Raw genomic sequence first — 43,661 nt, 5'->3', positions numbered from 1 at the left:
TGCTCGGCAAGGGGCTTTACCGGTAAGGCCTCTGCCGAGCATGGCTCGGCACTACAGGACGAAAAAAACAGGCGCCTTTCGGCGCCTGCTTTGTTTTCAAGCCAAGGGTCGCAACACTCAGCCCTTGATCACGCCCAGCTCCAGACCAATCCGGGTGAAGGCATCGATCGCGCGGTCCAGATGCGCGCGGCTATGTGCGGCGCTGATCTGGGTGCGGATGCGGGCCTGGCCCTTGGGCACTACCGGGAAGAAGAAGCCGATCGCATAGATGCCTTCTTCCAGCAGACGCTGGGCGAACTTCTGCGCCAGCGGTGCGTCGTACAGCATCACCGGGCTGATCGGATGCACGCCCGGCTTCACGTCGAAACCGGCGGCGGTCATCTTTTCGCGGAAGTAAACGGTGTTCTCGCGCAGCGTTTCACGCAGGTCATCGGCGGCAGCCAACATCTCGAACGCCTTGATGCCGGCAGCAACCACATGCGGCGGCAGCGAGTTGGAGAACAGGTAGGGACGCGAGCGCTGACGCAGCAGTTCGATGACCTCGGCGCTGGCGCAGGTGAAGCCGCCCAACGCGCCGCCCATGGCCTTGCCCAGGGTGCCGGTGATGATGTCGATCTTGTCGAGCGCGCCCTTCACTTCGGCCGAACCGCGGCCAGTGGCACCGAGGAAGCCGGTGGCATGGCATTCGTCGATATGCACCAGTGCGCCGTACTTCTTGGCCAGCGCGGTGATCTCATCGAGCGGAGCGATGAAGCCGTCCATCGAGAACACGCCGTCAGTGGTGATCAGCTTGGTCTTGCAGCCAGCGGCATCAGCGGCCTGCAGCTGCGCTTCCAGATCGGCCATGTCGCAGTTGGCGTAGCGGAAACGCTTGGCCTTGCACAGGCGCACGCCATCGATGATGGAGGCGTGGTTCAGCGCGTCGGAAATGATCGCGTCGTTCTCGCCCAGCAGTGGCTCGAACAGGCCGCCGTTGGCGTCGAAGCAAGCGGCGTAGAGGATGGTGTCGTCCTTGCCGAAGAACTCGGCAATCTGCTTTTCCAGCTGCTTGTGCAGGTCCTGGGTGCCGCAGATGAAGCGCACCGAGGCCATGCCGAAGCCGTGGCTGTCCAGCGCGTCCTTGGCCGCCTGGATCAGGTCCGGGTGGTCGGCCAGGCCCAGGTAGTTGTTGGCACAGAAGTTCAGCACCGTGCGGCCGTCGTCGAGGGTGATCTCGGCCGACTGCGGGCTGGTGATGATGCGTTCGGACTTGAACAGCCCCTGCGCGCGGATGGCGTCCAGTTCCTCGGCGTAGTGCCGGGTCAGCGGGGAGATGTTCGCGGTTTCGGTCATGGCAGGGTCTTGCGGTCAAGTGGAACGCCAATTTTAGCCTTCCCCGTGTCCCGGCGTTGTCGTCATGCACAAAGGATATAAGCGCGGCGGCCTAAGTCATTTCTCGGTAACGGGTGTGCACCCGCAGCATCGACTGCACACCCACCCACCAGGAGACGCCGATGACCTTCACACGCCCCCCATTCACCCTGCCATCCAGGAAGCTGTTGTCCCTCAGCCTGGCCCTGGCGGCGTGTGGGGCGGGGTCATCGGCGCAGGCGCAGCAACTCACCGTGGAGCAGTTGCAGGACCGCCTGCAGCGACTGGAGCGGCTGGCCGGCGTCAGTGATGGCGCAAGCGAAGGCGTAGGCCTGGCCGATCTGGACCAGCGCCTGCGCATCCTCGAGCGTCGTCTTGAGCTGGCGGAAGAAGAACGGGTTGCCGCCGCCAAGAGCGCACCGAAGATCGCCATCGACCAGAAGGGTGCTTCGTTCAAATCCGGCGACGGCAACTATGAGCTGAAGCTGCGCGGTCTGCTGCAGGGCGATGCACGCGTGTTCCTCGGCGGCGATGCCAACCAGAACGACACCTTCCTGCTGCGCACCGCCCGACCCACCCTGGAAGGCTCGCTGGGCAAGCTGGTCGCCTATCGCTTCACCCCGGAGTTTGCAGGTGACAGCGCGAGCATCGTCGATGCCTACGCCGATCTGCGTTTCGATCCTGCCTACACGGTACGCGTCGGCAAGTTCACCTCGCCGGTCGGTCTGGAACGGCTGCAGTCATCCTCGGCACTGGTCGATGTGGAGCGCGCGCTGGCCAGCGAATTGGCGCCGAACCGCGACCTCGGCGTGCAGCTGCAGGGCGAAGTGGCCAAGGGCAAGTTCAGCTATGCGCTGGGCGTGTTCAACGGCACCGTTGATGGCCGTGATGCGGTTACCAGCAATCCGGATGACGACTTCGAATATGCAGGGCGTGTGTTCTTCGAGCCGCTCAAGGGCAGTGACAGCGCATGGGCAGGTCTGGGCTTCGGCCTCGGCGCAAGCACTGGCGAAAAGCATGGTAGCGGCAACAATTATCTGCCGCGCTATCGCACGCCCGGCCAGGCCCCGTTCTTTGCTTACCGCAGCGCAGTGGTAGCCGATGGCGAACATCGCCGCTGGTCGCCGCAGGGCTGGTTCTACCGCAATGGATTGGGCCTGCAGGCTGAGTACATCGCTTCGGAACAGGAGGTTGCACGCAACGGGATCCGCAAGCGCTTGGACAACCGCGCCTGGCAGGCCACCGCCAGCTATGTGCTGACCGGTGAGGATGCGAGCTATCGCGGTGTCACGCCTTCGCGCCCGTTTGGCGCAAACGGTGGGCACGGCGCGGTGGAGCTGACCGCGCGTTACGGCGAACTGCAGATCGATGATGCGGCATTCCCGTTCTATGCCGATCCGGCCGTGTCGGCTTCACAGGTTCGCTCGTGGACGGTGGGTGCCAACTGGTACCTGACCGCCAACCTCAAGCTGGCGACCAATTATCTGCATAGCAGTTTTGATGCGGCTTCCGCTGGCGCGAAGTTGCCTGATGAAAAAGCTGTTTTCTCGCGCCTGCAAGTTTCCTTCTGACGGAGAGCCCTGATGACCCATTCCTATGTATCTCGCCTTGCCACAGCAGCACTGGCGTTCGCCCTGACCTTGAGTGCCGGCGCCGCGTTTGCGCGTGATGTGCAACTGCTCAATGTTTCCTATGACCCGACCCGCGAGCTGTACCGCGATTTCAACGCTGCGTTCGCCAAGCATTGGAAGGAAACCAAGGGCGACAACGTCACCATCGAAACCTCGCACGGAGGCTCCGGTAAGCAGGCGCGCACGGTGATCGATGGTATTGAAGCCGACGTGGTCACGTTGGCCCTTGCCTATGACGTGGATGCGATCGCCGACAAGGCCAAGCTGCTGCCGGCCAACTGGGAAAGCCGCCTGCCGGAAAACAGCGCGCCCTACACTTCGACGATTGTGTTCCTGGTGCGCAAGGGCAATCCCAAGGGCATCCGCGATTGGCCGGACCTGCTGCGCAGCGGCGTATCGGTGGTGACGCCGAACCCGAAGACCTCCGGCGGTGCACGCTGGAACTATCTCGCAGCCTGGGCGTACGCCGATCACATCTTCAAAGGTGACCGCGACAAGATCCTGAACTACATGCGCGCGTTGTTCCGCAATGTGCCGGTGCTTGATACCGGTGCGCGTGGTGCCACGACTACCTTTGTCCAGCGCGGTATTGGTGATGTCCTGCTGGCCTGGGAAAACGAAGCCTTCCTCGCCCAGGAAGAACTGGGTCCGGACAAGTTCGAGATCGTGGTGCCCAAGCTGTCGATCCTGGCCGAGCCATCGGTAGCGTTGCTGGATCGCAACGTCGACCGTCATGGCACCCGCGATGTAGCCCAGGCCTATCTGCAATACCTGTACTCGCCGGAAGGCCAGCGCATCGCCGCGCGTCATTACTACCGCCCGCGTTCGCCGCAATACGCGGCACCGGCCGATGTGGCGCGCTTCCCGCAGGTGCAGTTGGTGACCATCCGCAGCGCCTTCGGTTCGTGGGGCAGGGCGCAGGCCGAGCACTTCGCCGATGGCGGCGTCTTCGATCAGATCCAAGCGAGCAAGTAGACCGTGTCAGCAACAGCACAAACACTGCAAACACGTGTGCGAAGCCAACGCCGGGTACTCCCCGGCTTTGGTCTTGGTATGGGCATCACCTTGTTCTGGCTGGGGCTGATCGTCCTGATCCCGCTGCTGGGCGTGTTCCTGAAAGCGGCAGGGTTGGGACTGGGCGGCATCTGGCAGATATGGACCGAGCCGCGGGTGCTCGCCGCGCTGCGGCTGAGCTTCGGTACCGCCTTCGCGGCGGCCGCGTTCAATACGGTGATGGGTACGTGGGTAGCGTGGGTGTTCGTGCGCTACAACTTCCCCGGCCGGCGCCTGTTCGACGCGATGATCGATCTGCCGTTCGCCTTGCCCACCGCCGTGGCCGGCATTGCCTTGACTGCGTTGTATGGCGGCCAGGGTTGGATAGGGCAATGGCTGGAGCCGTTGGGTATCAAAGTGGCGTACACGCCGCTGGGCATCGTGGTGGCGCTGGTGTTTGTCGGCCTGCCATTCGTGGTGCGCATCGTGCAGCCGGTATTGGCCGAAGCCGAGCGCGAGTACGAGGAGGCCTCGGCCACACTCGGTGCAACGCGCTTCCAGACCATCGTGCGGGTAGTGCTGCCGAGCCTGTGGCCGGCGATGTTGACCGGCTTTGCGCTGGCCTTCGCGCGTGGCGTAGGTGAGTACGGCTCAGTGATCTTCATCGCCGGCAACATGCCCAGCGTCACCGAGATCGCGCCGCTGCTGATCACCATTCGACTGGAGGAGTTCGACTACGCCGGCGCCACCGCGATTGCGGGGGCGATGTTGCTGCTGTCGTTCGTGCTGCTACTTCTGGTCAATACCTTGCAGGCGCGCCTGCAACGCAGGGGCGCGCGATGAACGAGTTGTTGTCGGAGTTGTCGGTGAGCATGGACCGTAGTGAGCGTGTGGCCAAGCCGCAGCAGGTGACCAGCGAACCGCGCTGGGTACAGGTGCTGCTGATTCTTGGTGCGTTGGGTTTTCTGCTGTCGTTCCTGTTGCTGCCGCTGGTGCTGGTATTTGTCGAGGCGTTGCGTGGTGGTGTGCTGGCGTTCTGGAATGCGATCAGTGATCCGGATGCCTTGTCGGCGATTCGCCTGACCTTGTTGGTAACGGCAATAGTCGTGCCGCTGAATCTTGTCTTCGGCGTCGCTGCGGCCTGGGTGGTGAGCAAGCACAGCTTCCCGGGCAAACGCTGGCTGGTGACCCTGATCGACCTGCCGTTCTCGGTATCGCCGGTGGTAGCAGGTCTGGTCTTCATCCTGTTGTTCGGCCGCGATGGTTGGTTCTGGCCGATGATCGAAGACGGGGTGCGCCTGCACCTGCCGGTGCTGGGCGAGACCCTGCTGCAGCTGCCACGCATCGTGTTTGCGATACCCGGCATCGTGCTGGCCACGGTGTTCGTCACCTTCCCCTTCATTGCCCGCGAACTGATGCCCTTGATGGAGCAGCAGGGCAGTGATGAAGAACTGGCAGCGCTGACCCTGGGTGCCAATGCCTGGCAGATGTTCTGGAAGGTGACCTTGCCGAACATCCGCTGGGGCCTGCTGTACGGCGTGCTGTTGTGCAGCGCGCGGGCGATGGGTGAGTTCGGTGCGGTGTCGGTGGTATCCGGGCATATCCGCGGGCGCACCAATACGCTGCCGCTGCACGTTGAAATTCTCTACAACGAATACGCCTACAGCGCTGCGTTTGCCTGCGCCTCGCTGCTGGCCGCCACCGCCTTGCTGACGCTGGTGGTGAAATCATTCCTGGAGTGGCGCCACGGTCAATCGCTGGCCGCCGCCCATCGTCATTGAGGTCGCAATGAACATCCGCATACACAACCTGGGCAAGCAGTACGGCACGTTCCCGGCGCTGGACGGCGTCAGTCTGGATATCCGCAGTGGTGAGCTGCTGGCGCTGCTGGGGCCATCGGGCTCGGGCAAGACCACCTTGCTGCGCGCACTGGCCGGCTTGGAACATCCCGAGCGTGGCGAAATCCTGTTCGATGGCGAGGATGCCACCGGCTTGAGCGTGCAGGCGCGCCGCGCTGGCTTCGTGTTCCAGCACTACGCCTTGTTCAAGCATCTGGACGTGCGCCGCAATATCGCCTTCGGGCTGGAAGTACGACGCGGTGCCGAGCGTTGGCCGAAGGCACGCATCGACGCCAAGGTTGATGAGTTGCTGGCGCTGGTACAGCTTGATGGGCTGGGCGGGCGCTACCCGGCGCAGCTGTCCGGTGGTCAACGGCAGCGGGTGGCACTGGCCCGCGCGCTGGCCATCGAGCCGCGTGTACTGCTGCTGGACGAACCGTTTGGTGCGCTGGATGCACAGGTGCGGCGTGACCTGCGGCGTTGGCTGCGCGAACTGCACGACCGCACCGGGCTGACCACGGTATTCGTCACCCACGATCAGGAAGAGGCGCTGGAGCTGGCCGACCGTGTCGCCATCCTCAACCGTGGCCGCATCGAGCAGGTGGGTACACCTGGCGAGGTTTATGACCAGCCGGCTTCGCCGTTCGTCTATGGCTTCGTCGGTGAGGCCAACCGGCTGCCGGCGCGCGCGCAGGGCCAGACGCTGGAAGTGGCCGGGGCACAGTGGCCGCGCACCAGCTCAGTGCCGGAGGGCGAGGCGCTGGAGGTATTCGTGCGGCCGGAGGATCTGCTGGTCGAGGCCGATGGCCATTGGCAGGCGACGGTCGGGCTGGTGCAGCGCAGTGGCCCGCGCCAGCGTCTGCGCGCGCGCCTGGCTGGCGCAACTACCGAGCTGGAAGTGGAGTTACCAGCCGATGCGCCGGCTTATTCGGCGGGTCAGTCAATCCGGCTGGGAGCCCGTCGTTACGGGGTATTTCCTTTGGCTGAACGTTGATTTGAGACGAATCCGGGGCACGTGGATGTTGCATCGCAATATCATTGCGGTTAAAAATTTGTGAACCGCTGCCGCTCGGGCATCGGCTCCCCCACACCCTGGAGATTCGCATGATGCACAGCAAGCGTCTTGTCGCCGTGGCCTGCGCCGCCCTGTTGTCCGTTCCGTTTGCCGTCAGTGCCCAGGAGAGTGAGGAGTCCACCTCTCCGTTCAGCGCCAGCTTCGGCGTGACCACCGATTACGTGTTCCGTGGTGTGTCGCAGACCGACAATGAGCCGGCTTTCCAGGCGGGCGCCACTTACACCGCACCGTTCGGCCTGTATGCCACCGTGTGGGGCTCGAATGTTGATTTCGGCGAAGGCGGCCCGAACTTCGAGGTCGATTACAACATCGGCTGGAGCAAGGACCTGTCCGACAGCTGGAACCTGGATCTGGGCGTGAACCGCTACACCTACACCAGCGCCTCCAGCGACTACGGTGACATCGATTACAACGAATACCTGGCCAAGGTGACCTGGACCGGCCCGGTGGTCGTCAGCGGCCTGCTGGGTTATGCCGACGATTACAGCAACAGCGGCGCCGAGCAGATCTACGCCGGCCTGGATGCCAGCTACGAGATCGGCCACGGTTTCTCGGTCGGCGCATCGGCCGGTTACACCACGATCAAGGCTGACGCAAACGAATGGCCGCGCCGTTCGGATTACTTCGATGGTTCGGTGTCGGTGTCCAAGGGTTTCGGCCCGGCGACCGCAACCCTGGGTTACTACGACACCTTCGGTTCGGATGCTGCCGACCTGCGTCGCGGCTCGGACACCTACAAGCCGGGCGTGGTGTTCAGCGTCTCGGTCGACGTGCCCTGATCCAGATGTGATCGATGCAACGGAAAAGGCGCCGAAAGGCGCCTTTTTTTTGCCCGGGGTGTTTTTGTGGGAGCGGCGTAAGCCGCGAAGCTGATGGTCTATCAGGTCGCCAGCACGCCCGGTACTCTATTGCGCCCAGCTTCGCGGCTTACGCCGCTCCCACAAACCCCACTGTCCCGCATATAGGCAAAAGGCGCCTTGCGGCGCCTTTCGTTTGTCACCCGACGGTGATCAGTTCCAGCTCAGCACGACCTTGCCTGCCTTGCCCTGTTCCATCAGGTCGAAACCTTCCTGGAAGCGGTCAACCGGCAACTGGTGGGTCATCACCTTGCCCAGCGGGAAACCGCCCAGCACCAGCTGGGTCATCTTGTACCAGGTCTCGTACATCTTGCGGCCGTAAATGCCCTGCACGGTCAAGCCCTTGAAGATGATCTTGTCCCAGTCGCAACCGGCGCCGCGCGGCATGATTCCGAGCATGGCGATCTTGCCGCCGTGGTACATGCAATCGAGCATGTCGTTGAACGCGCGCGGGTTGCCGCTCATTTCCAGGCCCACGTCGAAGCCTTCCATGTGCAGCTCGGCCATCACGTCCTTCAGCGACTGGTTGGCGACGTTGACCACGCGCGTGGCGCCCATGTCGGCAGCCAGCTTCAGGCGGAAATCATTGACGTCGGTGACCACCACATTGCGCGCACCGATGTGCTTGCAGATGCCGGCAGCAATGATGCCGATCGGACCGGCGCCGGTGATCAGCACGTCTTCGCCGATCACGTCGAACTCCAGCGCGCAATGCGCGGCGTTGCCGTAAGGGTCGAAGAACGCAGCCAGCTCGGACGGGATCTGGTCCGGGATCGGCCACAGGTTGGTGGCCGGCATCACCATGTATTCGGCGAAGGCGCCGTTGACGTTGACGCCGATGCCGACGGTGTTCGGGCACAGGTGCTGGCGGCCGCCGCGGCAGTTGCGGCAATGACCGCAGACGATGTGGCCTTCGGCCGAGACGCGCTGGCCGATTTCATAGCCGGTCACGCCCGGGCCGATCTCGGCGATGCGGCCGACAAACTCGTGGCCGATGGTCAGACCCGGCTTGATGGTGCGCTGGCTCCACTCGTCCCACAGGTAGATGTGCAGGTCGGTGCCGCAGATGGCGGTCTTTTCCAGCTTGATCAGCACCTGGTTCGGGCCCGGCGTAGGCACCGGCACCTCTTCCATCCAGATGCCCTTGGTCGCTTCGCGCTTCACCAGCGCCTTCATCGTCTGTGCCATTGCAGGAGACCGCAGTGTGAGGAAAGAGGGCGATTATAAGCTTTCAGCCGTAACCGCCCGGTACTGACCGATGACAGGGGCGGTGGACAGTTGCAGCCGCTACAATCGGCCGTTCCAAACTTTCGGTATTGCCATATGCGCCTGAATTTTCTTGCGTTTTCCATCATTGCGGGCCTGGGCCTGGCCCAAACCGCGCAGGCTGCCGAAGGCATGTGGGTGCCGCAGCAGCTGCCAGAAATTGCCGGCCCGCTGAAGCAGGCGGGTCTGAAGCTGGACCCGCAGCAGCTGGCCAACCTGACCGGCGACCCGATGGGCGCGGTGGTTGCGCTGGGCGGCTGCACCGCCAGCTTCGTGTCGCCGCAGGGCCTGGTGGTGACCAACCACCATTGCGCCTACGGCTCGATCCAGCTGAACTCCACCGCCGAGAAGAATCTGATCAAGGACGGCTTCAACGCGCCGACCCTGAAGGACGAACTGAGCGCTGGCCCGAACGCCCGCATCTACGTGTTGGACGACATCACCGACGTCACCGCACAGGCCAAGGCCGCCATCGCTGGCGCCGGCAACGACCCGCTCAAGCGCACCCAGGCGCTGGAGGCCTTCGAGAAGCAGGCCATCGCCGCCTGCGAAACCGATGACGCCTACAGCTGCACCCTGTACAGCTTCTCTGGCGGCAACACCTACCGCCTGTTCAAGAACATGGAAATCAAGGACGTGCGCCTGGCCTATGCGCCCCCGGGCAGCGTCGGCAAGTTCGGCGGTGACGTCGACAACTGGATGTGGCCGCGCCACACCGGCGATTTCTCGTTCTACCGCGCCTACGTCGGCAAGGACGGCAAGCCGGCCGCATTCGCCGCCGACAACGTGCCGTACCAGCCCAAGCATTGGCTGAAGCTGGCCAACCAGCCGCTGGGCGAGGGTGATTTCGTGATGGTGGCCGGTTACCCGGGCCGCACCGACCGCTATGCGCTGGTCAGCGAGTTCGAGAACACCGCCACCTGGACCTACCCGTCGATCGCCAAGGCCTACAAGGACCAGATCGCGATGGTCGAAGCGGCCAGCAAGGACAACCAGGACATCGCGGTCAAGTACGCGTCCAACATGGCCAGCTGGAACAACACCAGCAAGAACTACGACGGCCAGCTGGACGGCTTCAAGCGCAACAACGTGCTCGGCCAGAAGCAGGCTGCAGAAACCGCGGTGCTGGAATGGCTGCGTGGGCAGGGCGCTGCCGGCAAGCCGGCGCTGGATGCCTTCGCACAGCTGCAGACGCTGGGCCAGCAGTCACGCATGAACCAGGCGCGCGACCTGAACCTGGCCATGCTCAACCGCACCGGCACCCTCGGCACTGCCGTGCGCCTGTACCGCCTGGCCATTGAAAAGGCCAAGCCGGACGCACAGCGCGAAGAGGGTTACCAGGAACGCGACCTGCCGACCATCGAAGGCGGGCTGAAGCAGATGGACCGTCGCTACGTGCCAGCCATGGACCGTCAGTTCCAGCAGTACTGGCTGCAGCAGTACGTACAGCTGCCGGCCGGCCAGCACCTGTCGGCGTTCGACAAGTGGATCGGCGGCGTTGATGCCAAGGCGGTTGATGCAACGGTTGCGCGTCTGGATGGCTCCAAGCTGGGCAGCCTGGATGAGCGCCTGAAGTGGTTCGGTGCCGACAAGGCTGCATTCGAAGCCAGCAATGATCCGGCCATCCAGTACGCGGTGGCAGTGATGCCGGCACTGCTGGAACTTGAGCACCAGCGCAAGTTGCGCATGGGCGAGGAACTGGTGGCACGTCCGCTGTTCCTGCAGGCCATTGCCGACTACAAGAAGACCAAGGGTGAGTTCGTTTATCCGGACGCCAACCTGTCGTTGCGCATCACCTTCGGCAACGTGAAGGGTTACACCGGCCTGGACGGCAAGGTGCAGCCGGCCTTCACCGACCTGGAAGGCATCGTCGCCAAGGAAACCGGCAAGGACCCGTTCGATTCGCCGCAGGCGCTGATCGATGCGGTCAAGGCCAAGCGTTACGGCGGTTTCGAGGACAAGCGTATCGGCAGCGTGCCGGTGAACTTCCTGTCCGACCTGGACATCACCGGCGGCAACTCCGGCTCGCCGGTGCTTGACGCACACGGTCGCCTCGTTGGCCTGGCGTTTGACGGCATCTGGGAATCGGTCGCCAGCAACTGGGTGTTCGACCCGGTGATGACTCGCATGATCTCGGTGGACGAGCGTTACATGCGCTGGATCATGCAGGAAGTGGCGCCGGCGCCGCAGCTGCTGAAGGAAATGGACGCCGCCTCGAAGTAAGTTCGAGTTGCGTGGTTCAAGTAAAAGCCCGGACGGGAAACCGTCCGGGCTTTTGTTTTGCGCGCAGCGCGAAGCTTTGTAGGAGCGGCGTAAGCCGCGAAGCCGATAGCATTGAAATCGCCCGTATGCGCGTTAGCTGTTGCAGCAGTGGCTTCGCGGATGACGCCGCTCCTACGTGGGATACCGGGAAAGCCCCTGCCGAGCATGGCTCGGCACTACGCTCAGCGGTACGGGCCGGGCCCGCGCCACAGCAGTTCGCCATAGCGGTAGACATACATCACGATGACAAACTGGCGGGCATCGCCGATGTCCTGCAGCTCGGGTGAGCCGGCCTGCAGCATGCGGCACTTGCTGGAGCCACGACGCAGCGCAACCTCGGCCGGGCAGACCATCAGGTAGGTGGTGCCGGGCAGCGGGATCGACAGTTCCTTCTTGCCATCCACTTCCTTGGCACCGTCCATCCAGGCGCGCAGCTTTTCCTCGCTGAGCAGGTCATAGACGATCTGGTAGCCGCCGACTTCCATGGCCGGTGCTCCGGCGCTGCGGTCAACGCGCTTGCCGCTGTCATTGCCCTGACCGGCGGAGCGACCGTAATCGTCCTGCGCGGTGGTCCTGTCCAGCGAACCGGGCGGGCGCCCGGTCCAGGTCTGCGGACGCCGCGGCACGGTTTCCGACGGGCTGGCAGCAGCTGCCGGTGCGGCCGGGGTCTGGGCCTGGTCCTGGGTCTTGGTTTCTTCCTGCTCCGGCTCGCTCGGTGGCTCGATGTAGCGGGCCTCCGGCACCGGCTTGCGGTCTTCGCTGCGCCTATGCGTGGTTGGCTTGGGCTTGGAGCGCGTGGTCTTGTCGGGCTTGTCCTGCGGCGGCACCTTGCTTGGCTGCGTGGACGGCGGTGCCTCGCCGACGAAATCGACCTTGGTCCGGCCGCCGCCCGATGAGCCCTGCGGCGAGGAAACCACCGGTGGATTGGAGTACATCAGGAGCAACAGCATCAGCACATGCAGCACGACCGTTATCAGCACCGCGACCCAGCGGTCGCGGCGTTCATGCCAGAGCTTGAATTTGAACTGCTTGGGTGAACTGGGGGTGCTGGTCATGCCGCGATCTGGGGCCTTGAAGGTGCTGCCCTCGTGCGGAAGTCACGCCGTGCCACCGATAGGGAACCGGCATGGTAACGCCTGTGCCCGGCACGCAACCGTGCCGTCAGTGCTGTTGCCCTTTACTGTTGCGGTTAGGTCAGGCAGCTGCGGCAAATCGCGGGCACAGTTGGTTCAGTTGCCGGCGCTGGATCCGTATCGAAGGTAACCGTGGGCGGTATCGGCGCACGGCCGGGCTATGATGCCCCTCCCGCCGCGGACAGCTGGCGGGGACTCCCACCACAATGGAAACAGCTGCATGCGCATCCTGCTTGCCCGTCACGGCGAAACGCCGTGGAACGCCGAAGGCCGCTACCAGGGCCAGATCGACATTCCTCTCTCACCGGTGGGTGAGGCCCAGGCAAAAGCCTTGGGTGAGCGGTTGGCCGATGTGCAGATCACCCGCGCTGTGGCCTCGCCGCTGAGCCGTGCGCAGGCCACCGCCAAGGCTGCATTGGGCGGCGCGCGCGAAGCCATGTTGCTGACCGAGCCGGACCTGCAGGAGATCGCCCACGGTGAGTGGGAAGGCCTGCTCGCCAGCGAGATCGACGAGAAAGACCCGGCACGCCTGCGCGCCTGGCGCGAAGAGCCCGACACCGTGTTGATGCCCGGCGGCGAATCGCTGCGCCAGGTGCTGGACCGCAGCTGGCGCGGCCTGACCGCCGCCGCCGAAGGCCTGGGCGAAGACGACACCTTGCTGGTGGTCGCGCATGACGCGGTCAACCGCGTCATTCTGTGCAAGATCCTCGGCCTGCCGATTTCCAAGCTGTGGAGCTTCCGCCAGGCCCCGACCACGCTGAACCTGCTGGAAGGCCCGGACGTTGAGCACCTGGAAGTGGTGCGGCTGAACGACTGCGCCCACCACACCCCGTTCTTTGGCGAAGCCAAGCATCGCGCGCTGTAATCGGACCACGTAATCCGCGTTCGGTAGGGCCCAGCCATGCTCGGCTGAGGCTCTACCGGTAGATCAGCAGGCCCCGGAGGGGCTCGATTGTGGGAGCGGCGTCAGCCGCGAAGCCCATCGTCTTTGAGGTTGCAGGTTTGCTGGAGATTCCAGCAAATCCTGCTTCGCGGCTGACGCCGCTCCCACAAATTGGCTGGGGCCGATGGCTTATTGGTGAAGCCCCTGCCGAGCATGGCTCGGCACTACGGATTGCCTGGCGGGTGCATCCCAGCCTGACATGCCGGCAAGCTTGGCGGCCGAGGGCAGCTGCCGCTGTATCATGAGCACCATTCCCGCGCGCAACGCGCAGCCGGATTTCTGTGCCGGCCCATGATCCAGAGAGTCCTTCGCATGTCTTCCGCCCGTCCCGCCACGCTAGAACAGTGGCTCGCCCATATCGAACAGCAGCACCCACAAGCCATCGCCATGGGCTTGGAGCGCGTGCGCGAAGTCGCCCAGCGCATGCAGCTGGGGCGGCCGGCCGAGCACTGCATCGTGGTTGGTGGCACGAATGGCAAGGGTTCGACCGTGGCCTTCATCGAGTCCATCGCCCGTGCCGCTGAGTGGAAGGTGGGTGCCTATACCTCGCCGCACCTGCTGCGCTACAACGAGCGCGTGCGCATCGACGGCAAGGACGTGGATGACGCCAGTCTGGTGGCCGGCTTCAACGCGGTCGAAGACGCCCGTGGCGACACCGCGCTGACCTATTTCGAATACGGCACGCTGTGCGCGCTGTGGCTGTTCCAGCAGGCCGGATTGGATCTGGCGGTGCTGGAAGTCGGCCTCGGCGGACGTCTGGATGCGGTCAACATCATCGACGCCGATGTGGCGGTGATTACTACTGTCGACATCGACCACGCCGACTGGCTGGGCAACGACCGCGAAGTCATCGGCGAAGAGAAGGCCGGCATCATCCGTGGCTGGAAGCCGCTGATTCTTGGCGAGATCGATCCGCCGTCCAGCGTGTTGCGCCGCGCCTACGTACTGGGTGCCAACGCGATCCGCTTCGGCAGCGATTTCTTTGCCGAGGATATCGATGCCGAACTGTGGCGTTGGCGTGATGTCTCGTTCCGTCTGGAACTGCCGCAGCCCGCATTGTGGGCGCCGATCCAGCGCAACAACGCCGCTACCGCGGTGGCTGCGTTGCGCGCCTTGGACAAGCCGGTGCCGCGCGATGCATGGGCACAAGGTGTTGCCGATGCGCAGGTGGTTGGGCGTCTGCAGCGTTTCGAGCGCGGCGGCATTGAAGTGTTGCTGGATGTGGGGCACAACCCGCAGGCCGCTGGCGCTTTGGCTGCAGCATTGAAGGCCGAGCCAGTGCAGGGCCGCACGTTCGCGGTCTATGCCGCGCTGGCCGACAAGGACGCTGCCGGTGTGGTCGATGCCCTGCAGGCACAGGTCGATGGCTGGTTCCTGGCCGGGCTGAAAGGTACGCGTGGGCAAACCTCCGCGCAGCTGCGCGAGCGCCTGATGCAGACCGCTGCTGCCGAGGCCAGCTTGTCCGACAACGTTGCCAAGGCGCTGGGCGCCGCATTGGCTCAGGCCCAGCAAGGCGACCGGGTGCTGGTGTTCGGCTCCTTCCATACGGTGGCCGAAGCACTGCCACTACTCCGTTCAGCTGACTAAGACGCTGCTGCGCGTGCCCCGCATATAATCACCGGGGCACTCCGCCGCGCCGCGCATACGCCAATTGTGGAAACTCCTCTGAAACAGCGACTGATTGGTGCCATCGTTCTGGTGGCGCTTGCCGTGATCTTCCTGCCGATGCTGGTCAAAGGGCCTGCGCCGGACAGTGGCGTACAGGACGTGCCGTTGAGCGCGCCCGTGGCACCGGCCGAAGGCCAGTTTGAAACCCGCGAGCTGCCGCTGGTTGCGCCTGGCGCACCCGCAGGTGGCGCCTTGGGCATGCCCGCCGCACAGCCGGAAACCGGTGTGGCTGCCGCTGTCGAGCAGCCGGCCAATGGCTTGCCGCCGTCGGCTGCTGCCGGCAACTACGCGGTCAATTTTGGTGCCTATGGCAGCGAGGTCGATGCCGACGCTGTGATCGCGCACCTGAAGAAAGCCAATCTGCCGGGCTTCCGCCAGGCCGATACCATCAATGGCCGCCCGGCCTGGCGCGTGCGCATCGGTCCGTATGCCGATCGCGCCCAGGCTGAACTGGTGCGGCTGGAAGCGGGCAAGGTCCGTAACGACGTGAATGCGCAGGTGGTGGTGCTCAACGCCACTGCCGAAAACGCCGTGCCGGCACCGACCGCTACTGCCACGCCGGCTGCCAGCAGCACCGCTACCGCTGCAGCAAACACTGCGCCGGTCCGCACCGAGGCCTTGCCGCCGGAGCCGGCCAAGCCGGTCGCCGTTGCACCCAAGCCCGAGCCCAAGCCCGCTGCCAAGCCGGAGGCGCCGAAGCCTGAGCCGGCCAAGCCGGTAGCGGCAACCCCGGCCAAGCCGGCAGTCACCACCCCGGCCGCGCCAGCTGCCAGCGGTGTAGGTTTCGCCGTGCAGCTTGGTGCCTTTGGCCAGGCCGCCGATGCCAATGCATTGCGTGACCGCGCGCGTGCCGCCGGCTTCAGTGCTTTTGTCGAGCAGGTGCGTACCGATAACGGCGTGCTCAACCGCGTCCGCATCGGACCGGTGGCCAGCCGCGAGCAGGCTGAACAGCTCAAGGCGCAGGTCGCGGCCAAGGTCGGCATCGCCGGCATGGTCCGCCCGCATCCTTGATGCCGCACTGCGTCCCTTTGATCAGTCGCGCAATCCTGTGCTGCACCTGCGGGGCGCGCGGTGATTGATCTGGTGTTGTTGGCGCTGATCGGCGTGTCGGCCCTGTTCGGGCTGATGCGCGGGCTGCTGGCGACCGTGCTGGGCGTGGTGAACTGGTTGTTGGCAGGCGCGGCCGCCTTTTACTACGGCGCGCGCGCTGCCTTGCTGCTGGCCGATCAAGGCCAGCCCAGCGCTGGCGACTACGTCGGCGGCTATCTGCTGGTATTCATCGGTGTGCTGCTGGCGGCCACCCTGGTCGGGCGCCTGCTGCGCGGCGTGGTCGATGCCACGGTACTACTGAAATGGCCGGATCGGCTGCTCGGTCTGGCCTTGGGTGCGGTGCGCGGGGTGCTGTTGGCGGTGCTGGCGGTACTGCTGCTGGGCTTCACCTCGATGGATGAAGAACCGGGCTGGCGCCAGTCCAGCGTGGTGCCTTGGCTGCAACCGATGGCTGACTGGGCACGCGAAAAGCTGCCGCAGCCACCTGAATCGCCGGCAATGGCACTGATGGACTTGGGTAAGTCGGTGCTGGCAGGCGATAATGGCGGACCGAACGAAGCAGATGCGGGCAGTGGCTTGCTACCGGCGCCGTTGGAAGGGACGCGTTTTGATCCCCGCCAGCGCAGCGCAGAGCAAAGCCGAGCTGACCCGGCGGGGGCGTTGCCCTCCAACATCGATCCGGCGCAGGTGCGCCCGGGTCAACTCAAGCCGATACGGGTTGAGCCTCAGGGCCAGGCACGGCCACCTTCACGTTAACGGGCATCGCCCAGCGGAGATCGCGCAACATGTGTGGCATCGTCGGAATCGTCGGCAACCAAAACGTCGCCGGGCAGCTTTATGACGGCCTGACCGTCCTCCAACACCGTGGCCAGGATGCGGCCGGTATCGCTACCGCTGACGGCACTCGCCTACGCGTGGAAAAGGCCAACGGCCTGGTCCGTGATGTATTCGACGAGCGCCGCATGGAGCTGCTGCAGGGTCGCATCGGCATTGCCCATGTGCGCTACCCGACCGCAGGCTCGGAAGGCACCGACGAGGCGCAGCCGTTCTACGTCAACTCGCCGTACGGCATCGCGCTGGCGCACAACGGCAACCTGATCAATACCGAGGCGCTGCGTCGCCAGGTATTCGAGGCCGACCGCCGCAACATCAATACCGATTCGGACAGCGAAGTGCTGTTGAACGTGTTCGCCTACGAACTGGACGCGCAGCGCATGCTGACTCCGGAAGCGGCGATCCGCGCCGTGGCCGGTGTGCACCGTCGCTGCAAGGGCGGCTATGCGGTGGTCAGCGTGGTGCTGGGCCTGGGCCTGGTTGCCTTCCGCGACCCGCACGGCATCCGCCCGCTGGTGCTGGGCAAGCGCATGCATGCCGAAGGTATCGAGTATGCGGTGGCTTCCGAATCAGTGGCGCTGGACGTGCTTGGCTTCGAGCGCATGCGCGATGTCGCACCGGGCGAAGCGGTGGTTATCACCGAGCGCGGTGAGCTGTTCACCGAAGTCTGCGCCACCAGCACCCAGCAGACCCCGTGCATCTTCGAGTACGTGTATTTCGCACGTCCCGACTCGATGATGGACAACGTGTCGGTGCACAAGGCGCGCATGCGCATGGGCCAGAAGCTGGGCGAGAAGATCCTGCGCCTGCGTCCGGACCATGACATCGACACCATCATCCCGATCCCGGACACCTCGCGCGATGCCGCGCTGGAAATGTCCAACGTGCTCGGCGTGAAGTACCGCGAAGGCTTCGTCAAAAACCGCTACGTCGGCCGCACCTTCATCATGCCGGGCCAGGGTGAGCGGGTGAAGTCCGTGCGTCGCAAGCTCAATCCGATCCATCTGGAATTCCGCAACCGCGTGGTGCTGCTGGTCGATGACTCCATCGTGCGCGGCACCACCAGCCAGCAGATCGTGCAGATGGCGCGCGATGCCGGTGCGCGCAAGGTCTATCTGGCCAGCGCAGCGCCACCGGTGCGTTACCCGAACATCTACGGTATCGATATGCCGGCGGCCGAAGAACTGGTCGCGCACAACCGCAGCGTCGAGGAAATCGAGAAGCACCTTGGCTGTGATTGGCTGGTGTACCAGGACCTGGAAGATCTGGAAGTTGCAGTGCGCGAAGGCAACCCGGAGTTGAAGGAATTCGATTCGTCCTGCTTCAACGGCGAATACGTCACCGGCATCGAGCCGGGTTACTTCGAGCGCATCCAACAGCTGCGTTCGGACGAAGCCAAGACCCAGCGCCGCGCATAAGAATTGGGAGGGCTCATAACCCTTCTCCCGCACGCAGCGCTCAAAGCCCCTCTCCCGCACGCGGGAGAGGGGTTGGGGTGAGGGCAGAACGAAGCGGCACTCTGTGAGCACCCATGAACCCGCAACAACTACAGCCCGCTACCCCTGCATTTGCTCCGCCCGCCGAAGCAGCAGACTTCTCTCTGCTCGACGCCGCCTGCATCTGCATGGCCGCCGCCGATCCGCTTGAAAAAGTCGCACTCACCCAGCACTACGCCGCGCGCTACCGCGCTGGCACATTGAAGCTGCCGGCAGCAGCGCCAGACCCTGACCCGATCCGCTCGCCCGGCCGCCCGCCACAACTGGTGCTGGTGCACCCGCGCGACCTGCCGCGCCGTGGCCTGGGATCAGTGGATGGACGTGCCGCCTTCATCCACGCCATCGCCCATATCGAACTCAATGCCATCGACCTGGCCTGGGACGCGGTCTATCGCTTCCGTGGCCTGCCGGGCAGCTTCTACGCCGATTGGGTGAGCTGCGCCGACGATGAGTCGCGCCACTTCGTACTGCTGCGTGATCGTCTACTGGCACACGGCCACGACTATGCCGATTTTCCCGCCCACAACGGCCTGTGGGAAATGTGCGAGAAAACCGCGCACGATGGTCTGGCACGCATGGCCTTGGTGCCGCGCGTGCTGGAAGCGCGCGGGCTGGATGTGACGCCTGCGATGATCAGCAAGCTGCGCTCGCTGGGTGATGCAACCACCGCCGACGTGCTGGAGGTGATCCTGCGTGAAGAGGTGGCCCACGTAGCTGCTGGCACGCGCTGGTACCACTGGTATTGCGCGCGGGTGGGTGTCGAGCCGCGCAAACGTTTCAAAGAGCTGCTGGGCGAATACGCTGGCGGTTACCTGCGCGGGCCGTTCAATCTGGAAGCGCGGTTGTTGGCAGGTTTCGATGAAGAAGAACTGGTCTATCTGGTAGAGCAGGCCGGTTGACGCCTGCATGCGGCAACGTGCCTTCAATCATGCTGATGGCCAGCGTTTCCGCCGATCTTGAGCGCCGCAAGGGATGAACGCTGGCCGCAACCCGGGCCGTGTCTGATTGACTGCCGGCTTGCCTGCGTTCCACCATCAGGTTCGGCACGTGGCGCACTATCTTGTTCTGCGCCCGCCATGCGGTGACCGATGGCAGGGCCATCATCCGGTTGAGGCGAACGTCAACGTGTTTTCGATCGGCAACGACGTAATCAAGGAGAGAACGATGAAGCAGATTTTTACCGTGGCCGCGATGGTGCTGGCGCTATCGGCATGCAACGGGCCCAAGCCTGCTACTGATGCCGATGCCGCCGCGCCGACACCGGTGGCGCCCGTCGCAGCGGCTGAAGCTGACGCCAGGGATGATTTCCCGGTCATCGTGCAGGCCTCGGGCACCGAGCCGTTCTGGGGTGTGCGCGTGGACGGTGCCAAGCTCGACTACAGCACCCCGGAAACCCAAGCCAGCCCGCAGCATTTCGAAGGCAGCCGCGCGCTGCAGGATGGCTTGCTGGTAGTGCAGGGCGGCGAGGGCAAGGATGCATTTCGGCTGACCTTGCAGCGCGCCGAGTGCTCGGACGGCATGTCCGACCTGAAACACCCGTTCACCGCCGAATTCGTGCTGGGCAAGGACACCTTCAAGGGCTGCGCCCGCGACCCGTCGGTACCGGTGGAAGCTCCCTGATCCAGGCTGCTGCTCCAACCTTGTGGGAGCGGCGTAAGCCGCGAAGCCACAAATGCAAAAACCGCCAGACAGGGTTGCGATTGCAGCCACATCTGGCGGTTTTTTTTATGTCAGCTTCGCAGCTCACACCGCTCCCACAAAACATATGGTCGAGCCTTGTAGGAGCGGCGTAAGCCGCGAAGCCACAAATGCAAAAACCGCCCGACGGGTCTGCGATTGCAGCCATATCAGGCGGTTCTCTTTGCTCCGGCTTCGCGGCTGACGCCGCTCCTACAACTGTGGTCAGCCCAATGCTTCCAGCCGATAGCCATCCGCATCCACACGCAGCACCGAACCCTGCTCGTACCAGTCGCCCAGCACGATGCGGGTGAAGCTGTGCTCCCCTGCATTCACGGTATGGATCGCCGGGCGATGGGTGTGGCCATGGATCATTGTGTCCACGCCGTAACGCTGGAAGGTGGCAAGCACCTCGGCGGGTGCCACATCGGTGACGGTTTCAAACGTCGCCTTGTCGTCCTGCTTCATTTCCGATTGATGCGCCTGGCTGGCGGCACGGGCCTTCTGCGCGAAGGCGACGCGGGCTTCCAGCGACTGCGACAGGAACTGGGCGATGAAGGCCGGGTTGCGGGTCTGTGCGCGGAAGGCCTGATAGGCGACATCGTCGGTGCACAGAAGATCGCCGTGCTGCAGCAGTACCGGCTTTCCGTAGAGCTGGATCACTGACGGATCCGGCAGGATGCGCATGCCGGCGCGGGCGGCATAGTCGTTGCCGAGCAGGAAATCGCGATTGCCACGGATGAAGTACACCGGCACGCCGGCATCGCTGACTTCGCGCAGCGCCAGTGCGACCGCATCGGCGGCGCTGGAGGGCGTGTCATCCCCAATCCAGGCTTCGAACAGATCGCCCAGGATGTACAGCGCCTCGGCCTGCCGCGCTTCGCCGCGCAGGAAGTCGAGGAACAGGTCAGTGATGGCTGGACGGCTGGGGTCCAGATGCAGGTCGGAGATGAACAGCGTTGTCATGCCCGCATTGTAGAGCCTGATCAGCCAGCGAGCAGCGGCAGCAGTTGCAGCGAGCCGGTGCCGAGGAGCACCCCGATGGCGGTGGCGGCCAGTACATCGCTGGGGTAATGCAGGCCCAGTACCACCCGCGACAATGCTACGCCGACGGTGAAGGGCAGCAACAGCGGGGCCAACCAAGGGTAATAGGCCAGCGCCACCACGGTGAAGGACACCGCGTGCAGGGTGTGGCCGGAGGGAAAGCTGTATTCATCCAGCGGCGCCACCCAGGCGCGGATGCGCAGGTCGGCGGCGAATGGGCGCGGACGCCGGGTCCAGCGTTTGAGAAGTTTGTACAGGGTCAGCGCCAACACGCCGGTGGCGGCCATATGCGCGGAAGCCTGCAGGCCATCCAGGCCATCGGCCAGCACCAGCGCGCCCATCAGCATGTACCAGAACACGCCATCGCCGAGCCGGCTCAGTGCCGAGAACAGCCGGCGGATGCCACGACGGCGGCCGTAACGGTTTGCGCGCCGGCACCAGCGGGCCTCACGCGCGGCGATTCCTTCAGGCGGCAGCAATGGCATGGCAGCGTCTCCGGGAGGCCAGTTCGCTGAGCAGTGCTTCAAATTCGGCGACCACGTGTTCCGGGTGCAGGCGCTGCATCGCGCGGCTGGCGTTTGCACCGAGGGTGCTGCGCATCTCGTCATCGTTGGCTAGCTGCACGGCGGCGGCGATGAAGTTCTCATCGTTGTCCACGGCAACCCCACTGTGCCCACTGCGCAGGTGTTCGCGGGCAGCGCCATAGTTGAAGGCCACCGTCGCTACGCCGCTGGCCATGGCTTCCAGGGTGACGTTGCCAAAGGTTTCGCTGCGGCTGGCGAACAGGAACAGATCGCCACTGGCGAAGTGTCTGGCCAGTGCTTCGCCGCGCTGTACACCACAGAAGATGAAGTCCGGGTTCTGCTCGGCCAGCTTCTCGCGCATCGGCCCATCACCAACCCAGACAAAGCGCGCCTTCGGCCGCTGTTGCTGGATGCGACGGAATGCCTTGATTGCCAGACCCAGGTTTTTTTCTGCAGCGATGCGACCTACATAGATCACTGCGAAGCCTTCGCCTTCGATGCCCCAGTCAGCACGCAAAGCGGCATCGCGTTTATTGGGGTCGAATTGGCTGCCATCTACTGCGCGCGCCAGTAGCCGCGCACGTGAAAAACCATTGTCCAGAAGAAACTGTTGCAGCTCGCGGGTGGGGACCAAGGTGGCTTCTGCCTGATTGTGGAAACGGCGCATCCAGCGCAGTGCGGTGCCTTGCAACCAGGCAGCGCCATAGTCGGGCAGATACTCATCAAAACGCGTGTGCAGACCCGAGGCGACCGGGATGCCCAGCCGCCGCGCGGTGCGCATTGCCGACCAGCCCAGCGGGCCTTCCGTGGCCACGTAGACTGCATCCGGGCGTTGTTGCTGCCATTGCCGGGCCAGCCGCAAAGGTGCCGGCAGGCCGAAGCGCAGGCCGGGGTAGCGTGGCAGGCCAGCACCGCGGACCAGTACTTCGTGGGTGGCGCCGGTGCCATCCTGTTGTTGACGCGGGCGGACCACATCGACGTCATGGCCGCGGTTGCGCAGGCCGTGTTCCAGCCCCTGCACGGTCAAGGCAACGCCATTGACCTCCGGCGGATAGGTCTCGGTGACGATCGCAAAGCGCATGGCTGGCTCCCGGTTTTTGGCGAGGATGCGCTGAGCCGATGAAGCACCTGTTACTGTGATTTGACTGCTTTGTGACGGCCCAGAATGACGAAAACCACGGCCTCCAAAGGGCCGTGGTTCTGTCTGTCCAGCGTGGGTGCGAGGACCTGAGTTCGTGTTGCGTACTGGTGCCGCTCAGGCCACGAATGGCCGGAAGCTGAAACCCAGCCCGGTCATGCCTTCAGCCTCGCCAACCAGATCGGCACGTAGCAGCGGACGGGCGTCGATGTAGTCTTTGGCCAGGATCAGCGACAAAGTGTTGCCGTCAACCGACAGCTCCAGGGTCGGGATCGGGTCGGACTCGTGTGCGCGGTGTAGCAGTACCGCCAGTCGCAGTATTGCCGCCGTGCGTTTGGCCGGCAGCAACAGGCGCTCCGGCAAGGCCTCGAACGCGCTCTTGGGAATGCCGCGGCGATGGGTGCGGATCAATGCGGCCAGCATCTGCTGTTCCTGACGCGAGAAACCGGCGATGTCCGAATGCTCGATCACGTAGCTGCCGTGGGTGTGATAACCGCTGTGCGCGATCATCAGGCCCAGCTCATGCAGGCGCGCGGCCCAACCGAGCATCCGCGCATCGTCGACATCCAGCTTCCACGCGTCCGACACTTGTTCGAACAGCCGTTGTGCAGTGGCTTCCACGCGCTGTGCCTGGGCTTCGTCGATGGCGTAACGCAGGGTAAGTGCGGCCACCGATTCGTCGCGCGGATCGTTGTCGTTGGCGCGGCCCATGATGTCGTAGAGGATGCCTTCGCGCATCGCCGCCTTGCTGACCAGCAGCTTCTGCAGGCCCAAGGCCTGGAACGCGGCTTCCAGTACCAGTACGCCACCGGCGATGATCGGGCGGCGCTCGGCGGACAGCGTCGGCAGCTCGATCTCGTTGATGTTCTTGGCGCGCAGCAGTTCTTCGCGCAGCTGCGGCAGCGCTTCGGCGGTGATCGCGCCCTTGCTCAGCTTCATTGCCGCGCAGATCTCGCTGATCGCCTTGTGGGTGCCGGACGAGCCCAGTGCTTCCTGCCAGCCCAGTGCCTTGTACTTGTTGGCGAAGGGCTGGAACTCGGCGCCGATCTCGGTGAGTGCGTCTTTCCAGCGTTTCTTGCTCAACTTGCCGCCGGGGAAGAAACGCCGGGTACTGGCGATACAGCCGGCCTGCAGACTTTCGCGTTCCAGCGTCTGCATGCCCTGGCCGATGATGAACTCGGTGGAGCCGCCGCCGATGTCGATCACCAACCGGTGCTGGTCGGGCTTGGGCGGTTGCGCATGGGCGACGCCGAGGTAGATCAGGCGCGCTTCTTCGCGGCCGCTGACCACTTCGATGGCGTGGCCGAGCGCGGTTTCCGCCGGCATCAGGAACGACAGCGGCGAGCGCAGCTGGCGCACGGTATTGGTGGCCAATGCACGTACGCGGTAGGGCGGGATGTTGCGGATGCGCTGACCGAAACGGGCCAGGCACTCCAGCGCGCGCTGGCGGGCTTCGGGCGACAGGCCGCCCTTGCCATCCAGGCCGTCGGCCATGCGCACGGTTTCGCGCAGGCGGTCCACCACCCGCAGCTGCCCGAGCAGGTAGCGCGCGATGACCATATGGAAACTGTTGGAGCCCAGGTCGATGGCGGCCAGCAGGTCGCCGTCCTGCAGGGGCGGTGGGGTCAAGGAAGACTGGGGCATGGCGGAATGGTAGCGGATGAAGTAACCAGGGACATAGATGCGGGATCCGGGAACCAGTGGCGGCGCGGTCTGCGACGGGTACGCCAGACGCTAACGGCCGCCCACGTAGGAACCAGTGAAAGCGGGCGGATGCCCGCTGTTGCACTGGTTCCTTCCACTTGCTCTCGATGGCTGCTGCTTACAGCCCTTCCATCAATGCCTGTTGCGCCGAATGCGGAGGCTGGCCGGGTGCTGGCTCGCACTTGATGTAGCGGCCGTCTTCCTGCAGATCCCAGGCATTGAGGTTGTCGTCCAGGTAGTTCTGCAGTACTTCGCGGTAGATGCGCCGGGCCAGGTCGGTGTCCAGGATCGGGAAGCAGGTTTCCACGCGACGCAGCAGGTTGCGTTCCAGCCAGTCGGCACTGGCGCAGTACAGCTCGGGGGCACCGTTGTTGCCGAACCAGTAGACGCGGCTGTGCTCGAGGAAGCGGCCGACGATCGAGCGCACGCGGATGTTGTCCGATACGCCTTCCACGCCCGGTCGCAGGGTGCAGGCGCCGCGCACGATCAGGTCGATCTGCACGCCGGCCTGCGAGGCCGCGTACAGGGCGCGGATCACCTGCGCCTCGTTGAGGGCGTTCATCTTGGCGATGATGCGCGCCGGCTTGCCGTCCAGGGCAAGCTTGGTCTCGCGCTCGATGCGCTTGATCAGCCCGGCATGCAGGGTGAATGGCGATTGCAGCAGGCACTTGAGCTTCATCTTCGGGGCCAGCCCGGACAGCTGCTGGAACAGCAGGTGCACATCGTTGCCGATGTCGGCATCGGCGGTGATCAGGCTCAGGTCGGTATACGCGCGGGCAGTGCCGCTGTGGTAGTTGCCGGTGCCCAGATGTACGTAGCGGCGCAGCTTGCGGCCTTCGCGGCGCACGATCAGCAGCATCTTGGCGTGGGTCTTGTAGCCGACCACACCGTAGACGACCTGCACGCCGGCATCCTGCAGGCGATCGGCCAGGCCGAGGTTGGCTTCTTCGTCGAAGCGCGCGCGCAGCTCGACCACGACGGTAACGTCCTTGCCGTTGCGCGCGGCCAGGATCAGCGCCTCGACAATTCCCGAGTCCTTGCCGGTGCGGTACAGGGTCTGCTTGATCGCCAGCACGTTGGGATCGACCGCGGCTTCGCGGATCAGCTCCAGCACAGTGCTGAAGGAATCAAACGGGTGGTGCAGCAGCACGTCGCCCTGCGCGGCGGTCTCGAAGATGCCCTCGGGCGACTTGAACACGCGCGGGGTCATCGGCGGGTACTTCAGGTCCGCGCGCTGCAGCAGGTCATACACCTGGATGACGCGGTTGAGGTTGACCGGGCCATCGATGCGATACGCCGCGTTCTCGGACAGACCGAAATTCTGCAGCAGGGTCTGCATGATGGGTTTCGGGCAGTCGTGGGCGATCTCCAGCCGCACCGCCGGGCGATAGCCGCGGTCGACCAGCTCATCGCGCAGCGCCAGCGCCAGGTTCTCCACTTCTTCCTCGTCCACCACCAGCTCGGAGTTGCGGGTGACGCGGAACTGGTAGGCGCCCTGTACATCCATGCCCGGGAACAACTCATCGACGAAGGCCGACAACACTGCAGACAACAGCACGAAGTTCTGCGGGCCGCCGAGTGACTCCGGCAGCTGGATGATGCGTGGCAGCGAGCGCGGCGCACGCACCAGCGCCAGATGACCGGCGCGGCCGAAGGCGTCGGTGCCCTTCAACACGACGACGATGTTCAGCGACTTGTTGAGGATCTTCGGGAACGGATGCGACGGGTCCAGGCCGAGCGGCGACAGCACCGGCATGATCTCGTTGCGGAAATAGGCGCGCAGCCAACGGCGCTGGCGCGGCGTCCATGTCTTGTTGGCGAGGATGCCGACGCCGGCCTCGCCCAGGGCCGGACGCAGTACCTGGTTCCAGCAGCGGTACTGCTGGTCCACCAGTTCGGCGGCGCGATCGTGGATGGCGTTGAGGATGGCCTGCGGGCTCATCCCGTCCGGCGCCGGCGGCAGGCCGAATTCCTGTGCGTGGCGTACCGCCGCGGCGCGGATCTCGAAGAACTCGTCCAGGTTGGTGCAGGAGATGCACAGGAAGCGCAGCCGCTCCAGCAAAGGCACCTGCTCGTCCATCGCCTGGGCCAGCACGCGGAAATTGAAATCCAGCTGTGACAGTTCCCGGTTGATGTACAGCGACGGATCACGCAGGGGATCGGTGCCGACAGCGGGCGTGGCGGGGGGCGGAGGAGGAGTCATGCCGGGAAGTCTTCCATGGACAAAGGCGAGGGGGATGCATTGCGCGGGCGTACATGCTCGGCGTCGAAGTGGCAGGCAAAGGTGCTGCCCTGGCCGACTTCGCTGCGGATTTCCAGGCGTGCCTGATGCAGGCCAAGAATGTGTTTGACGATGGACAGGCCCAGCCCGGTGCCGCCGCTTTCGCGCGAACGGCTGCTGGAGACGCGATAGAAGCGCTCGGTCAATCGCGGCAGGTGATTGGCCGGAATGCCGTAGCCGGTGTCGGTGACGGCCAGTACTGCGCCGTTGCCTTCGCGGCTGAAGGTCAGGGTGATGCGGCCGCCGGCCGGGGTGTAGCGCACGGCATTGGTCAGCAGGTTGGAGAAGGCGCTGTGCAGCTCCTTGTTGGAACCCGCCAAGTCCACCCCGGCCTGGTCTTCCACGATGATGGTGTGGCGGCCTTGGCTGTGCGCTTCGGCTTCGCGGCGAAGCGAGGCCAGCATCGAGGTCATGCCCACCGTTTCCAGCTCGGTGTGTTGCTGCGATTCCAGGCGCGACAGGGTCAGCAGGTCTTCGACCAGCTGCGCCATGCGCTGCGATTGCTTGCGCATCTCCGACAGCATCGGCCCGGTATCGGGGAAGTCTTCCGGGTCCATCATGTCCAGATAACCGTGCACCACGGTCAGCGGTGTGCGCAGCTCATGCGAGACATTGGCGACGAAGTCGCGGCGTACCTGTTCCAGATGCAGCAGCTTGGTTACATCACGCGCTACGAGCAGCCAATGGTGATCCGAGTAGGGGATCAAACGCATATGCAGGCGGATGGCCGGATCGACCGGCGAGTTGGCATCCAGGATCGGTTCGGCGTTGCGGCCACCGGCCAGCCAATGGGCAAGCGGCAGCGGCTGCAGGCGCGGCACCAAGGCAGCTTCCATGTCGGCCGGGTGCTGCAAGCCGAGCAGGGCGGTGGCGGCTTCGTTGAACCACTGCACGCGCTGGGTGTTGCGGTCGACCACCACCACCGCATCGGGCAGCGCGGCGGCGGCAGCACGGTAGCTGCGCAGCATTTCGACCAGGCGACGCTTGCGCGCGCGCATTTCCTGCTGGTTGCGTGACAGCAGCCGGTCCAGTTCATTCCAGACGCCCACGCCTTTGGGCGTGTCCCAGCGTTGCCGTGCAGTCAATCGCAACAGCAATTGGCGCAGACGCCAGTAGTGCCAGGTCAGCATCGCCAAAGCAGTGATCGCCACGATCAAAGCGGGATGACCCAACAACGCACCCAGTCCCCAGGCCAACAACAGCAACGCGGCCACGGTGGCCAGCGTCTTCAACCAGGCAGATCGGAATTGGCGGGGCATTGCGCTCTCGGTAGTGCTGGGTGGATCCGGCGGGGTTACGGCGGGTTATGGCATCCGTTGCGGCCCAGTGGCCGCAGCGGTTCAGGTGGCTGCGGAGAAGCGGTAACCGGCACCGCGCACGGTCTGCACCATGTTCTCGGCAGCGAACGGTTCAAGCGTCTTGCGCAGGCGGCGGATATGCACGTCGATGGTGCGCTCCTCCACATACACGCTGCCGCCCCAGACATGGTCCAACAACTGCGAGCGTGTGTAGACGCGCTCCGGATGGGTCATGAAGAAGTGCAGCAGACGGTATTCGGTGGGCCCGATCGGCACCGGGACATCGCCAGCAAAGACGCGGTGGGCGGCACCATCGATGCGGATGTTGCCAACGCCGACGCTACCGTCTTCATCATCATCGCGGGTGCGGCGCATCACTGCACGGATACGTGCCAGCAATTCGCGCGCCGAGAACGGCTTGACCACATAGTCGTCGACACCGGCTTCCAGGCCACCGACGCGGTCGTTCTCTTCGCCGCGTGCGGTGAGCATGATGATCGGTACGTCGCGGGTGAGGACTTCCTTGCGCCAGCGGCGGGCAAGTTCCAGGCCGCTGGTGCCCGGCAGCATCCAATCCAGCAGGATCATGTCCGGCACCCGGTCGGCAATGGCAGTCTGCGCTTCGAGTGCATCGCCGGCATGGACCGGGTCGTACTCACCCTTGCGCAGGGCGAAGGCGACCATGTCACGGATCGCGGGTTCGTCATCGACAATCAGGATACGTTTCTGCACGTGGCGCCTACCGGAATGCCCATCAATAAGGGATGTGCTCAGTAGACTACGGTTTGATGACGGGTTTGTGACACGGATGGAGGGTAAACCCGGCAATTTGTCGCAGGCAGGTTCAGTTCCGTGACATTTCCGGGTCGTGGACGCCGAGCCGGCGCATCTCCAGCACGGTCGGCATGATGGATTCGATACGGGCATCCACTCGTGCCCGGCTCACGTAATCCAGTCCGGGCTGCTTGAGCAGGGCCTGGAACTGGATCAGCGCCTGTTCTGGTCGCCCATTCAAGTACGCCGCTTCGGCATAGGCCTCGCTGGCGCGGGTACTGTCGCCTGCCAGTTCGCTGGCGCGGGCAAAGGTGGCCTGGAACACCGGGTCATCGCTGGAACGGGCCAGCAGTGGTCGTAGCATGGCCTGCGCGCGCTGGCCGGAAGCTACACCGCCTTGCTCATTCAGAATCTGGGCATAGGTCAGGGCCACTGGGCGGCTCTGCGGCAGTCGTTTGAGCAGGGCGTCGAAGCGCTTGTTGGCATCTTCGTGGCGACCGCTGCGCGATTCGGCTTCGCCCAGGGCCAGGTTCACCCACAGGTTGTCCGGGTATTCCTGCAGCAGCTGCTGCAGCTCGGGCAGGGCCTGGCCAACGCCGCCGGCGCCGCCGTCACGCAGGCGGGCGATGGCTACGCCATAGCGTTGCGCATCGGTGAGGCCATTCTTCTGGCTGCGCTTGAGGCCTTCGTATTCGCGTACCAGTTCCGACGGGGTAGGCGCGCTGAGCACGCGCAGGCGCTCTCGGGCCCAATCGAACAGGCCGGTGGCGCCGTGCGGCAAGCTGCTGCCGGGCAGCGACAGCTGTAAGCCGGCTGGCAGCAGCGGGTTGCCGCCGCTCAGTGGGCTGCTGCTGGTATCGGGGGCGGATGGGTTGACCCGCTCCTGCAGAACGCCAGTCGGGGTCTGGGTGGTCAACAGGACGGTGTCCTTCTTCATCTGCTCGGCGCGGGCCTTTGCCTCGCTGATGCGGGTGATGTTGACCGGGTGGGTACGCAGGAAATCCGGTGTGGAATAGCCGCCCTCGTTGCCGCGCATCGCTGCCGACATGCGTTCGAAGAAGCCGGCCATCGCGTCCACGTCATAGCCGCTGCGGGCCAGGGTACGGATGCCGAGACGGTCAGCCTCCGACTCGTTGGAGCGGGTGAAATTGATCTGGCGCTGCTGCATCAGCCCCATGCCGGAGGTGATGGCGGCCATGGTCGCATCCCCCGAGGAGTTGCCACCGGCCTGCTGCGCGGCGATCACCGCCGCCAGCATGCCGAGCAGGATGGGAATCTGGTCGCGCTGGGCACGTTCCACCCCGCGCAGCACATGCTGCTGGGTGACGTGGGCGATTTCATGCGACAGCACTGCGGCGACCTCGTCCTCGCGCTCGGCGGTGAGCACCAGGCCGGCGTTCATGCCGATGTAGCCGCCCAATGTGGCAAACGCATTGATCTGCCGGTCCCTCATCATGAAGAACGTGTACTTCTGCTGTGGCTGGGCGCTGTTGGAGCCCAGTCGTGTACCCATGGTACTGAGCCAGTCGTTCACCAGCGGGTCGTCCAGCAGGTAACCATAGTTGCGCAGTTCACGCAGCATCATGCCGCCGTACTCCGCCTGCCGCGCCGGGGTCAGCAGCTCGCCGGCCGACGAACCGATGTCGGGCAGTTTGCTTTCATCGGCGTGGGACAGCGGGGTGGCCAGGGCCAGGGCCAAACTAGTGGCGATAGCGGTGGCAAGCAGCAGGTTGCGCAAGCGGTGACTCCGGGTAGTGGCAGGGCGGAGGATGACGGGGAAGCGGGGCGCGGGTGTGAAGCACAGGTTAACCCGCTGTGTTCTGCCGGTGGCATCGAGAATCAGCGCGACCGGTACCATATATAGACAATGTTTCCACTCAGGAGTTTCGTTGTGACAACTTCAACCAGCGCCGGTGCACCGGAAATCACCATTTACTCCACCGCCGTCTGCCCGTATTGCGTAGCGGCCAAGAACTTCCTGAAGAGCAAGAACCAGTCGTGGACCGAGGTCCGGATCGACCTGGACCCGACCGCGCGCGAGAAGATGATGTCGCTGACCAAGCGCACCAGCGTGCCGCAGATTTTCGTCGGCGACGTCCATGTGGGCGGCTACGACGACATGATCGCGCTGCACCGCGCAGGCAAGCTGGAGCCGCTGCTGGCCGGGCAGGGCGCATGAGCGCCGACAACGAAAAGGACCGCCTGGCTGAATTCACCGAGTTCCGCCAGCGCATGAACCAGCGCATCCTGGCCGAGCCGAACCAAGTGGTGCGGCGCTTCTTCGCGCTCGACACCCAGACCTACCAGGCCGGCGCGCTGGATGTGAAGACCAAGGAGTTGCTGGGCCTGGTGGCTTCGATGGTGCTGCGCTGTGATGACTGCATCAGCTACCACGTGGCCCAGTGCAAAGAGGCCGGAGTCAGCCGTGAAGAGTTCTTCGAGACCTTCTCGGTGGGTCTGGTGGTGGGTGGCTCGATCGTCATCCCGCACCTGCGACGGGCGGTGGATTTCCTGGACCAGCTGGAGAACGGGGCTGCCCAGGCACCGGCCGGGCACGAGCACAGCTGAACCCCAGACCATCGTCCAGTTGGGGCTGGCGCGGCTGATCAGGCATAATTGACAGTTGAAACCTTTTCAATCGCGCCGGGTTCCGGGCAGCCGGATGGCGCATTCCTCCTCCCTGTTCGGAATACCTAGAAATGACGCAGACAATCACCGTCATCCGCGGCGATGGCATCGGCCCGGAAATCATGGACGCCACCCTGTTCGTGCTGGACAAGCTCGGTGCGGGCTTGACCTACGAATTCGCCGACGCTGGCCTGGCCGCGCTGGAAAAGCACGGTGAGCTGATCCCGGCTTCCACCCTGGAATCGATCAAGAAGAACAAGGTCGCTCTGAAGAGCCCGTTGACCACGCCGGTCGGTGGTGGCTTCAGCTCGATCAACGTTGCCCTGCGTCGCCAGTTCGACCTGTACGCCAATGTGCGCCCGGCCATCTCGTTCCCGAACACCAAGTCGCGCTACGAGAACATCAACATGATCACGGTGCGTGAGAACACCGAAGGCGCCTACCTGGCCGAAGGCCAGGAAGTGTCGGCCGACGGCGAGACCGCGTTCTCCGGTACCCGCATCACCCGCAAGGGCTCCGAGCGCATCGCGCGCTACGCCTTCGAGCTGGCCAAGAGCACCGGCCGCAAGAAGGTCACCGCCGTGCACAAGGCCAACATCATCAAGTCGACCTCGGGCCTGTTCCTGGACGTGGCGCGCGAAGTCGCCGCCAAGTACCCGGAAATCGAGTTCCAGGAAATGATCGTCGACAACGCCTGCATGCAGCTGGTGATGCGTCCGGAGCAGTTCGACATCATCGTTACCACCAACCTGTTCGGCGACATCATCTCTGACCTGTGTGCGGGTCTGGTCGGCGGCCTGGGCCTGGCCCCGGGTGCCAATATCGGTGCTGATGCAGCGATCTTCGAAGCCGTGCACGGCACCGCGCCGGACATCGCCGGTCAGGGCAAGGCCAACCCGGTCGCGCTGCTGCTGGGTGCTGCACAGATGCTGGACCACGTCGGCCAGCCGGAGAACGCCGAGCGCCTGCGCAAGGCCATCGTTGCCACGATGGAAGCCAAGGATTCGCTGACCGGCGACCTGGGCGGCACCGGCACCACCATGGGCTTCGCCCAGGCCATCGCCAGCCGCATCTGATTGCAGTTGCGGTAGTGGGTGGTAAAAAAACGGAGCGCGAAAGCGCTCCGTTTTTGTTTGTGTAGTGCCGAGCCATGCTCGGCAGGGGCCTTACCAAGACCAGATCCGCATGTAGTGCCGAGCCATGCTCGGCAGAGGCCTTATCGGCAATGCCACAGCCGAGCATGGCTGGCACCACAAAACAGCAAAGGGCGCCAATGGCGCCCTTCGCAAACAACCTGCAGCAATCTCAGTTACGCGACTGCAGCTTCGACAGCAAGCGCAGGAACTCGATGTACAGCCATACCAGGGTGACCATCAGTCCGAACGCGCCGTACCACTCCATGTACTTGGGTGCGCCGGCTTCAACGCCGCTTTCGATGAAGTCGAAATCCAGCACCAGGTTGAGCGCTGCGATCACCACCACGAACAGGCTGAAGCCGATGCCGATCAGGCCCGAGCCGTGGATGTAGGGGATGTTGATGTTGAACAAGCCCAGCACGATCGTCGCCAGATACACCAGGGCGATGCCGCCGGTGGCTGCCACCACGCCCAGCTTGAAGTTCTCGGTGGCCTTGATCAGTCCGCTGCGGTAGGCGAACAGCAGGGCGAACAGCGTGCCGAAGGTCAGCAGCACCGCCTGGAACACGATGCCGTTGAAGCGGACTTCATAGACCGCCGAGATCGAGCCAAGGAACAGGCCTTCGGCCAGCGCATACAGCGGCGCGCTGACCGGTGCCCAGGTCTTCTTGAAGATGGTCACCATCGACAGGATGAAGCCGACGATCAGGCCGCCCCACATGTAGAACTTTGCCGCCGGCAGCAACTCGCCGCTGTCACTGATGGTGCCGTTCCATGCGAACGCAGCAGTCAGTGCGGCCAGCAACAACAAGAACCCGGTTTTGTTGACGGTGCCGTTGATGGTCATCGCATCGGCGCCGCGTGACACCACGCTGCCGCTGCCAAGGTCGAGGAAAGTGGTGTCGGAAAGGGCAGGGTTGCCGCTGCGCATGCAATGCTCCGTTGCTATGAAGTGGGCGGGAATTGGACATCAGCATACCCAATTCAAATTAAATGAAATTTACCGTTGACAGGTTGGTGTGTTTTTCCCACAATAGCCGACCTTTCCGGGGTATCGGGAAGAGATTCACCGCCGGGGTATAGCGCAGTCTGGTAGCGCGCCTGCTTTGGGAGCAGGATGTCGGGGGTTCGAATCCCTCTACCCCGACCATCCAACTCACCAAGTGCGTGTTGGAGTGCGACAATCCGGTCAGAGCGCCCGTAGCTCAACTGGATAGAGCACCGGCCTTCTAAGCCGGCGGTTACAGGTTCGATTCCTGTCGGGCGCACCAATCGGTGCAAGCGGTAGGTGAGTAAGGTTTCAGTGGTGGCTGTAGCTCAGTCGGTTAGAGTACCGGATTGTGATTCCGGTGGTCGGGGGTTCGAATCCCCTCAGCCACCCCACTGTTTCAACGGCATCGGAGTGAAATCCGGGCTTGCAATAAAGGTCAGGTTGCGGCATTATTCGCCTCCTGATTTTCAGGGCTGTTAGCTCAGTTGGTAGAGCAGTTGACTCTTAATCAATAGGTCCAAGGTTCGAATCCTTGACAGCCCACCAAATCAAGAAAGCCGTTGGAGCAATCCAGCGGCTTTCTCTTTTTATGTAAGCCCAGTGTTTTGGGCGGGTGCATGAAACACGCTTGTAGTGTAGAATTCACCTCGAAGTTTCAGGGCTGTTAGCTCAGTTGGTAGAGCAGTTGACTCTTAATCAATAGGTCCAAGGTTCGAATCCTTGACAGCCCACCAAATCAAAAAAAGCCGCTGGAGAAATCTGGCGGCTTTTTTCTTAGCCAGGGCGGCATGCCGCCCGGTCATTGTTCAGACGCTGATGGTTGGTCCAGCGCGCAGGCGCGCTTGGCTTCCGCTTTGCCGGCGCTCCTGCAACAATGCTGCGCTGAGTCAGTATTGCGAAAGTGGCGGAATTGGTAGACGCCCTGGATTTAGGTTCCAGTGCCGCAAGGCGTGGGGGTTCGAGTCCCCCCTTTCGCACCAGTCAGTGGTGTTCTCTGCCCGCTGCGGGCCTTTTCAGACAACCTGTATGGGTCTGCCCGCTGGCGGCCACGGGCGATATCGGCCAAACTAAAGGGCTGCGGTGCATAACCGCGCCCTACAACCGTTTCATCCATCACATCGAACCGGCGCGGTTGCCGCCGGTGGCAGGAGTCAACATGCAAGCTTCGATCGAATCCACCGGCAATCTGGAACGCCGCCTGAGCTTCTCGCTGCCGGAAGAGCGTCTGCAGGGGCATATCAGCGGCCGTCTGGGCGAAATCGCGCGCACCGCGCGCATCAAGGGTTTCCGTCCGGGCAAAGTGCCGGCCAAGGTGATCGAACAGCGCTTTGGCCCGCAGGTGCGTGCCGAGGCGCTGGACGGCCTGCTGCGCGAGACCTTTGACGCTGCCCTGCGCCAGCACGAGCTGCGCATTGCCGGTAACCCGCGCATCGACAAGGCTGGCGAAGGTGAGTTCGACTTCGTTGCCACTGTTGAGCTGATCCCGGATTTCGGCGACGTCGACGTCACCAAGCTGACCGTCGTGCGCCATAGCGCCGAAATCAGCGACGCCGACATCGACCAGATGATCGAGAACCTGCGCGCCCAGCGCCGCACCTGGAAGCCGGTTGCACGCGGCGCCCAGGAAGGCGATCTGGTCGGCCTGGAAACCTGGTCGCAGGCTGGCGACGAGCGTCTGCCGGCTGAAGGCGTCGAGAAGGGCACCATCATCATCGGCCAGGGCATGATGTTCGAGCAGATCGAAAAGGGCCTGATTGGCCTGGCCAAGGGTGAAGAAAAGACCCTGGACGTCGAGTTCCCGGCTGACTGGCGCGTGCCGGCGCTGGCTGGCAAGACTGTGCAGGTCACCGTCAAGGCCGTCGAAGTGTCCGAGCAGGACATGCCGGAAGTCGATACCGCCTTCATCAAGAGCTTCGGCGTGAAGAACGGCGACGTGGAGCAGTTCCGCGCCGACATCCGCTCCAACCTGGAGCGCGAGCTCAAGGGCGCGCTGATGAACCGTCTGCGTCGTGAAGTGGGCGAGCAGCTGATTGCCGCCTATTCCTCGGTCGAGCTGCCGCCGCGTCTGGTCGAGGGCGAAGCCCGCTCGATGCTGGCCCAGCAGATCGATGCCATCCGTCGCCAGGGCGGCAACCCGGGCGAAGTGCCGGCCGATGCCCACGAAGGCTTCAAGGACGCCGCTTCCAAGCGCGTGCTGGTCGGCCTGCTGGTCGGTGAAGTGGCCCGCAAGAACGAGCTGCGCCTGGACCCGAAGCGCCTGAACGAAACCATGCGCCTGATCGCTTCGACCTACGAAGAGCCGGAGCAGGTCATTGAGATGTACCGCAATGATCCCCAGCTTATGTCGGGTCTGCAGAACCGTGTGATGGAAGAGCAGGTCATCGACTGGATCGCCGAGCGTGCCCAGCACACCGAGCAGGCGTTGACGTTCCAGGAAGCCATCCGCCAGTAAGCTGGCGGTGTTTCATCCCCGCGCCACGGCGCGGGGAGTTCCCTCCCAAAATAGGTGCCTCACGTAATGGACAACCGAACCAAAGCTCTGAACATGGTTCCGATGGTGGTCGAACAGACCAGCCGCGGCGAGCGCGCCTACGATATCTATTCGCGCCTGCTCAAAGAGCGCCTGATTTTCCTGGTCGGTCCGATCGACGACCATATGGCGAACGTTGTGGTGGCGCAGCTGCTGTTCCTTGAATCGGAAAATCCGGAGAAGGAAATCAGCATCTACATCAACTCGCCGGGCGGCGTGGTCACTGCTGGCATGGCGATCTACGACACCATGCAGTACATCAAGCCGGACGTGAGCACCACCTGCATCGGTCAGGCCGCCTCGATGGGCGCACTGCTGCTGGCTGCCGGTGCACCGGGCAAGCGCTTTGCGCTGCCGAACTCGCGCGTGATGATCCATCAGCCGCTGGGCGGCTACCAGGGCCAGGCCACGGACATCGATATCCACGCCCGTGAAATCCTGACCCTGCGTTCGCGCCTTAACGAGGTGCTGGCCAAGCACACCGGCCAGGACCTGGAGACCATCGCCCGCGATACCGAGCGTGACAACTTCAAGAGCGCGGCCGAGGCTGCGGCTTACGGCCTGGTGGACCAGGTGCTGGAGCGCCGTCCGGAAGAGAGCATCCAGGCGTCCTGATGCGTTTAACGGCCAGAAAATCGGCCTAATTTGCAGGGTCGGAACCGGACTGGTGTCCCTCCGGCCCTGTGCTATTCTCGAATTTGAACCCCCTGTTCAGAGGGGGAAGCAACTGGGTAAGCGAAGCATGAGCGAAGACCGGCAAGGTCGTACCGGGGACAGCAGTGGCAAGATTCTGTACTGCTCGTTCTGCGGCAAGAGTCAGCACGAAGTTCGTAAGCTGATCGCAGGCCCGAGCGTGTTCATCTGTGATGAATGCGTGGAGCTGTGCAACGACATCATCCGTGAGGAACTTGAGGAAAAGGCGCAGTCGGCGCGCAGTTCGCTGCCCAAGCCGCGCGAGATCCTCGAGGTGCTCGACCAGTACGTGATTGGCCAGAACCGTGCCAAGCGCACGCTGGCGGTGGCGGTGTACAACCACTACAAGCGTATCGAGAGCCGTTCCAAGAGCGACGACGTCGAGCTGTCCAAGTCCAACATCCTGCTGGTCGGCCCGACCGGTTCGGGCAAGACGCTGCTGGCCGAAACGCTGGCGCGCCTGCTCAATGTGCCGTTCACCATGGCCGATGCGACCACCCTGACCGAAGCCGGTTACGTGGGTGAGGATGTGGAAAACATCATCCAGAAGCTGCTGCAGAAGTGCGACTACGACGTCGAGAAGGCACAGCAGGGCATCGTCTACATCGATGAAATCGACAAGATCTCGCGTAAGAGCGAGAACCCGTCGATCACCCGCGATGTGTCCGGCGAAGGCGTACAGCAGGCCCTGCTGAAGCTGATCGAAGGCACTGTTGCCAGCGTTCCGCCGCAGGGCGGACGCAAGCACCCGCAGCAGGAATTCCTGCAGGTCGATACCAAAAACATCCTGTTCATCTGCGGCGGCGCGTTTGCTGGCCTGGACAAGGTGATCCAGGCCCGTTCCACCGCCACCAGCAGCATTGGTTTCGGTGCCAAGGTGAAGAGTGCTGAGCGCAAGCAGGAAATTGGCAAGGTGCTGGCTGAAGTCGAGCCGGAAGACCTGATCAAGTTCGGTCTGATTCCAGAGTTCGTTGGCCGCCTGCCGGTGGTTGCGACCCTGGAAGAACTGGACGAGCCGGCCCTGATCCAGATCCTGACCGAGCCCAAGAACGCTATCACCAAGCAGTTCAAGAAGCTGTTCGAGATGGAGAACGTGGAGCTGGAGTTCCGTCCCGATGCGCTGTCGGCCATCGCCAAGAAGGCGCTCAAGCGCAAGACCGGCGCCCGTGGCCTGCGCACCATCGTCGAGTCGGTGCTGCTGGACACCATGTACGAGCTGCCCTCGCAGGAAAACGTCAGCAAGGTTGTCGTGGACGAGTCGGTCATCGAGAACAAATCCGAGCCGTACATCGTCTATCAGACCCCGGCGGAACCGGTTAAAACCGCCTCTGGCGAGTAAACCCGGGCGGGCTGAGGTGAATAGGCGGTTTCGCTAGTCACGTTCAGCTTTCAACAGCTCTTGCAACACCTCGCCGATGGCCCCATAACGGGGCCATCGGCTTTTTTATTTAGCCTCCACCGAATCTCGGAGCCCCCATGGCCCAGTCCCAACTCGAAGTTCTCGACCTGCCGGTCCTGCCGCTGCGCGACGTGGTGGTGTTCCCGCACATGGTCATCCCCCTGTTTGTGGGCCGCGACAAGTCCATGCAGGCGCTGGAGCGCGCGATGGAGGCCGACAAGCGCATCCTGTTGCTTGCGCAGAAGTCTGCCGAAACCGACGACCCGGCGGCCGCTGACCTGTACACCGTCGGCACCCTGGCGCAGGTACTGCAGCTGCTGAAGCTGCCCGACGGCACCATCAAGGTGCTGGTCGAAGGCCTGTCGCGTGTTGCCGTGGACAAGGTTTACGAAAAAGACGGCTCGCTGCAGGGCCACGGCGTGGAGATCGAATCGGACGATTCGCGCGAGCCGCGTGAGATCGAGGCGATTGCCCGTTCGCTGATGTCGCTGTTCGAGCAGTACGTCAAAACCAACCGCAAGTTGCCGCCGGAGTTGTTGCAGACCCTGGCCGGCATCGAGGAGCCGGCGCGCCTGGCCGACACCATCGCCGCGCATATCGGCGTGCGTCTGGCCGACAAGCAGAAGCTGCTGGAAATCCTGCAGGTCGGCGACAGGCTGGAAATGCTGGTCGGCCTGGTCGATGGCGAAATCGACGTGCAACAGATGGAAAAGCGCATCCGCGGCCGCGTCAAATCGCAGATGGAAAAGAGCCAGCGCGAGTACTACCTCAACGAGCAGATGAAGGCCATCCAGAAAGAACTGGGTGACCTGGATGAAGCGCCGGGTGAGATGGAAGAACTGGCGCGCAAGATCGCCGAAGCCGGTATGCCCAAGCCGGTCGAGACCAAGGCCAAGAACGAGCTCAACAAGCTCAAGCAGATGTCGCCGATGTCGGCCGAAGCCGCTGTGGTGCGCAACTATCTTGAGTGGCTGCTGGGCGTGCCGTGGAAGAAGCGTACGAAGGTTCGCAAGGATCTGAAGGTCGCCCAGGACACGCTGGACGCCGACCATTACGGTTTGGACAAGGTCAAGGATCGCATCCTTGAGTACCTTGCCGTGCAGGCGCGCGTGAAGCAGATGAAGGGCCCGATCCTGTGCCTGGTCGGTCCGCCGGGCGTGGGCAAGACCTCCCTGGGTCAGTCCATCGCCAAGGCCACCAACCGCAAGTTCGTGCGCATGAGCCTGGGCGGCGTGCGCGACGAGGCTGAGATCCGTGGTCATCGCCGTACCTATGTCGGTTCCATGCCGGGCCGCATCGTGCAGAACCTCAACAAGGTCGGCAGCAAGAACCCGCTGTTCGTGCTGGATGAAATCGACAAGATGTCGATGGACTTCCGTGGCGATCCGTCCTCGGCGCTGCTTGAAGTGCTGGACCCGGAACAGAACAACGCCTTCAACGATCACTACCTCGAGGTCGATCTGGACCTGAGCGAAGTGATGTTCGTGGCCACCTCCAATTCGCTGAACATCCCGGGCCCGTTGCTGGACCGCATGGAAGTGATCCGCATCCCGGGTTACACCGAGGATGAAAAGCTCAACATCGCCATGCGCTACCTGCTGAGCAAGCAGCTCAAGGCCAATGGCCTGAAGGCTGAAGAGCTGGCGATCGAAGAAGATGCCATCCGCGGCATCGTGCGTTATTACACGCGCGAATCCGGCGTGCGTAACCTTGAGCGTGAAATCGCCAAGATCTGCCGCAAGGTAGTGAAGGAGATTGCCCTGGCCGGCCCGCAGCCGGTGAAGAAGGCTGCCGCCAAGAAGTCGGCAAAGAAGCCGAAGGCGCTGGTGGTTGTGGATGCGAAGAACCTGGACAAATACCTGGGCGTGCAGCGTTTCGACTTCGGCCGTGCCGAGGAAGAAAACGAGATCGGCCTGGTTACTGGCTTGGCCTGGACCGAAGTCGGCGGCGAGCTGTTGCAGGTCGAGTCGACGCTGATCCCGGGCAAGGGCGCGGTGACGCTCACCGGCCAGCTTGGCAATGTGATGAAGGAATCGGCCACGGCCGCCCTGTCGGTGGTGCGCGCGCGCGCCGAAGCACTCGGCATCGATGTGGATTTCCTGCAGAAGCACGACGTCCATCTGCACGTGCCCGATGGTGCAACCCCGAAGGACGGCCCCAGCGCTGGTATCGCGATGGTGACCTCGCTGGTGTCCACGCTGACCAAGGTGCCGGTCAAGGCCGAAGTGGCGATGACCGGTGAGATCACCCTGCGTGGTCGGGTTACCGCGATTGGTGGCCTGAAGGAGAAGCTGCTGGCCGCGCTGCGCGGCGGCATCCGTACCGTGATCATCCCCGAAGAGAACCGTAAGGATCTGGTGGATATCCCGGCCAATGTCACCCGCGATTTGACCATCGTGCCGGTGAAGTGGATCGATGAAGTGCTGGATATCGCGCTGGCAACACCGCTGGCGCCGAAGAAAGCGCGCAAAAGTGCGCAGCGTGTCGCAGTTCGCGGCAAGGCGAAGGCAGCTCCCACGGCCCGCGTCAAGCACTGAAATGTGAACGTAAAACCCCTCAAAACCCGCGTCATTAAAGGCTTTTCAGCTTGCGCGGGTAGGGGGGCGCTGGTATAAAAGTGCGACTCACGCAGCAGTGGTTATTTGCTGGCGTGTTTGCAGGTTCTTCGGCAGTCGTGCGTCTTGGGGACGTACGGGTGCCACTCAATAATTCCGCGGATTACCGCAAAGGGAGTTTTACAGAATGAACAAGACCGAATTGATTGATGGCGTTGCCGGTGCTGCTGACCTGACCAAGGCTGAAGCTGGCCGTGCGGTTGATGCCGTCATCGCCGAGATCACCAAGGCCCTGAAGAAGGGTGAGGCCGTGACTCTGGTGGGCTTCGGTACGTTCCAGGTTCGTGAGCGCGCTGCGCGCACCGGCCGTAACCCGAAGACCGGCGAAGAGATCAAAATCGCTGCTGCAAAAAATCCTGCCTTCAAGGCTGGTAAAGCTCTGAAAGACGCTGTAAACTAAGCGGCTCAGCTGGGGTGCTTAGCTCAGCGGTAGAGCGTCTCCCTTACACGGAGAGGGTCGGGGGTTCGAAACCCTCAGCACCCACCAAGTTAAGCATTGCAGTACAGTTTGAAAGTGTGGAGCGGTAGTTCAGTTGGTTAGAATGCTGGCCTGTCACGCCGGAGGTCGCGGGTTCGAGTCCCGTCCGCTCCGCCAGATGTCTCAAAGCCCTCGGCGCAAGCCGGGGGCTTTTTTTTGGCCCGCTATTGGCAGCGGCCGAGTTGGGCGCGGGGCAGGAAGCGGGTTAAACTGCCCGGCTCGCCACTCAGGCCTCGATTTGCCCATGCTGCAGAAACTTCGCGACAAGACCTCAGGCTGGATCGTTACGGTGATCATGGGCCTGTTGATGATCCCGTTCCTGTTTGTGATCGACAACAGCTACCTCGGTGGCGTCGGCGCACAGAACGTTGCCAAAGTGTCGGCCCCACCGTCGTGGTGGACCTCGGCACCTTCATGGTGGCCGGTGTCGTTCCTTTGGAACCACCACGAAGTCAGCGTCGAGGACTTCCGTGCCCGTTTTGAACAGGCACGCATGCAGGCGCGTGAGCAGCAGGGTGACAACTTCGACCCGCGCGAATTTGAAACCGCGGAAAACAAGCGCGTCGTGCTCGATCAGCTGATCGACGAGCAGGTTGTGCGCCTGGCTGCCGAAGACGCGCATATCGTCATCGGTGACAAGGCCGTGCGCGACTACATTGCTGCGATTCCGGCGTTCCAGAAGGACGGCAAGTTCGATCCGGACCAGTACCGTCTGGCGCTGGCGCAGAGCATGCCGCCGCGTACGCCGGCCATGTTCGAGCAGCTGGTACGTTCCAGCCTGCAGCAGTCGATCATTCCCTCGGCACTGGCCGAGTCTGGTTTCACCACCAAGGGCGAAAGCGAGCGTCTGCTGAAGCTGCTGGGCGAAACCCGCGACGTGGAATTCGCACTGTTGCCGGTCGTTGCCGCGGATACCGCCGCAGTCAGCGATGCCGAGATCGACCAGTGGTACAAGGCGCATCCGAAGGACTTCCGTCAGCCGGAAAGCGTCAGCATCGAATACGTCGAGCTCAACGCTGCCAGCATGCCGGCAGCGACGGCGGCCAATGAGGCCACCCTGCGTCAGCGCTATGAAGACGAGAAGGCGCGTTTTGTCACCGCCGACCAGCGTCTGGCTTCGCACATCCTGATTGCCAAGGGCAGTGATGAGAAGGCAGCCGAGGCCAAGGCCGCCAAGCTGGCAGCAGAAGCCAAGCAGCCGGGTGCCGACTTCGCTGCACTGGCCAAGGCCAACTCGGAAGATCCGGGCTCCAAGGATTCCGGTGGCGACCTGGGCTGGGTTGAGAAGGGCGTGATGGTCAAGCCCTTCGAAGACGCGCTGTTCGCCATGAAAGCCGGTGACGTGATTGGCCCGGTCAAGACCGAGTTCGGCTACCACGTGTTGAAGCTGCGCGAGATCAAGGGTGGCGAAGGCCGTCCGTTCGAGGAAGTGCGTGATCAGCTGGCTGCCGAGCAGCTGCAGGCCGATACCGAGAAGGCATTCAATGAGCTGAGCGGTCGCTTGGTGGATCTGGTTTACAAGAACCCGACCGAACTGGCTGGTGCTGCCAAGGAAGTTGGCTTGCCGGTGCAGACCTTGGGTCCGTTCGGCCGTACCACCGCCAGCGGTATTGCCGCCAATCCGGCAGTGCTGAAGGCTGTGTTCTCCGACGCACTGAAGGAAGACGGCACGGTCAGCGATCCGATCGAGCTGGCGCCGAACCACACGGTCATGGTCCGCGTTACCACGCACACCCCAGAGCAGGCGATTCCGCTTGCACAGGCGCGTGAGCAGGTGATTGCGGCGGTGCGCGCGCACCGTGCCGAAGAAGCCTCGAAGAAGGCTGCTGACGCGTTGCTGGCCAAGTTGAATGCAGGTGAGACCCTGCAGGCATTGGCTGGTTCCGAGCAACTGCAGTTGCTGCCGATTCCGGGCCTGCCGCGCACCGCACCGATGCCGACCGCTGAAGCCAACCGCGCTGCGTTCACCGCAGCGGCTCCGGTCGGCGACAAGCCCAGCTATGGCAAGGTCGAGATGGAGCCGGGCCGCTATGCCGTGTTCGCGGTCACCAAGGTGACCCCGGGCAACCCGGCCGAAGTGCCGGAAGCGCAGCAGGCTATGCTCAAGGACCAGCTGAGCCAGATCGACGGCGCCGCTGCAGCCAAGGCTTATGTCGACGGCATGCGCAAGCGCTACAAGGTGCAGGTGCAGGAATCACAGCTCTGATCAACTGAGCAGCAATAAACAAAAAGCCCGGCGAACGCCGGGCTTTTTTTGTACATGTAGTGGGGGGGCCGGGCCGGGGCGGGGGGGGTGGCGGAGGCGCCCCCCCTAGTTAGGGGGGGGGCGGAAGCCGCCCCCCGCGCAAACAAAAA

34 protein-coding genes, 8 tRNA genes and 1 pseudogene are annotated in these 43,661 nt (G+C 63.6%); 31 read left to right on the top strand and 12 right to left on the bottom strand.

The genetic code is table 11. From position 1 onward, the window contains the following. Nucleotides 1–117: 117 nt before the first annotated feature. Entirely contained in the window at nucleotides 118–1,332 is a 1,215-nt protein-coding gene (gene kbl, locus ACVOLR_RS14135; protein ID WP_481536985.1) for a glycine C-acetyltransferase, read from the bottom strand. Nucleotides 1,333–1,493: 161 nt separating this feature from the next. On the opposite strand from kbl, the gene ACVOLR_RS14130 reads away from it, so the two are divergent. The 6 genes and pseudogenes from ACVOLR_RS14130 to ACVOLR_RS14105 all read left to right on the top strand — a co-directional run bounded on the left by ACVOLR_RS14130 (nucleotide 1,494) and on the right by ACVOLR_RS14105 (nucleotide 7,666). Then, the gene (locus ACVOLR_RS14130; protein WP_481536984.1) at nucleotides 1,494–2,921 is read left to right on the top strand and encodes an OprO/OprP family phosphate-selective porin; all 1,428 of its coding nucleotides are present in this window, start codon (nucleotides 1,494–1,496) and stop codon (nucleotides 2,919–2,921) included. A 12-nt stretch (nucleotides 2,922–2,933) separates the two neighbouring features. Next, nucleotides 2,934–3,956, top strand: a complete 1,023-nt coding sequence (locus tag ACVOLR_RS14125; protein ID WP_481536983.1) for a sulfate ABC transporter substrate-binding protein — start codon at nucleotides 2,934–2,936, stop codon at nucleotides 3,954–3,956. 36 nt (nucleotides 3,957–3,992) lie between these two features. Beyond that, nucleotides 3,993–4,817 carry a sulfate ABC transporter permease subunit CysT gene (gene cysT / locus ACVOLR_RS14120; protein WP_481536982.1) on the top strand — a complete coding sequence of 275 codons (825 nt, stop codon included), beginning with the start codon at nucleotides 3,993–3,995 and terminating at the stop codon, nucleotides 4,815–4,817. Nucleotides 4,818–4,885: 68 nt separating this feature from the next. Continuing rightward, nucleotides 4,886–5,755 (top strand): annotated as a pseudogene (gene cysW / locus ACVOLR_RS14115) (sulfate ABC transporter permease subunit CysW); the annotation flags it as partial. A 7-nt stretch (nucleotides 5,756–5,762) separates the two neighbouring features. Beyond that, nucleotides 5,763–6,806: a sulfate/molybdate ABC transporter ATP-binding protein gene (locus tag ACVOLR_RS14110; RefSeq protein WP_481536981.1), complete on the top strand. Its 1,044-nt coding sequence runs from the start codon at nucleotides 5,763–5,765 to the stop codon at nucleotides 6,804–6,806. A 110-nt stretch (nucleotides 6,807–6,916) separates the two neighbouring features. Next, nucleotides 6,917–7,666 (top strand): TorF family putative porin, encoded by a 750-nt coding sequence (locus ACVOLR_RS14105; protein WP_481536980.1) that lies wholly within the window; start codon nucleotides 6,917–6,919, stop codon nucleotides 7,664–7,666. A 231-nt stretch (nucleotides 7,667–7,897) separates the two neighbouring features. On the opposite strand, the gene tdh is transcribed toward ACVOLR_RS14105, so the two are convergent. Then, a complete protein-coding gene (gene tdh, locus ACVOLR_RS14100; protein WP_346501007.1) occupies nucleotides 7,898–8,932 on the bottom strand; it encodes an L-threonine 3-dehydrogenase in 1,035 nt (344 codons plus the stop codon). Between the two features lie 135 nt (nucleotides 8,933–9,067). Between tdh and ACVOLR_RS14095 the strand changes: the two genes are divergently transcribed. Beyond that, complete coding sequence (locus ACVOLR_RS14095) at nucleotides 9,068–11,233, top strand: S46 family peptidase (protein ID WP_481536979.1); 2,166 nt, start codon at nucleotides 9,068–9,070, stop codon at nucleotides 11,231–11,233. A 221-nt stretch (nucleotides 11,234–11,454) separates the two neighbouring features. Here ACVOLR_RS14095 and ACVOLR_RS14090 read toward each other — a convergent pair whose 3' ends face one another. Beyond that, nucleotides 11,455–12,327, bottom strand: a complete 873-nt coding sequence (locus ACVOLR_RS14090) for a type II toxin-antitoxin system RelE/ParE family toxin (RefSeq protein ID WP_481536978.1) — start codon at nucleotides 12,325–12,327, stop codon at nucleotides 11,455–11,457. Between the two features lie 298 nt (nucleotides 12,328–12,625). On the opposite strand from ACVOLR_RS14090, the gene ACVOLR_RS14085 reads away from it, so the two are divergent. From ACVOLR_RS14085 to ACVOLR_RS14055, 7 genes are all read left to right on the top strand, one after another. Continuing rightward, on the top strand, nucleotides 12,626–13,270 hold the full coding sequence (locus tag ACVOLR_RS14085; protein ID WP_481536977.1) for a histidine phosphatase family protein: 645 nt from the start codon (nucleotides 12,626–12,628) through the stop codon (nucleotides 13,268–13,270). A 390-nt stretch (nucleotides 13,271–13,660) separates the two neighbouring features. Further along, complete coding sequence (gene folC / locus ACVOLR_RS14080; protein ID WP_481536976.1) at nucleotides 13,661–14,935, top strand: bifunctional tetrahydrofolate synthase/dihydrofolate synthase; 1,275 nt, start codon at nucleotides 13,661–13,663, stop codon at nucleotides 14,933–14,935. Between the two features lie 66 nt (nucleotides 14,936–15,001). Next, nucleotides 15,002–16,027 carry an SPOR domain-containing protein gene (locus tag ACVOLR_RS14075; protein ID WP_481536975.1) on the top strand — a complete coding sequence of 342 codons (1,026 nt, stop codon included), beginning with the start codon at nucleotides 15,002–15,004 and terminating at the stop codon, nucleotides 16,025–16,027. A 60-nt stretch (nucleotides 16,028–16,087) separates the two neighbouring features. Next, nucleotides 16,088–16,822 carry a CvpA family protein gene (locus tag ACVOLR_RS14070; protein ID WP_481536974.1) on the top strand — a complete coding sequence of 245 codons (735 nt, stop codon included), beginning with the start codon at nucleotides 16,088–16,090 and terminating at the stop codon, nucleotides 16,820–16,822. A 29-nt stretch (nucleotides 16,823–16,851) separates the two neighbouring features. Next, complete coding sequence (purF, locus tag ACVOLR_RS14065) at nucleotides 16,852–18,318, top strand: amidophosphoribosyltransferase (protein ID WP_481536973.1); 1,467 nt, start codon at nucleotides 16,852–16,854, stop codon at nucleotides 18,316–18,318. Between the two features lie 206 nt (nucleotides 18,319–18,524). Then, entirely contained in the window at nucleotides 18,525–19,295 is a 771-nt protein-coding gene (locus ACVOLR_RS14060; RefSeq protein WP_481536986.1) for a ferritin-like domain-containing protein, read from the top strand. A 265-nt stretch (nucleotides 19,296–19,560) separates the two neighbouring features. After that, nucleotides 19,561–20,016, top strand: coding sequence for a COG3650 family protein (locus tag ACVOLR_RS14055; protein ID WP_481536972.1), 456 nt, complete (start codon nucleotides 19,561–19,563; stop codon nucleotides 20,014–20,016). A gap of 282 nt (nucleotides 20,017–20,298) precedes the next feature. Here the strand turns inward: ACVOLR_RS14055 and lpxH are convergent, their stop codons facing one another. The 8 genes from lpxH to ACVOLR_RS14015 all read right to left on the bottom strand — a co-directional run bounded on the left by lpxH (nucleotide 20,299) and on the right by ACVOLR_RS14015 (nucleotide 30,574). Continuing rightward, nucleotides 20,299–21,039, bottom strand: coding sequence for a UDP-2,3-diacylglucosamine diphosphatase (gene lpxH / locus ACVOLR_RS14050; protein ID WP_481536971.1), 741 nt, complete (start codon nucleotides 21,037–21,039; stop codon nucleotides 20,299–20,301). 20 nt (nucleotides 21,040–21,059) lie between these two features. Continuing rightward, entirely contained in the window at nucleotides 21,060–21,602 is a 543-nt protein-coding gene (locus ACVOLR_RS14045; protein ID WP_481536970.1) for a phosphatase PAP2 family protein, read from the bottom strand. Then, nucleotides 21,583–22,722, bottom strand: coding sequence for a glycosyltransferase family 4 protein (locus ACVOLR_RS14040; RefSeq protein ID WP_481536969.1), 1,140 nt, complete (start codon nucleotides 22,720–22,722; stop codon nucleotides 21,583–21,585). The genes ACVOLR_RS14045 and ACVOLR_RS14040 overlap by 20 nt, the downstream gene beginning before the upstream one ends. A 174-nt stretch (nucleotides 22,723–22,896) precedes the next feature. Beyond that, nucleotides 22,897–24,423, bottom strand: a complete 1,527-nt coding sequence (gene ppx / locus ACVOLR_RS14035) for an exopolyphosphatase (RefSeq protein WP_481536968.1) — start codon at nucleotides 24,421–24,423, stop codon at nucleotides 22,897–22,899. 178 nt (nucleotides 24,424–24,601) lie between these two features. Beyond that, the gene (gene ppk1 / locus ACVOLR_RS14030; protein ID WP_481536967.1) at nucleotides 24,602–26,686 is read right to left on the bottom strand and encodes a polyphosphate kinase 1; all 2,085 of its coding nucleotides are present in this window, start codon (nucleotides 26,684–26,686) and stop codon (nucleotides 24,602–24,604) included. Continuing rightward, nucleotides 26,683–28,023: a phosphate regulon sensor histidine kinase PhoR gene (gene phoR, locus ACVOLR_RS14025; protein ID WP_481536966.1), complete on the bottom strand. Its 1,341-nt coding sequence runs from the start codon at nucleotides 28,021–28,023 to the stop codon at nucleotides 26,683–26,685. Before phoR ends, ppk1 begins: the two co-directional genes overlap by 4 nt. 81 nt (nucleotides 28,024–28,104) lie before the next feature. Next, the gene (phoB, locus tag ACVOLR_RS14020) at nucleotides 28,105–28,794 is read right to left on the bottom strand and encodes a phosphate regulon transcriptional regulator PhoB (protein WP_481531484.1); all 690 of its coding nucleotides are present in this window, start codon (nucleotides 28,792–28,794) and stop codon (nucleotides 28,105–28,107) included. 112 nt (nucleotides 28,795–28,906) lie between these two features. Then, complete coding sequence (locus tag ACVOLR_RS14015; protein ID WP_481536965.1) at nucleotides 28,907–30,574, bottom strand: M48 family metalloprotease; 1,668 nt, start codon at nucleotides 30,572–30,574, stop codon at nucleotides 28,907–28,909. Between the two features lie 129 nt (nucleotides 30,575–30,703). On the opposite strand from ACVOLR_RS14015, the gene grxC reads away from it, so the two are divergent. The 3 genes from grxC to ACVOLR_RS14000 all read left to right on the top strand — a co-directional run bounded on the left by grxC (nucleotide 30,704) and on the right by ACVOLR_RS14000 (nucleotide 32,540). Further along, nucleotides 30,704–31,015 (top strand): glutaredoxin 3, encoded by a 312-nt coding sequence (gene grxC / locus ACVOLR_RS14010; protein ID WP_481536964.1) that lies wholly within the window; start codon nucleotides 30,704–30,706, stop codon nucleotides 31,013–31,015. Continuing rightward, a complete protein-coding gene (locus ACVOLR_RS14005; protein ID WP_481517252.1) occupies nucleotides 31,012–31,404 on the top strand; it encodes a carboxymuconolactone decarboxylase family protein in 393 nt (130 codons plus the stop codon). The genes grxC and ACVOLR_RS14005 overlap by 4 nt, the downstream gene beginning before the upstream one ends. Nucleotides 31,405–31,535: 131 nt before the next feature. Beyond that, complete coding sequence (locus ACVOLR_RS14000; protein ID WP_481536963.1) at nucleotides 31,536–32,540, top strand: isocitrate dehydrogenase; 1,005 nt, start codon at nucleotides 31,536–31,538, stop codon at nucleotides 32,538–32,540. Between the two features lie 229 nt (nucleotides 32,541–32,769). Here the strand turns inward: ACVOLR_RS14000 and ACVOLR_RS13995 are convergent, their stop codons facing one another. Next, nucleotides 32,770–33,531: a Bax inhibitor-1/YccA family protein gene (locus ACVOLR_RS13995; RefSeq protein ID WP_481513480.1), complete on the bottom strand. Its 762-nt coding sequence runs from the start codon at nucleotides 33,529–33,531 to the stop codon at nucleotides 32,770–32,772. Between the two features lie 142 nt (nucleotides 33,532–33,673). Here ACVOLR_RS13995 and ACVOLR_RS13990 point away from each other — a divergent pair. From ACVOLR_RS13990 to ACVOLR_RS13925, 14 genes are all read left to right on the top strand, one after another. Next, nucleotides 33,674–33,750: transfer RNA gene (locus ACVOLR_RS13990), tRNA-Pro, on the top strand. A 44-nt stretch (nucleotides 33,751–33,794) separates the two neighbouring features. Further along, a tRNA-Arg gene (locus ACVOLR_RS13985) sits at nucleotides 33,795–33,871 on the top strand. Between the two features lie 35 nt (nucleotides 33,872–33,906). Continuing rightward, nucleotides 33,907–33,983, top strand: a tRNA-His gene (locus ACVOLR_RS13980). A 78-nt stretch (nucleotides 33,984–34,061) separates the two neighbouring features. Then, nucleotides 34,062–34,137 (top strand) — tRNA-Lys (locus tag ACVOLR_RS13975). Between the two features lie 112 nt (nucleotides 34,138–34,249). Further along, nucleotides 34,250–34,325 (top strand) — tRNA-Lys (locus tag ACVOLR_RS13970). 161 nt (nucleotides 34,326–34,486) lie between these two features. After that, nucleotides 34,487–34,571, top strand: a tRNA-Leu gene (locus ACVOLR_RS13965). Nucleotides 34,572–34,747: 176 nt separating this feature from the next. Next, nucleotides 34,748–36,043, top strand: coding sequence for a trigger factor (gene tig, locus ACVOLR_RS13960; RefSeq protein WP_481536962.1), 1,296 nt, complete (start codon nucleotides 34,748–34,750; stop codon nucleotides 36,041–36,043). Nucleotides 36,044–36,109: 66 nt separating this feature from the next. Then, entirely contained in the window at nucleotides 36,110–36,736 is a 627-nt protein-coding gene (clpP, locus tag ACVOLR_RS13955) for an ATP-dependent Clp endopeptidase proteolytic subunit ClpP (protein ID WP_057629317.1), read from the top strand. 127 nt (nucleotides 36,737–36,863) lie between these two features. Then, nucleotides 36,864–38,153, top strand: coding sequence for an ATP-dependent Clp protease ATP-binding subunit ClpX (gene clpX, locus ACVOLR_RS13950; RefSeq protein WP_481536961.1), 1,290 nt, complete (start codon nucleotides 36,864–36,866; stop codon nucleotides 38,151–38,153). A 137-nt stretch (nucleotides 38,154–38,290) separates the two neighbouring features. After that, a complete protein-coding gene (lon, locus tag ACVOLR_RS13945; protein ID WP_481536960.1) occupies nucleotides 38,291–40,750 on the top strand; it encodes an endopeptidase La in 2,460 nt (819 codons plus the stop codon). 205 nt (nucleotides 40,751–40,955) lie between these two features. Then, nucleotides 40,956–41,228, top strand: coding sequence for an HU family DNA-binding protein (locus ACVOLR_RS13940; protein ID WP_481513476.1), 273 nt, complete (start codon nucleotides 40,956–40,958; stop codon nucleotides 41,226–41,228). 12 nt (nucleotides 41,229–41,240) lie between these two features. Next, nucleotides 41,241–41,315, top strand: a tRNA-Val gene (locus ACVOLR_RS13935). 31 nt (nucleotides 41,316–41,346) lie between these two features. Then, nucleotides 41,347–41,423 (top strand) — tRNA-Asp (locus ACVOLR_RS13930). Between the two features lie 127 nt (nucleotides 41,424–41,550). Further along, a complete protein-coding gene (locus ACVOLR_RS13925) occupies nucleotides 41,551–43,512 on the top strand; it encodes a peptidyl-prolyl cis-trans isomerase (protein WP_481536959.1) in 1,962 nt (653 codons plus the stop codon). Nucleotides 43,513–43,661 lie beyond the last annotated feature (149 nt).

The sequence above is a fragment of the Stenotrophomonas sp. STEN030 genome, assembly GCF_056759995.1.
Note: the sequence above shows the minus strand (reverse complement) of the source record. Positions and strands in the feature narration are given on the sequence as shown.

Bases quoted from the DNA above. Each gene is read 5' to 3' on its own strand.
- kbl (WP_481536985.1), bottom strand. From the start codon at position 1,332: ATGACCGAAACCGCGAACATCTCCCCGCTGACCCGGCACTACGCCGAG.
- ACVOLR_RS14130 (WP_481536984.1), top strand. From the start codon at position 1,494: ATGACCTTCACACGCCCCCCATTCACCCTGCCATCCAGGAAGCTGTTG.
- ACVOLR_RS14125 (WP_481536983.1), top strand. From the start codon at position 2,934: ATGACCCATTCCTATGTATCTCGCCTTGCCACAGCAGCACTGGCGTTC.
- ACVOLR_RS14110 (WP_481536981.1), top strand. From the start codon at position 5,763: ATGAACATCCGCATACACAACCTGGGCAAGCAGTACGGCACGTTCCCG.
- ACVOLR_RS14105 (WP_481536980.1), top strand. From the start codon at position 6,917: ATGATGCACAGCAAGCGTCTTGTCGCCGTGGCCTGCGCCGCCCTGTTG.
- tdh (WP_346501007.1), bottom strand. From the start codon at position 8,932: ATGGCACAGACGATGAAGGCGCTGGTGAAGCGCGAAGCGACCAAGGGC.
- ACVOLR_RS14095 (WP_481536979.1), top strand. From the start codon at position 9,068: ATGCGCCTGAATTTTCTTGCGTTTTCCATCATTGCGGGCCTGGGCCTG.
- ACVOLR_RS14090 (WP_481536978.1), bottom strand. From the start codon at position 12,327: ATGACCAGCACCCCCAGTTCACCCAAGCAGTTCAAATTCAAGCTCTGG.
- ACVOLR_RS14085 (WP_481536977.1), top strand. From the start codon at position 12,626: ATGCGCATCCTGCTTGCCCGTCACGGCGAAACGCCGTGGAACGCCGAA.
- folC (WP_481536976.1), top strand. From the start codon at position 13,661: ATGTCTTCCGCCCGTCCCGCCACGCTAGAACAGTGGCTCGCCCATATC.
- purF (WP_481536973.1), top strand. From the start codon at position 16,852: ATGTGTGGCATCGTCGGAATCGTCGGCAACCAAAACGTCGCCGGGCAG.
- ACVOLR_RS14060 (WP_481536986.1), top strand. From the start codon at position 18,525: ATGGCCGCCGCCGATCCGCTTGAAAAAGTCGCACTCACCCAGCACTAC.
- ACVOLR_RS14055 (WP_481536972.1), top strand. From the start codon at position 19,561: ATGAAGCAGATTTTTACCGTGGCCGCGATGGTGCTGGCGCTATCGGCA.
- lpxH (WP_481536971.1), bottom strand. From the start codon at position 21,039: ATGACAACGCTGTTCATCTCCGACCTGCATCTGGACCCCAGCCGTCCA.
- ACVOLR_RS14045 (WP_481536970.1), bottom strand. From the start codon at position 21,602: ATGCCATTGCTGCCGCCTGAAGGAATCGCCGCGCGTGAGGCCCGCTGG.
- ACVOLR_RS14040 (WP_481536969.1), bottom strand. From the start codon at position 22,722: ATGCGCTTTGCGATCGTCACCGAGACCTATCCGCCGGAGGTCAATGGC.
- ppx (WP_481536968.1), bottom strand. From the start codon at position 24,423: ATGCCCCAGTCTTCCTTGACCCCACCGCCCCTGCAGGACGGCGACCTG.
- ppk1 (WP_481536967.1), bottom strand. From the start codon at position 26,686: ATGACTCCTCCTCCGCCCCCCGCCACGCCCGCTGTCGGCACCGATCCC.
- phoR (WP_481536966.1), bottom strand. From the start codon at position 28,023: ATGCCCCGCCAATTCCGATCTGCCTGGTTGAAGACGCTGGCCACCGTG.
- grxC (WP_481536964.1), top strand. From the start codon at position 30,704: ATGTTTCCACTCAGGAGTTTCGTTGTGACAACTTCAACCAGCGCCGGT.
- ACVOLR_RS14005 (WP_481517252.1), top strand. From the start codon at position 31,012: ATGAGCGCCGACAACGAAAAGGACCGCCTGGCTGAATTCACCGAGTTC.
- ACVOLR_RS14000 (WP_481536963.1), top strand. From the start codon at position 31,536: ATGACGCAGACAATCACCGTCATCCGCGGCGATGGCATCGGCCCGGAA.
- ACVOLR_RS13995 (WP_481513480.1), bottom strand. From the start codon at position 33,531: ATGCGCAGCGGCAACCCTGCCCTTTCCGACACCACTTTCCTCGACCTT.
- tig (WP_481536962.1), top strand. From the start codon at position 34,748: ATGCAAGCTTCGATCGAATCCACCGGCAATCTGGAACGCCGCCTGAGC.
- clpP (WP_057629317.1), top strand. From the start codon at position 36,110: ATGGACAACCGAACCAAAGCTCTGAACATGGTTCCGATGGTGGTCGAA.
- clpX (WP_481536961.1), top strand. From the start codon at position 36,864: ATGAGCGAAGACCGGCAAGGTCGTACCGGGGACAGCAGTGGCAAGATT.
- lon (WP_481536960.1), top strand. From the start codon at position 38,291: ATGGCCCAGTCCCAACTCGAAGTTCTCGACCTGCCGGTCCTGCCGCTG.
- ACVOLR_RS13940 (WP_481513476.1), top strand. From the start codon at position 40,956: ATGAACAAGACCGAATTGATTGATGGCGTTGCCGGTGCTGCTGACCTG.
- ACVOLR_RS13925 (WP_481536959.1), top strand. From the start codon at position 41,551: ATGCTGCAGAAACTTCGCGACAAGACCTCAGGCTGGATCGTTACGGTG.